This is a genomic window from Photobacterium sp. GB-50 (assembly GCF_003026755.1).
GTDB lineage: Bacteria > Pseudomonadota > Gammaproteobacteria > Enterobacterales > Vibrionaceae > Photobacterium.
Genome location: NZ_PYNX01000024.1, coordinates 1 through 52,508, shown reverse-complemented (window position 1 = coordinate 52,508; position 52,508 = coordinate 1). Strand labels below are relative to the sequence as shown.

The following is a 52,508-nucleotide window of genomic DNA, read 5'->3' as shown; positions in this document are numbered from 1 at the left end:
GCTGCCTCTAATTTAAATTCAGCACTAAATAATCGTCTTGTTCGTTTTGTCATGATGTCACCTATCCATGTTAAGAGGTGATGATATCACCTCTGAGTAGGTGGCCAAATTTAATGTACCACTACAACTCGACTTACTCGTTTTAAGGCAGGTGCAGATACAAAAGAGTTTGGTGGTAAATCACATGATTATCCAGAGGAAATATTTATCATCTCCGGTAGGCTTTATGATATGGCATTTGATCAGTGGTTGGAAGCAGGGCATTTTGCAAGTCGTCCACCCGGAGAAGTACATGGTCCGTTTATTTGCGACGAGGATTGTTTAGTATTAGAGGTATCTTTTCCAAGTCAGAGTATAAAAATTACATAACAAAGCCCATTAAATCGGCTGACAAAACACGGTATTTTCGCTTATGTGTAGCCGTGTATTTTGCACTGTTTATGGCAGCAGTTACCTTATTTCTCTTAATACTACCAGTCTAAATAAAGCAGATAGCCTAACTGGTTTTTGTCTCAACGTTTGCTAGAAGCCTTAATTTGTTTGAACTCTAAAATAGCCTTACATGGTGAGCTGTCTGAGCATAATGTCTGATAACGAGTACAATCTGATGAGAATTGATGGTATAGCTCATTGTCTCGTACTAGAATTTAAAAATCTCTCAAATAATGATTAAACTCCAATGACACTATATATAATTCTGATAGTTATATTTCTGTGCTTTGCTTGCTGGTATGACGGGTGGTGGATTTCATCACTTACCGAAAAGGAAGGAAAAGATTTATATAAAGCAGTAAGTGGTCAACGTGTAGAAGATCAACCTAAAACCACGGTTAACCCCAATGCCGTTGATTTGTTTGCTAGAACTGACAATGGAAAAGCGTTTTACATGCTCAACCTTATTAAGGACAAAAAAGATCTAGAAAGTAAGGATATGGGAGCACTTGAAAGTATAGATAGAAATTACGCTAAGGTTGTTTTCCCTCTTTTATTTAAGCATGGCTGTCACCCCGTTCTCGTATCAAAACCACTCTCTACTTTTTCACAACCCACTACTGAAGAAGAATGGGACGCTATTTTCATTATAAGATATAGAAGCAGAAGAGATCTTTATAAGATAGTAACCAATCCTGAATTTCAAAAAGCTTGGGAGTTTAAATTGGCATCTATTCAAAATACCACGGTTATTCCCTCTATTCCTGTATTACAAGGAGTAAACTTAAAGTGGATTGTTGGTTTAATATTAATTTTAATTGGATGGGTTAGTACATAAATCGTGAGGGAACGCCACGAATTATAACTTTATATTAAAGGCTTCTGCTATCTCATATCGGTATTGATAGACGTAAATTAATAAATGTTCACCCGAACAATATCGATAACGCTGTATATTTATTCCACTCATAAAAAAAGCGAACCTTGTGGGTTCGCTTTTTAATTTAGCAATAAGTTAACGAACGTAATTCGTTATCTTCAACAGGTGATCACAGATAACTAAGTTGGAAATTACCACTTCATATCACCTCTTTGTTAAAGTAATCACTCAGTTCGTAAAAACCGAACCGTACTTTGCGAACCGCGAATTTGTAATAAACCAGCTGTTGGTTTACGTAAACAACTCAATATGTTTAGAGTTTATTTAATTTAAGCCTTTTCATCTTTGTTCTGTATAAAGCCAGGCACTAGAGCTTGTATAGAGTTAATATGCTCTAACTCGTGCCTATTCATCAACTGCAAGTTGAAGGCGTGCGGCGGCAAAGAAGCATCAGGTGTACAGTCAACATTAAGATCATTTAATACGAATCCTGCTAGTGCTTCGTTAGTGGTAATGTTTCGCACGTATTGACCTTCCATACCAAGATCAATAGCTAAGTCATTTCTATTTTCATGCTTAGAGTGCGGTGCAACACTTAGGACGACATCTCGGTTCCAAAGAGCATCGTCCTCTATAGTCTTGTCGTATAAGCTGTCGGTTTGCTCAGCCTTAAGAATTCGACTGATTCTAAAACACAGGAATTTACGTCTTTTACTGTCCCATGCTCGGATGTGCCAAGCTCCAAGTCCTTTAAATAGAGAATGAGGAGTCAGGGTTCTAGTCTCGGTGCTAGTTGAGGAACTGTACAGGACAGAGATACTTTGTTTGTTCAGGATCGACCTTGTGACTTGAGAGACGATATCAATTGATAGTGAATCCAAAACTGTTGCGAAGCTGCTTACACCATAAGTTGTTACGGGAATAGAGTTCAACTCTTGGCCCCATGCGATTAACCTCAGAGCAGCTTCTGGGTCATGATCAAAGGCTGGGCTAAACGATGCTGACCTCATATATGCTCGCAGGCTTTCGTTGAAAACCGTATTTTCAGAAAAACGTTCTTTGTAAGCGTTAAAAGAACGGCTTGCTGTAGCAACGGCAATATCACCGTGCTGAATAAGGTCGGAGCGATTCACTTTCCCAAAGAAGCTGAGATAGAAATCAATAAGCCTTAGTCGTTTGGTTTGCGGAGATTCGACACAACGCACAATGATTACCCTTATCAAAATGAACTGTACTAATTTACTCTAACGAATCATTTGATTCCAATGTAATATGATACTAGTTGATTCTTTGACCGCTAGTAGACAAGACACACTTGGCTCTTTTGGGTGTTGAGGCATTTCTATCTTAAACGAAGCCTGTTAACTCTGGTGGTAGTTGGAAGCACTAATAATGGACTTACTTAGTGGCAGCCGAGTCAGTAAGTTTGTTGTAGATCATTCACTAACCGAGGGGTTGAGAATATCTCTACCGCACTGTGATGAAAGAAATGAATAAATCTGAAACAAAAAGCTCAAAACTGCTAGAGATCGTACTTTTTCACTCATTTATCCCTGGGAAACTATTCAAGGTCAAGGCTATCGGGCATAGCAACAATACGGGTGATAATGGAGCTGGTAAATCCACTTTGTTAAGTTTACTTCCAGCGTTTTATGGAGCCGATCCGAGTAAGCTGGTGGATAGACAAGCGGATAAAGTTTCCTTTGTTGATTACTATTTGCCTACTCCAAAATCTGTCATCGTGTTTGAATATGAAAAACTTGGTGAGAAAAAGTGTTCTGTAATGTATCGAAATGGCTCTAGTGTCGCTTATCGATTTTTGACCGGAAGTGCTGAACAGTTGTTTTCTCAACATTTGTACGACGAGCTAATTAAGCAGGGAAGTGAAACTCGTACATGGCTTAAAAACCTTGTGTCTCAGTCAATGTTAGTAAGTTCGCAAATTGAAACTAGTGTCGATTACCGCGCAGTTATTTTAAATAATAAAAACCGTTTAGCTCAAAGAAGCCGTGCGGGTAAAAACTTAGTTGCAATCGCTCATGAGTATTCGTTGTGTTCTGCGAGCCATAATATGAATCATATCGACATTTTGACGGCGACAATGATGCGCCATAAGAAAATGTTGAGTCGTTTCAAGACGATGATTGTGGATTGTTTTTTGAACAATACATCGATGGACGATGTTCCATATAAGAAAGAGTATATTAACCTAGCAAATAGCCTAGATGTATTTGTTCAACTAGATACTAAAAAGAGCAAGTTCGATGAAGCAGTTGCAAGTAAAGACAGCCTTGATGAGTACATTAAGCAATTAAACTCTTATCGAGCTCAAATCGCTTCTCATCTGCGTCAATTGGCATTAAATGACATTCAGTTGTCAGACACGATTCGTTCACAGAAGGATCTGTGCGGCTCGTTGGTCAATGAGAGGAAAGATAGACTTCAAAAGCTCGATACTGAGTTAAGCATCCATCGGACTGAGTTTGAAAGGAAATCCAAAATAGTTGATGCTATTTACAATAAGCGTGACAAGTACGAGAACGAGGATGATATTTTAGGGAAAATCACGCTTTACAATAGTTTGAGTGACTTGCTGAAGGAAGCGGAATCCGCAAAGAAACATTACGAAAACTTACTGGAAAATGTAGAAACAGAAGAAAGTGCGTTTAACAGTCAAGTACAAAAACTGGAACTCGAATGTGCTGATTTCCGCTCTCGTAAGCAACAAGAAATCAATAGCATACTTAAAACTAAGGAAGAGATACTCGAGCAAAAGACCGACCGTTTAGAGGCGATGCAGAATGACCTCAACCTTCAAAAGAAAAAGTTGCAAGATGAGTTCGATAACCAGTCTGAAAAGATAAGACAAGAACAATTCCGACTTGCAATTCTAGAAGGGCAATCCCTAGATTTTACACCAGAACAAAAAGACGAATTACGCAGTCTGGAAAGTGATCTTGAGAGTAAGCGTGAAAAACTTAATGCCTCTCAAAATACAGTAATTTATTTGAATGAGCAGCTACGACAGGCAGAGAAAAATCATGAGAGTAGTCTTTCTACTTACCACATATGTACTAGTGAATTAAAAGAAATTTCAGATGAAATAGCTTCTGTTAGTCGTGCATTATTGCCAACAAAAGGGTCGCTCAACGAGTACTTAGATCAAAAAATGCCTGATTGGCGCGGCAATATAGGCAAAGTAATCACTCCTAGTTTGTTAAATGCGAAAAACTTGAAACCATTTTTCGATCCAGAAGCTACGGAGTCGATTTTTGGTCTCCATTTAGATCTGGATTCAATCGCACTTCCTGATTTTTGTCTCAGTGAAGAGAAGCTTTCAGAGCGATTAGAGACTTTAAAAATTAAAGAATCTGAAGTTGAAGATCGTCAAGAAAAAGCGAAGCATCGCGCTAAAAGTGATGAGCATGATACAAATGACTTCAAGAAAGAAATACAAATCGAGAGTCAAAGGTCAAAAGTTATTGAAGGTGAATTGGCCAAGCTTAATCTTCTAAAAAATCAGAAAATTTCTGAATTTGAAAGTGATGCTAAAGATCGTACATCCGAAGTTAAGAGACAGAAAAGCGTACTAGAGTCTGATTTTTTTGCTATCAAGACTGACTTGAAAGAAAAAATTGAAAACGAAGAAAGGCGGTACCAACAAGCACTTTTACAGGTAAAAGCTGACTTCGATTCTCTTTTGTCTGATGAAGATGCAAAGAAAAGTGCTATCGAAAATTCGATAAAGGAGAAAGAGAAAGTCATTTCAGAGCGAATAAACGATCACAAGTCAGCTTTCAACCAAGCATTGATGAATAAAGGAGTGGATGCAGTCAGCGTAGAAAGTGCTAAGTCGAAATGGGAATCTCTCAATATAGAGTGTGAAAAAACAAAAGCATTTCAAACTTTAATTCATGAGTATAACACTTGGCTAGAATCAGAATGGAAATACATTGATAGCTACAATTCTGAAATTTTGGTTTTAGAGCGAAAGATCATGGAAGATGAAGCTAAGAGAATCGATTATGACAAGTCGGTAAATAGAAGAATTGATGAAGTATCGTTTTCAATTAAGTTGGATGAAGAAGAGCTCAGTAAAGTCAAGGTGGCTATAGGGCAACTTACTACTTGTACCAATAATCTGGAAAAAGCGGTCGATGAATCAGATTTAACTAGCTTAGAAGATGTCTCTGTAGATTTGGAGTTTCATTCTGTTGAGCATGCAGTGAGCCTGGTGACAGATAAGATCACTGCGATTAACACGTTGAAGAAAGAAATCGTTAATAAAGTAAAAGATGTAAGTAACACAATCCTAGGGTTGGATAACAACAATGAAATAAAGATGATGTGGGAACAGATGCGCTCTGCAACCATGACGAAGCTTTCAGAAAATTATGACTATGCTATCAACTACGATAGTCCTCAGTTTTCCCTTGCTTGTTTGGGAGACCTTGAAGAGCTTGTTCTTAATGTGATTCCTGATGTTAGGGACGTTAAAATTGAGACACTTCGTTCTATATCGACTCAAATATCTAACTATCACCAAACTCTTAAACAGGTGAATAGTAAGGTTGATTCAGTTTCAACCACTCTGGATAAGTCGATTGAAACGGGCAATCCTTTCCCTGCTATCGACAGTATACATATCAAACTATCAAGCAAGATCCATACTTTTGATCTTTGGAAAGACCTCAACCTCTTTAGTGTCGAATTGGATAGATGGTCAGGCGAAACATCAAGAGGTCTACCTTCCAAAGCGTTTCTTGTCTCTTTCAAGCAATTGTTGGCTTCGTTTAAAGAGGCTCAGATATCTAAAAACCTAGAGTCTTTGGTCGAGATGGAGATCACGATTGTTGAGAATGGACGCCCAGCAGTGGTTCGAAATGATGAAGATTTAGAAAAGGTCGGCTCTGAAGGGATTTCCAAACTGGCTATTATCGTTGTTTTCTGTGGGATGACTCGATTCTTGTGTCAGGATGAAGACGTTGCCATTCACTGGCCGTTAGACGAATTAGGGAAAATTTCTATTTCTAACCTGACTATTTTATTCGACATGATGGCTCAAAAAGGTATTTGCTTGTTCACAGCTCAGCCAGATCTGCATCCAGCCACTTACAAGTACTTCGCGACTAAAAATCACATAGTGAAGAATGTGGGGGTTAAATCATTTATTGGTGGACGTAGAAGTAGAGTCAATCCATTGCTTTCTGAGTCGAAACAAAATCAGTCTACGGAGGTGGTTGAATGAATAAGTTTGAATCGGCTTTTCGATTACTCATGAGTAAAAAAGTGATCTGTGAATATGCATCTCCTATTGAATACACATATTTATCCGACACGAGAAATCGAAGTGACATGAACCAATACCTGTCTCGAATAAGCATGACAACAGTCGAAACACAAGACGGGCTAGGTTTTTACTGTGGATATGAGAGCATCGATAACACTCGAAAGAAAAACGAAGTTCTCAAAGACTTTGAAGTTTTTTCGCAGACGATGGAAGGGATAATCGCTTGGCTCAAACTAGCCCGAAATATTGACTCAGACTCCAGACCCATAATGGCTGGTGGCAAGCTTTCGGAGTCAGAGTTGCTCGCAGCAATAGAGGAAAGTAACTCACTTCAAAATCAGCTTGATCATATTGCACACAAGCTTAAAAGAGCCCATAAAAGCAAAGAGAGTAAAACGAAGCTGAGGTCGATCTTAGATTATCTTGTCCAAGAAGGATACTTTGTATCTCCATCATCAACTGGTTCTCTCTTTATCGCCACAGCGAAATGGTCATTGCTTTATGAGACTTTGGAGTTTATCGCTATTAATGAAGGGATGTTGGAAAGTGAAGCTGATGGTGAAAATGAATTAGATACTCAAATGGGGTTAATTTAGATGTCTCGACAAGTGGAGTCAAAAGAAGCTGTGCGAGCGCTAAGTACTCATACTGAGGTAGTAGATGAGGCTTGCTATGAGCAAGCTGGAGTACTTCATCATAGTGAAAGCAATAAAGCTGTAATTGCAGCGCTTACAAAACATCAATTGGCCTATCACTTAGATGATGAGCATGGAGTCCAAATTCATTCGTCTGTTAAACGTTTACTGGATAGGGTAACGAGTCGTTATAGATTCAGAGAACGTCATGGCGAGTTTTCTAATCAGATTGAAAACTTGGATTATGCCGTTGGCAGTTACCGACGAGTTAAGGGCTTCAATGATGATAAAAAACAACACTACTTAGATGAAGTTCGAGAGATAACAGTCGAGATAAATGACGCCTTGGTTGAAACCGTGTCTACTTTTCATAGAATCGTTGCAGATGAATTTAGCATGGTTACTGATGTTGATGACAAAATTCGTCAAATCGGTCGATGTAAACGTGAGATCAGTAGAATAAATAGTATCTTTGAGCATTTAAGTGTGAAAAAGCTTAGAGAGTGGGTACAAACTGACACTCACCTTGAGCGAATTCTTTTGAAGTTACTTAAATCTAAAATAGATATCGCATTAAGGGACTTAAATGTATCAAATAAAAAAATGGTCGAAATGTTGGCAAAGCTTCAGCGAGATAAGAAATCTTCCAAGCTTAATCGCATTATTGATGTTTTTGCAGCTAAGTTCCAAGATGACAAAACCTTTTCGCCATCCATAGATTCCATTGAATGCTTGCCTGATTGTTTGTCTCAGGTGTCGGAAACAGAAGTACGAGCCTACGGAAATACTAACAGTGACATTCAAGCTGATGACTTAGTTGATTTGGCTGTAAGGGCTCTTGCTAGCGGTGAGCGGAAAAAAGTCAAAGCTTCAGATTTAGACAGTATCGAAGTTACGGATGTCCGTGAAGATGAGGAAGAGTTTGAACTAAACGAGGTAGATGAAGCGCTAGAGTTAATGTTTGAGGCAATAAAAACAAATCCTAACATTCTCCCTCTATCTGCTGCGCAAAGCTATACACTGTTTGATCTCGATATAGAACTAGAGGACTGGCTTTTACTGGTCGATGGATACATTAGTGCGCAAAAAGTCGGTTTGAAGAGTATCGTCCAAATTAAGGAAGAAAGAGAAGTCGTATTACCTTATGACGGTAATGTGATTATTAGTGATATTGTTTTCGAAACAATCGGAGGTGCTAAATGACGCTATCTCTATCGCTAATTAATGCTGCTAAGAGGATTGTTGTTAACTCAAGGGAGAGGATTCCAGCCAACAAGTCCAATACTGAAGTTTGCAGGCTGGTAGAAGTCGGGGCAGTTAGTGGCAATTCAATTCTTTTATCCCGTTCAGATTTAAGGGAAATAGAAAAGTATTTTTCTTCAACATTGGGACAAAACCTTCTGACCTTTCAACAGAGTAGCAACTCTCGGATGGATACTGCACGCCCTGGTATTAGCGAGAAGTCTGCAAAAGGTGGTGTGTTTCAGCAGCTCATTAGCTTAGCTGGTAATGTGAATATCCCTTTAAAGAACCAGCCAGATGTACCCAAAGAAGCTAGGTATGTAGCTTCTGTAGAGTTGGATGATCTAGATTTCCCGCGTTTTAGCCGAGTACTTATTATCGAAAATGGCGAGCTAATGGTTCGATGGAAAGACGTTGTACTCTCTTTGCCAGATGAATGGCAATCCGCTGTGCTCGTTTACCGTGGTCACGGAAAAAACCAAAAAGACCTACCTACTCTGATTGACTGCTTTGACAACAATGCCGTTGAAGTAGGCTTTTTCTATGATTACGATCCAGCAGGCTTGGATATGGTTGAGCAGCTAAGCAATGCTAAGCATTATTGGGTTGTCCCTGCTTTAAATCTGGAGTTATTTCGAAGTATCAATAAGCTCGATGAATTTTTGAAACAACTAGAGCAGCTTGACAGGCTCAAGAACAGAAATGTCAGCGTATCAATACGAGAGCATTTAACGATCATTGAGAAGAATACACTGGCTATAACGCAAGAACACTTGATCAAGAATCAGTGCCCTCTGGTTATTGAAAGGCTTATCGAATAACAAAAAAATTAATTGTAGAAATGGTTTAACATCATCTCAAAAAGTAGCTATTTCACTGCTCCAAAAAAACAAAAGGCGAACCAAATGGTTCACCTTTTGTTATTCAAGTTAGTTTCTAACTTGGCGAACAGTGATCAATAGGCTTTAGTCTTCAATATAGTTCTCAATACTTGGGCAAGAACATACAAGATTTCGGTCGCCAAATACGTTATCAACACGATTAACACTCGGCCAGTATTTCGCTGCTTTGGTGTGTGCTGATGGGAAGCAAGCGACTTCACGGCTATAAGCGTGGTTCCACTCTGATTCCATCATATCAACTTGGCTGTGTGGTGCGTTAACCAGTGGGTTATCGTCTAATGACCATTCGCCAGATTGAACAAGGTTGATTTCTTCTTTAATCGCAATCATCGCGTCACAGAAGCGATCCAGTTCTGCTATGTCTTCAGATTCAGTTGGCTCAATCATTAATGTGCCAGCGACAGGGAACGACATAGTTGGCGCATGGAAGCCATAATCCATTAATCGTTTCGCGATATCTTCTTCTGAAATACCAGAGGCATCTTTGATTGGACGTAAATCAATAATACATTCGTGTGCAATACGACCTTCAGTACCACGGTATAAAACAGGGTAGTGTGGGCGAAGGCGTTCCATCACGTAGTTTGCATTTAAAATAGCAAGTTCAGTGGCTTGGGTTAAACCCTGTTCTCCCATCATCGCAATGTAAGCGTATGAGATAGGCAAAATAGACGCTGAACCTAATGCTGCCGCAGATACGGCATATTGCAGTTCATCGCTATTTGTATCTTCAACATGTCCCGGTAAGAACGGTGTAAGGTGCGATTTAACACCAATAGGTCCCATACCTGGGCCACCGCCGCCGTGAGGAATACAGAAAGTTTTGTGTAGGTTTAAATGAGAAACATCTGAACCAATAAAGCCTGGGCTAGTTAAACCTACTTGCGCGTTCATGTTAGCACCATCAAGATAAACCTGACCGCCAGCTTCATGGACAAGATCACACACTTCTTGTACTGCTTCTTCATACACGCCATGGGTAGACGGGTAGGTGATCATGATGCATGACAGCGCATCACGGTGTTTTTCGATTTTGGCTTTTAGATCATCAATATCGATATTACCTAACTCATCACAGCCAACCACCACTACTTTCATTGAAACCATTGCCGCAGACGCTGGGTTAGTACCGTGCGCAGAGCTTGGGATCAAACAAACATTACGGTGGCTATCGCCATTGGCTTCATGGTAACGCTGAATAGCGATTAGACCTGCATATTCACCCTGTGCGCCAGAATTTGGTTGCAGCGAGAACGCATCATAACCTGTAATTGAACACAGCATTTCAGATAAGTTTTTAGCTAATTCTTGATAGCCTAATGTTTGTGCTTGTGGTGCAAATGGGTGCAGTTGTCCAAACTCAGGCCAAGTGACTGGGATCATTTCTGCTACTGCATTTAGCTTCATGGTACAGCTACCCAATGGGATCATGCCGTGAGTTAATGAGTAGTCTTTGTTTTCTAGCTGCTTCATGTAACGCATCATTTGTGTTTCGCTATGGTAGCGGTTAAACACAGAGTGGGTTAGGTATGCACTGCTTCGGCGACATGCTGGTGGAATAGCTGCGAACTCATCTGCGGCAATGTCATCACTGAACATCGACACTTTAAGATCTTGATTAGTAAATAAGCCAAGTAGCTGCTCGATATCTTTTGCAAGGGTGGTTTCATCAATACTGATCCCCAACTTATCGCTGTATTTACGAAGGTTGATACCTGCATCAAGCGCTTTTTGATACAGAGCGTCAGTTTGAGATCCAGTTTTGATTGTTAGCGTATCGAAGAAGTGTTGGTTTTCTAATTCAAAACCATTATTGCGTAAGCCTGCAGCTAAAACGGCAGTAAAGTGGTGAACACGACGGCCAATTTTCTTTAAGCCTTCAGGGCCATGGTACAGGGCATAAAACGCTGCCATGTTGGCAAGCAGTGCTTGCGCTGTACAAATGTTAGATGTCGCTTTTTCACGGCGTATATGTTGTTCACGGGTTTGCATTGCCATGCGTAGTGCTTGATTGCCTTTGGCATCTTTAGATACACCGATTACACGACCCGGCATCGTACGCTTGTGTTTATCTTTGGTTGCCATAAAGCCAGCATGTGGACCACCAAAGCCCATCGGCACACCAAAACGTTGGGCACTACCAATAACCACATCTGCGCCCATTTCACCCGGTGCTTTTAATACCGTTAATGCCAGTAGATCAGATGCCACCGCGACTAATGTTTTCTTATCATGTGCCGTCTCAATGATGTCAGTAAGATCGAGTAATTCACCGTTGCTAGCAGGGTATTGCAGTAAAGCACCAAATACATCGTGTTTCGCGAGATCTTCTGCACTACCTGTAATGATTTCAAAGCCAACGTATTTTGCACGTGTAGTGACAACATCTATGGTTTGAGGGTGAAGATCGGTTGAAATGAAAAATGCATTGCTTTTGTTTTTACCCGCGCGCTTACATAGCGTCATGGCTTCTGCTGCGGCAGTGGCTTCATCAAGCAGTGATGCATTAGCCAGCTCCATGGCGGTTAGATCCATGATCATTTGCTGATAGTTAAGCAGAGACTCTAAACGGCCTTGAGAGATTTCTGGTTGGTAAGGGGTATAAGCGGTATACCAACCTGGGTTTTCTAATACATTGCGAAGAATAACATTTGGGGTAAACGTGTTGTAATAACCCTGACCAATATAACTTTTATTGATGATATTTTTGCCAGCGATCTGCTTAAGCTCTGCCAGCATTGCCGCTTCACTTTGTGCCTGTGGTAATGTCATCGGCTCTGTTAAACGAATGGAAGCAGGAACAGTTTGCGCTATAAGCTGGTCAATACTACCGACACCTATAGTTTCTAACATTCGCTGTTGTTCGAGTGCATTAGGGCCATTATGGCGATGTGAAAAATCATTATCGTCACTGAGGGCTTGAAGAAAAGGAGTATTGGTCATGGTTCTTTCCTGAACGTTGTCCTAGTTACCAGTGTCTGGCTTTAGGGTATTCATCGGTAATGCTGTAAATGGCAAAGCAACAAAGATCGAGTGCTGTACCCGATCTTTGTTTTTATAATTTAGTCTTCTTCAATTGAAGCAAGATAGGTTTCAGCATCAATTAATGTTGCCAATTCATCAGAATCGCTAAGTTTGATGGTTGCAATCCAGCCGCCTTCATAAGGTTCTTCATTAACCAGTTCAGGGCTGTCTTCTAAATCTTCATTAATCGCAACAATTTCACCTGTGATAGGGGCGTAAATGTCGGAAGCGGCCTTTACTGATTCCACTAAAGAGAAGGCATCACCAGCATCTGTTGTATCACCAACTTCAGGTAAATCAACAAATACCACATCGCCTAATAAACCCTGCGCATGATCAGAAATACCAACTGTCACTGTTCCATCACCGTTATCACGGATCCATTCGTGGCTACTGGTAAACTTTAATGTTGATTCCATGTTTGTACTCCTTAACCCACCGGTTATATGGTTATTTGATAAAAGTTTCTTATAGTGGAACACGTTTTCAATATCTATTGTGCGATTCTACGCAAACGTTTGCTATTTGTCATGTTTATTTGTTTCTAACATGGTTATACTAAGTTTAAATTTAGTTAATAAACGCTGATTTTCATCACTAAATCCATAATATTACCTATTTATAAATGGATTTAACGATAATGTATGCCTCATAGGTAACATTTTTTTAAAAAGATCATGACTTTGTGATGTGAGTTTTATTAAGTTTCCTATAAGAAACTATGATGAAGGTCGAGAGTTGTGGCGGCTGAGCTGAAGAAGGAAGTGATATGACAGATGAATATATCCACGATGTTTATCCATCGATGCGGATCGAAAAAACTCAAGCCGCAGAGCATATTGCGCCTTTAAAGTTAGGTGAGAGACTAAAAGAAATTCGTGTTTCTTTAGGTCTAACCCTTGAAGAAGCCAGTAAGCGTACAGGACTTGCACGTTCAACCTTGTCAAAGATTGAAAATGAGCAAATATCTCCGACGTTTCAAGCGATGCAGAAACTCGCTACAGGCTTAGCTATCGACATCCCACAACTTTTTGAACCACCGAAAACCATCACCGCCTCGGGTAGACGTGATATTACGCGCTATGGTGAAGGTCGACCTCATCCCACTTCAACCTATGAACATGAACTGCTTGCTACGCAATTAACAAATAAAAAGATGATGCCGTTTAAATCGCACGTGCGTGCACGATCGTTTGATGATTATAGCGAGTGGATCCGCCATGACGGCGAGGAGTTCTTACTGGTATTAAAAGGTGAAATCACTTTTTTCTCTGAGTTTTATGAGCCGATTCATTTAGTCGAAGGGGATTCAGCCTATTACGACGCGACAATGGGTCACATGCTGACATCTGTTAGTGAAGAAGATGCGTTAATTCTTTGGGTGACGGCATCTTAGTGTCATCGAACGGTTTATAGCATCAACCAGTTTTATAATTACGTTACCATTTACATGGATACCAACTAGATAACGGAGTGCAACTATGTCTCAACAACTTAAGCAGACCCCATTACATGGCTTACACATTGAAATGGGAGCGAAAATGGTGCCATTTGCTGGCTATGATATGCCTGTGCAATATGGCTTAGGAGTAAAAAAAGAGCATATACATTGTCGTGATTCTGCTGGGTTGTTCGATGTATCACACATGGGGCAAGTACGCTTAAAAGGGCAACATGCCGCGGCATTATTAGAAACCTTAGTACCTGTTGATATTGTTGATTTACCGGAAGGTAAACAGCGTTATGCCGTCTTTACCAATGAAAATGGCGGTATTGAAGATGATCTAATGGTGACGAATTTTGGTGATCATCTTTTCCTTGTCGTGAATGCGGCCTGTAAAGAGCAAGATATTGCCCATTTAAAAGCCCATTTGAAAGATGGCGTTGAATTAGAAGTGATTGAAGATCGCGCACTACTTGCCTTACAAGGTCCTAAAGCTGCGATGGTACTCGCTGAATTAAACCCTGTGGTTAGCGATATGGTGTTTATGGATGCGGCTAAAGTGACGTTATTAGATGTTGAATGTTATGTTAGCCGTTCAGGTTATACGGGTGAAGATGGCTATGAAATTTCTGTGCCGAATGATAAAGCCGAAGAGTTAGCTCGCGCGTTACTGGCATTTAATGAGGTGGAATGGATTGGTCTTGGTGCGAGAGATTCACTACGATTAGAGTGCGGATTATGTTTATACGGGCATGATCTTGACCCTACAACAACGCCATTTGAAGCCAGCTTAATGTGGGCAATTACGCCAAGTCGTCGTGCTGGTGGTGAACGTGAAGGTGGTTTCCCCGGCGCTGATATTATTTTAGAGCAACTACAAACTAAACAGGCTGCAAGAAAACGTGTTGGGTTAGTGGGGCAATCAAAAGCGCCTGTACGAGAAGGGACTAAGTTGTTTGATGCTGAAGATAATGAAATCGGCATTGTAACGAGTGGAACATTTGGCCCAACGAAAGGTATTCCTGTCGCAATGGGGTATATTCAACCTGAATTAAATCAGCTTGGTGAAACAATTTACGCTGAAGTACGCGGTAAAAAATTACCGATGACAATCGAGAAAATGCCGTTTGTACCTCAACGTTACTATCGCGGCTAATTGCTTCAAAATATTACTCATTAATAGCAGGCAAAAGTGCTTTTTTACGAAGTTAAGCCTGCTTTATTTGGTAGTGACTGCTTTGTATGCAGATTTAAAGAGTAAGGTGAAGCCTTCTTTCGATAGATCTTTAACGGTTAGATTTGCATCATTCAGTCGACGGTAACATTCATTTAGTGCGGTAATAAAAATGTCTTTGTCGATGGCATTATTCATTGTCTGTTTCATGGTTTATTCCTCATAACACTATAATTATTACAACATCATACAGAGAGAGCATTAATAAACACTGAATAAAAGCTGAATGAGGGAAGGGTATTTCTTTAGGGATTAAATAGCCTCTATCTAAAATGATAGAAGCTATTAATAGAAATATTATTTTTGTGTCAAGTAAGTAAATAAAAACTCAGTTATATTGGTCATATCTTCGACGGTAATAAATTCTTCCGTAGTGTGTACTTTGCTCATACCGGTTGATAAATTAACGGTTTTTAATCCTTTCTCATTAAAGATATTTGCATCACTACCGCCACCGGTAGACTTGGTAAATGGTGCTATTCCCATTTCTTTAAAGCTAGCCATGATATCAATAACATGTGGGTCATTATCAGCAATAGAGTAGGCGTTATAAGAGCGTGTAGATTGAATATCTATTTGCGCGTTATGCTTGTTTGCTGTTGTGTTGAATACATCAACCATATGCTGAACTTGTGTAGCAAGCTTATCATCGTTAAGTGAACGCGCTTCAGCGGCAAGATACAATTCAGGCATCACGATATTCGTTGCTTGACCACCAGAGACAATGCCAATGTTAGCGGTTGTTTCATGATCTATACGCGCTAATTTCATATTCATCACAGCATCAGACGCGACTGTTAGTGCATTAATACCTTCTTCAGGTGCAAGTCCTGCGTGAGCGGGTTTACCTTTAATAGTCACTTTTAAGCTTTGCTGTCCGGGAGCACTCGTTACAATCGCACCAATAGCACCGCCTGAATCAAGCACAATAGCTTTATCTGCAGTGATATATGACATATCAAAGTGCTTCGAGCCTTGTAATCCACCTTCTTCATGGACAGTAAAAGCCAGCTCTATTGTTTTATGGGCTTTGTTGTTTTCTTTGATGGTACGTACCGCTTCGATGATGGCAGCAATTCCCGATTTATCATCACCACCAAGAATGGTGTCGCCTTTTGAACGAATAACCCCATCTTCAATAATCGGTTCAATACTATTGCCTGGCGTTACGGTGTCCATGTGGCAGCTTAAAACAATACTATCTTCAAGTTCACCCTCAAGCTTGGCATAAAGGTTAAAACCATTAGAAATGCTTTCAGGCACAGGTAATTTAGCAACGCTGAAACCTAACTCTTCGAGTTGTTCTGCTAAGGCTTGTGAAATCGCTTTTTCGTTTTTTGATTCGCTATCGATTTTGATGAGATCAATAAAATGAGAAATAAGTCGTTCTTGATTAATTGTTGTCATATTGCTTCTAACCACTAAATAGGAGGAATACACAGTACTCTAATAGGAATAATGGCGAGATGATGGGGGGCTAAATCAATAAAAGTAGAGATAAAAAAGAGGAAAGTAAGTGAAATGAGAGAAGTTTGAACAGGATTACGGCAATGAAAATGCCAAATAAGTCATAGCTTCACATGAATGCGGGAGCGAACCGATTGTGAATCTACATAACGCTTATTTGGCATAAATTGATAAGTTAGCTGATGCTATCAGCTAACTTAATACTCATTAGCCCCAAACGATCAGGCTGTAGTTCTTTTTACCACGGCGGATCAGAGTGTAGCGACCAAAGAGTTTGTCAGCGTCTGTAAACTCATAGAATGGTTCGCTTACTTTCTCGCCATTAACCATGATTGCATTTGAGCTGATGTGTGTTTTTGCTTGACCACGAGAACTTGCAAGACCAGATTTAACTAGCACTTGTTGTAAATCATCGCCATTTTCAGCTTCAGCACTTGGCATACCATCTTGCGCTAGTTGAGCAAAATCAGATTCAGATAAGTGCACTAGATCGTTTTCAAATAGGCAGCGAGTAATGTTCTGTGCCGCTTCTAATTGCTCTTGACCGTGAACTAAACGCGTTGCTTGCTCAGCAAGAATACGTTGTGCTTCAGGTGCTTTGCCACTGTTACGATCTGCTTCTTCAATCTGTTGAATTTCTTCTTCAGAAAGGAAAGTGAAAAAGCGTAGGAAACGATATACGTCAGCATCTGCAGTGTTCATCCAGAATTGGTAGAACTTATATGGGCTTGTTTTTGTTGGATCTAACCAAACCGCACCACCTTCAGTTTTACCAAATTTAGTACCATCAGATTTTGTGATTAGCGGTACTGTCATACCGAACACTTGCTGCTGGTTCATACGACGAGTAAGGTCGATACCTGCCGTGATGTTACCCCATTGATCAGAACCACCGATTTGTAGTTCCATCCCCATTTCTTTGTTCATACTTGCGAAGTCGTAAGATTGCAGCAAGCTGTATGCGAACTCAGTAAAAGAGATACCTACTTCATCACGGTTAATTCGTTGCTTAACAGATTCTTTGCTGATCATTTGGTTTACAGAGAAGTGTTTACCAATATCACGTAAGAATGTTAGAACATCCATATTACCGAACCAGTCATGGTTATTTACCATACGGGCAGGGTTTGTTGCATTGTCAAAATCCAAGAAAGGAGAAACTTGGCGTTGGATTTTTGTCACCCAACCTGCAACTGTATCTAAAGTGTTAAGTGAACGCTCAGTCGCTTTGAAGCTTGGATCTCCAATCATACCAGTAGCGCCGCCAACCAAAGCTACTGGATTATGACCCGCTTCTTGGAAGCGCTTAAGGCAAAGTAGAGGAACCAGATGACCTAGGTGTAAACTATCAGCCGTTGGATCAAAGCCGCAATATAATGTAATCGGACCTTTTGCTAAACGTTCGCTTAAAGCTTCTTCATCCGTAATTTGAGCGATCAGACCGCGATCTTTAAGCTCTTGAATTAAATTCAAATGATTCATGTGTTCTCCAATAATCATTTTATTTACGTTTAATTAAAAATAGGTACGGCATTATTCAATGTCAGTATCTGGTTTATTATGACTTGTAGGCCAATTAATCCCACAACAAATAATACGATATTATTTGTTGCGACATTATATTCAATTTGATGTTGTTTACCACGAAGTTTTCTAAGGGCAAGAACAGGAAATAGAATCGCTAATATAGTCAAGAAAATTGCAGCGGCACCTAAAGCAGGAACAAAGCCATTCGGGTACACAAGAGTGAAAACCAAGGGTGGCAAGTAGCATAGTACCGCAGTAATTAATCTATCTTTGGTATTATTACCATGTTTAAAGGTACTTGCCAATGAATCAAATAGTCCCAATGAAACACATAGATAAGAAGTGAACATTGCGATGGATGAGAAAGCACCAATTAGATAAATTATGCTATTTTCTTGAATGAATATCTGCATTTGTTGAAGCATTACCCCAACATTTGAGCCATGCTGTGCAATATATTGAAAACTATGGTTACCAAATCGAGGTAACGAGCCGAGCATGGTTACTTCCCAAACAATGTAAACGACCAGAGGAATTAAACCGCCAGCGATAAATACATTCCGTAATGTTTTAGGATTTTCACGGCCAATATATTTCACCATGCTTGGAACACTGCCATGAAAACCAAAGGCAGTAATGAAAACAGGAATAGCAGCTAAGGCATATTTGGATGAATCGTGGATATTGACTAAAAACCGACCATGAATGAATGGAATAATAGTAATAACAAGCGTAAAAAAGATAACAATGTTAGTACTAAATAAAACGCGGTTAGCCATATCAACAGCTTTGGTGCTAATAAATACAATGGTTGCAATTATTAACGTAAATATAATCGCAATGATATGAGAGGGGACCGAAATATGAAAATAATCGGTTAAATCACTCTTGTAAATAGAGGATGCGCCTGCAATATAGGCACAAGATAAAGCATAAAGTAGCAATAATAATGATAGATTTATTACCCATTTACCAGGTTTACCAAACAGATCATAAGCAATCGCTTCAAAACCTGTACCGGTTGGGTAATTAAGACATACTTCTAATAACATTAATCCGGTATAAGTCATTACCGCCCATAAAACGGTTAATAAGATTATTGCATTATAAATACCTAAGCCTGCAGAAATTAGCGGAAGTGCAAGCATTCCTGCGCCGAGCATTGTGCCAGAAATAAGCAGTGTCGCACCAATAGCTTTTTTATTCATGACGTGTATCCTGAAAAAATACCTAATAAGATTGTTATTAGGACGTAATTAACTAGCCATCAATAACAAAAAGACGGCGATAATTAATCGAGATATTAATATCTTTCATCGTATATAGAAGAACGCCAGTCTTTAAAGACTGGCGTTTATTTTCCTTTTTAAGCAGCAGTATGTGCTAGTTTTTGTTTATTTTCTTCATCAATAATTTCACTTAGAAGACTTGTGAATACATCACGAAGGTTATTCCAGTAATTATTGAAACGAATTTCATCACGTAGGAAGTGAGTCATTACCGCTGAACGAAGAATGTAAACAGAACCTACAGTATTCCATTCGTCTTCACTAAAGCCACGGCTCTCAGCGTATAGACGAGGAGTTTGACCGTATTCTTCTTCTGATAGAGAAGTAGAAGAAGTTAGGAAGTCTTTAGTGTAAGTACGGCCTGTTGCGTAAGAGCATAGTTCGTAAATACGTTGGTTTAGGTGGTTGTGTGCTTCAAGACTATCATTGCCGATTTCTTTGAAAGTAAAGTCGACCATGTGGAAGTCAGGATGCATTAGAGGGCGAACCTCAAAGCGACGACCGTCAATAACAAATGGTTCAGCCGTTGCGAGTTTCTTCGCAAACCAGTCAGCCGTCACGATACCACGGCCAATCACATGACCGTAACCACTTACAGTTAGTGGTACTAGGCGATGAGCAGCCCATACTGCAGCGGCAGTTGCACCTGCTTTTGAACCTTCCATGATTGATGAACCTAGAACAACTTGCTTATCCGCTTCGTTCTCGTCACCCGCTTCTTCGAATACGTAAGCGGCATGGTATGAAATCAAGTCAACAATACGCTTGTCTTTCATTGCCACTGCGCCAGCTGCGTACTGGATGAAGCCCACTTTATGTGGATCAACAGTGATAGAGTCAGCTTCTGACATGGCGTGGAATGCATCATACACTTCACGTTTTGGCCAGATAACACCTTCAGGAATGATGTCATCGCTACGATAACGTTCGATTAAAGCGTCGTATTCCATGAATTCGTTGTTGTCATCAAGGAACATAGAACGTACATAGCCACCGTAAGCAGCATCAACGTGAATGTAGAAAGATGAACCGTATTTCTCTTCACACTCTTTACGAAGTTTTATCACTTCATGAACCGCATCGATAGAACCTTCCTCGGTAGTACCCACAACAGATACCATACCTAAGATAGGTGTACCTTCTTCCATTAATTTAAAGGTTACTTCGCGCATTTTTTCAACGTCTGTACGGTAGTTACCATCAACGTCTAGTGGTACAATGTGCTCTTGACCTAGGCCAAGTACGTCCATTGCTTTCATCCATGAATAGTGCTTAGAACGTGGAACAAGGAATTTACCAAGTTTACCGGCATCAACACCGACACCACGTGCTGTTAATGCACGAACTTCTTCAAAGATACCGCGTTTTTTCAACTCATCAGTAAGATCTAAAATATCTTTAGATTTCATGTTTAAAAGTTGATGCTCAGTCATGCCTTCAACAAGGTCTTTTGACTTGTCGCATGCAGCGATTGCTAGAGGCATTGTTTTAAGGTTACGAGCAACCCAAACACCTTCGTAGTTAGCAACAGTACCGCCAGAAGTAATGTGCGCCCATGATTTATTTACATCGTAACCAAACATGCGGCATAGGTCATGACCTGCTTCTAACTCAAGCTCTGTGGTCACAGGAGAGGCTTCATGTGCACAGTTGTTTGGGTTGTAAAGCATGGTCATCACGTATGCAAGGTTTGATACCATTAGTGTATCTGCGTTCATGTGGCCTAAATAGCGAGGAGAGAACCAAGGCACTGATTTAGTTTTAAGGCGTGCAGATAATCCCTGTAAGATACCTTCTGTGCGATAAAGTGTATCGCGGAAATCTGGTTGGTGTTGCATTACAGGGTTTAGCATAGGTGCATCTTCTGGGTGGAAGTCTGAGCGCCAATGCATGTGTTCGCTAATTGCGTAATCCATCATTTCTTTGAAGAATACTTGGTTTTCTGATTTAGGACCTAGGAAAAGTGCGTCCACATTCATTTTTTCGCTCATAATAAAACCTATTTTATCTTTATATAGAAATACTATTTCTGTTTATATTTATCTGTTCGGTGAAAAATATGTCAGAAAGAAAATTAAATTAGTTTTAACAAATAATGGTTTAAAACTGGGCTGTAAATAAAGTGCAACCATCAGGAGAAGCAGAAGTAGAATAGGGAACAACTACTTCTCCTGTTTATTTGTTTTGTCTTTTTATTTGATGATAAATAAGACTTAGTTTGTGTGAGTTACTGGTGCTGCATTATCCGCTTTAGCTCGGTTTGAATATTTACCCCAAGCGTAAACAATAATTGGAATAATAATCATGATAACTAAACCAAAGAATTGGAAGTTAAAGTAACTGTTTGCAGTACCGTCGTAACTTGATGGTGCTTGGAAGCCGAAGTAACCTGCAAGTAAACATGTAGCAATACCTAAACCTGAACAGATCCACATACCAATGTTACCGCCAGGAACTGTAAAGCTACGTTGTGCGTCTGGACGCTTATAGCGTAGGTAAATCGCAGCAGAGAACATCAGTAAGTAAGCAACGATATATACAAGAGATGTTAGACCTAGAAGCATAAAGTAGAAAGAATCTACGTTAGGCATCACACAAATAAGCACACCCACGATTGAGATTAGGATAGCTTGTAAGTAAATAAGGTTAACAGGTACACCTTCTTTATTTGTCTTTTGAAGTACTTTAGGTAGTGCACCAGCGTTTGCTGTTGCTTGAAGACCACGAACGGGGCCTAAAACCCAAGAGTTAACTTGACCTGCAAGACCGATAGCCATACATATAGCCATGATAGGTGTTAACCAGCCTAGACCCCACATATCAAAGTAAGTTTGGAATGCTTGAATAAGACCTGCTGTCATTGAAATGTGCTTAGTTGGAATACCGATGAAGATTGCAAAAGAACCTACAACAGAAACGATAACCACAAATAATGCAACTAAGAACACTGCGATAGGGTAGTTACGTTCAGCGTTTTTAACGTGAGAAACGTTAGATGCTGATACTTCCATACCCATAACAACGAATACGAAGCCAATGAATAGTGCCCAAGTCCCCTTATTTGATAAATCAGGAATAAGGTTTGCAGTTGTTAATGAAAGGTCAGTAACAATTGGGTGACCACCAACAAGGTAAGCGATAGCACAAGCTACAAGTACAAAGAAAGGTAAGAATACACCTAAAATTACACACAGAGTGGATACCCAACCCAGTGTTTTAACACCTCGCATATTACCCAATGTACATGCCCAGTAAACCACTAATATAACAGCAAGAATGTACATTTTATTTTGTGCTAACGCTGGGTCAAAAGCATAGGCAAAAATTGCACCGACAATCATCAATATGGATGTCATGCCAAAAACCATTTGAATCCATTGCATCCAGACTGCAATAAATCCCATACGTTCACCAAATGCTTCGCGAACCCAGATGAAGATACCACCATCTTCTGGGAATGCTGTTGCAAGTTCAGCGGAGACAAGTGCTGTTGGAATCATAAAGCAGATTGCAGCAGCTAATGTTAAAAAGATCGTCATCATTCCTGGCTGCGCTGTCATAGGGAGTGTACGAACACTCATAACAACCGCAGCGGTAATCATGACGAAACTGAAAACGCCAATTTTAGCGGGAGAAGCGTTGGTGGAGCTAGCCATTGTAGACCTCAAAATCTATCAGTTAAGCAGTAATGAGATAAAAACATCTAATGCTATAAAGCATGGTAAATATCGATATTTTTAATTACCACGTCCAAAAATCGATTTTTATGGTAGTGACTAACGGTAATTTTGTGAAGCGAAATTAATTCCAAATTCCGATTGTTTAATTTGCATTTTTAAGCAATTTACGAATTAGGAATAATTGTATAATGAATGAATACAATATGCGCATGTATGCCTAGTGGTTATATTTGGTCATTAATGGCGAGATGATTAACAATCCATGTTAAAAAGCTGGCGAATAGACCGGTTATTGTCGCCAGAAATAACATTACAACAGGGGAAAAAATGTAAAATGAAATATAGTATTGGTGTGATGTGCTAATAATGTTTAAAATATAAGGTGTTGTAATAGAAAGAAAAGTTATCGAAATCCATGTAAAGAATAACAACCATGCAGAATATGATTGGACAGTGATGAGCGTTTTGTTATGAAAATATTCATAGTGCTTAATAATAATATGTAAACTAAACAGAGGCAGAAGTGACCAAAAAATAAGCGCAAAGCTAAAGACACTATGCTGTGGGTGCCAATTAAACATAAGTACATTAATAATAAAGATGCTAATAATTGAATATGCTCGGTAAGTCATCGTTTTAAAAGAGAAATTAGGTATTAATGGGCAAGATTATATTGTGGTGTTCAAATTAATACCGCTATACCGCGCATAAAATGAAGAAGAGCCGTCATTTCTAAACATTATGGTAATAAACTGGCCATTTAGCGCATTTATATGTATTTTTAACCTTCTTGTATGCTATTGCAGAATTTATTTGTGTGAATATTGATTTGTTAACTTGTTAATTTATATTGTGAAAAATACAGACTCTATTGTGAGTTTCTATCTTTAGAACAAAAAAAGTAAACGTCAGGAATAATTACTTCTCTTATTTAATGGTAAAGTGTTCTAGCATTATTTTGTGAATAGAATAAAGTTTGAATTATTATTCATTATTACTGTATTAAGTTTTCATTGAAAACAGGGGGGATCCCATGTTTCGTAATGTGGATATGTTTAATATTCGGTAAGATGTAAGTGATAGGATTATTCCGAATTTGTATTGTGTTATTTATGATTAAGATTAGATGGTTGGTATGACTAAAGATAATTTTGCAACCATAAGCGATAGAGTAATGTGCCAGATTAGGCATGATATCTTATGTGGTGAGTTTGAGGCTGGCCAGAAGCTGATATTGAGTGAATTAAAAGAACGCTATCAAGTTGGCGGTACTCCTTTAAGAGAAGCGATGGTGCAATTAACTTGGCAGAAGTACGTCAAGATGGAGCCTCAGAAAGGATTTTGGGTTGCCGATGTTTCACTCGATGAATTACGTGGAATTTTAAAGGCACGTTTGGCCCTAGGTCATGTTGCGTTAAAAGATGCGATTAAAAAGGGGGATGAAGCATGGGAACTACAGGTTTTAACGGCCTTTCACAAGCTTAATCGGTTAGATCCTGAATCAGCATTGTTTGATTATGATGAATGGGAATTGCGCCACAAAGAGTTTCATCTATCGCTTGTTGCGTGTGAAGGCTCTGAGTTTATACTCGATATGATCTCAAATGTTTATGATCAGCAAGAACGTTATCGACATTTCTTATTAAGCGCGAACCTATCACCAGAGAAGCAATATCATGACAATGGTGAGCATGAAGCGCTGATGAAAGCGGTGTTATCGCGTAATGTTGAACTCTCTTGTCAGTTATTAAAAGAGCATGGTGAACGTTTGTACCAGATACTTGAAAAAGCCCCTTCACTGAAGGCGTTACTTAACTAGCCAAATGTTAAAGTAAGACATGCAACACACGATAATTGATTAAGTTATGATGCTTAACTTAATCAATTAATTAATGTTTGATTTCATTATTTCTAATGACGTTAATTAAATGAAGTGATAACTTAATTTCATTGTTATATAAATGGAATTAATTTGATGTTTAAATCGCTCTCTCCAGCCCAATTGGATCCTATTCTTTCCTTATCGATCGCATATCGAGAAGATCCGCGTGTCAACAAAATAGATTTAGGTATTGGTGTTTACCGCAATAGCCTTGGTGAAACACCGATCATGCAAGCGATTCAACTTGCTGAGAAACGCTTAATTAAGACACAAACAACAAAATCATACGTGGGGTTAGCGGGTAGTGAAGTCTTCAATCAGTCGATGATGGATCTTTTACTTTCAGGAACATCGGCACATTCTCGCGCTGCAGCGGTGCAAACACCGGGCGCGAGCGGTGCGTTACGTATGCTTGCTGATCTTATTCAAGTTGCACAACCTGATACAACCGTTTGGTTAACCAATCCGAGCTACGTTAATCATAAACCTGTAATGGAAGCAGCAGGTTTAAAGGTGAAGTTCTATCCGTATTTCGATCCTGAAACCAAGCAAGTAAATAGCGAGGCGATGCTCAACGAACTGGCTAAAGCAGGCCCTAAAGATGTGGTGTTATTACATGGTTGCTGCCATAACCCGACAGGTGCTGATATTAGTTTTGCCGATTGGCAAGCGATTACGGCATTGGCAAACAAAAATGGTTTTATGCCGTTTGTCGATATGGCATATCTTGGTTTTGGCGATGGCTTAGAACAAGATGGTGCTGGCCTTAAGTATATGGCTGACAATACAGAAGAGATGGTTGTCGCGACTTCTTGTTCAAAGAATTTTGGTTTGTACCGTGAACGAACGGGTGCTGCGATTATTATTAGTAATAGTCAGCAAGAAGCACAAAAAGCGAAAGGACGTATTCTTACTTTAGCGCGTTCAAGTTATACCATGCCACCAGATCATGGTGCGGCTTTAGTTGCTGATATTTTAAATGATCAGAAACTGACAAATATCTGGAAAGATGAATTAGATACCATGCATAGCCGTATCTTGACGCTACGCCAAGGGCTAACACAAGCGATACGTCAACGTGGTAGTGAGCAGTTTGATTTTATTGAACAGCATAAAGGTATGTTCTCTGTAACAGGTTTAACGCCTGAGCAGATTTTAACGCTACGTGAGCAATATGGTATTTATGCGGTAGGAGATGGTCGAATAAATATTGCCGGCTTACAAGAAAAGCATATCGACCACTTGGCAGATGCTCTAGTTAGTGTGTCACGATAATTAATAATAAAGCCTGCATCTATTTTGATTAGTGCAGGCTTTTTACTTATGTTCTGTTATTTACCGGCAACTTTTGCCGCGAGTAATCCTTGCATTGCGTAGACATTAGTTTTGCCATTAAACTCAAGAGTCAGTGGTTCATGTTGACCAGAAATCCATAATTTTAATTCTGCATCTAAATCGAAGTGGCCTTTTGTTTCTACGGCATACATGGTGATCGATTTGTAAGCAATAGAACGGTACTCTACTTTTTTACCTGTAATACCTTGTTTATCAATAAGGATCAGGCGGTAGTCCGTTAAAATGATCATATCGCGAACAAGTTTGTATGCGAGTTCAATATTTTCGTTTGGACCAAGGATGGTTGATAGCTCCTCAGTCGCATCAGCGATACTCATTTCACCAGCGTTGCCTAACAGTGCATTAAAAAGACCCATGTGTTCTTCCTTTTATCCTTGATAACTAAATGATTAATTTATCGATATACTGTTTTCGATTTTAATCGAATTGTGTTTTTTACACTAGCAGAAACATGACAAGGTTTGGGTGAGCTTTTCGTTAAAAGTCTGGAAAAGTATTGGATATAAAGGGAAACACATAATAGATATGTAAATGTTCCCTTTAAACATTGGTGGAGCTGTGAGTATCCAATTTCAATTGGTAACTTCGATAATGACTTCATAGATAGAGGGGGAGCGTAAAATCGTTTTCAGATAATAAAGGTACAGTAAAAGACATTTACGTTAACAGCATACTTTAGCGCTACCTTTCTGCTCACAACGCAGCGTGAGTGAAACGCTGCGTTTTATGATATTTAAATAGAGGTTTAATCAGAACGACCACGGCCAATAATTGGGAATTGATCTATGACTTCACTTCCTCTTACGGCATACAAGGTGTTGAAATTGTTTAGCGTTGTATCGCAATGGCTTGGAAGCAATATGAGTTGTTGGCCTATTTGTAGTGGTTCATGGTTATTAATGAGGTGAATAATACCATGTTCATCTCCTCCCGATTTGTAACTAAGCATGTCGTCACTTTCTACTTTAGGCATGCCAAGATCAATAGAAAGACATTTCATACCTGCATCAATGATCGCTCGCTGTGGGGTAGGGTGGCTAATAACAGTACTTAATACTTTTAGAGTGACATCAAATTGGTTATTTTGATACTGATCATTTTCATCACCAATATCTTGATAAGTAGGATCCATAAACAAGTAAGAGCCTGCTTGAATTTCACTAAACCCTAGCCCTTGATAGGCTTCATATGTGCCCGTTCCACCACCACTCACAATCTCCGGTGCCAGCCCTTTAGGTGTTAATACGTTATTAATGTAATTAAAGAGATCTTCAACGACTGTTCTTGCTTGAGTATTTCGCTCTTGATAACCTTTTATGTGCTGCAAGTGACCACTGTATGCCTGCAACCCAACATAACTTACACCATCAGAACAGTTAATTGTTTCTATAAATGAAATTAAGTCATCACCGATCTCCACGCCACAACGTTGTTGACCACTTTCTACTTCAATCATTAATTCAATACAAATTCCCGCATCTGTTGCTGCTTCTGAGATATCGATGATGTGCTGCTTATGATCAATTACCTGAATAAAGCGATAGTCGGGATATTGTTGATAAAGTTTGACTAAACGTTGAATCTTATTTTTTCCGGCTATAGGGGTTGTTATTAGAATATCGTTAATCCCTCCGGCAGCCATAACTTCGGCTTCGCCAAGTTTCGCAGTACATATTCCTTGTGCTCCTGCATCAATCTGCATTTTCGCTATAGTGGGGCTTTTATGTGCTTTAGTGTGCGGTCTGAGATTTAACTGTAGAGCATCAATACGTTGTTGCATTTCGTGTATATTGTTTTTCATTTTGTCGAAATCAACGATCAAAGCTGGTGTGGGGAGTTGAGCGATATTCATTGTTAACTTTTCTCTCTTTTTATTTTTAAGGGAAGCTGTCTTATTTTCGCCCTATTTGTTCTTGATAGCGATAATGAATTTACGAGTATATTTTTTATAGAAGTAAGAATCCTTATGAATATAGCTACGAACACTTGTGTTCACTGGTTTCGCAAACTTTTTGATGAACTGTTGGGTGTCTGTGGATCAGGATAAGAATAGGAGAAAATGAGGCAGGAAATACAGCTGGAGAGGATATTTCAACCCAAAGTACTGACGTACTCTGGGAGGAAAGTTCATTCATTACCACAGAAGGAATGTGGATTTTTAAATATATTAAGACATTGCAATATAGCCTTTATCTTTAATGATTTTTTGTCCTTCTGGCGACATGATCCAAGCTAGGAACTCTTTAGCTGCAGGTTTTAGTTTACCCGGTTGGTTTAGCACCAAGAAGGGACGTGAAAGTGGGTAAGTCTTATTCAGTACATCTGCAACAGAAGCCTTATGGCCGTCTACCTCAACTGCTTTTAACGAGTTATCAATAGAACCTAATGACACAAAACCTATCGCATCTTTGTTATTCGCAACGACTGTTTTTTCAATACCATTACCACTCGCAACTTGTGCGCGTTGGCTGATAGTCGATACTTTAACGCCGTTAATTTTTGTGGTTAATTCCATTAACTCTTCAAACGCACCTCGAGTACCAGAACCATTTTCACGTGTTGTCACAACTACTGGGTCACTATTACCACCAACTTGAGACCATTGGGTAACATCACCTTTAAATAATTGCTCGATTTGCGATTTTGTTAGGTTGTTAACCGGGTTTTTTGGGTTAACAACAACAGCAATACCATCACGAGCAATTTCCGTTTCAACCAATCCTGCTTTTTTCTCTTCTGCTGATAGGTTACGTGAAGCCATACCTAGATCATTTACACCTTCGATTGAAGACTTAATGCCTGCAGTTGAACCCGTACCGTTGATGTCAATAAATACGTCAGGGTGGCTCTTATGGTAGGTTTCACCTAACACTTCCATTACCTCTGTAACAGAAGTTGAACCTGATACGGCGATGTGTTCTGCAGCCATAGCCGATGTAGATACTGCCGCAGAACTTAAAATTAATGAAAGTGCAAGAAGTGACTTAGTCATGTGTATCCTTTAGGGGCTTAGTTATTTGCTGACTAAGTTAAAGCGACTATGTGACAACTTTGTTTCAAAAAATATTATTAGGAAGCAAGGTTAGATTCCAATAATGAAATAGTTTTGTTTCAAAAGTGGTTAAAGACCACGACGCTTCCAAAATTGCCCTTCATCATTATTGAAAACATTGAAGGTTTTTTCCGCAATTATGTTGTTATTCATTTCTAATGTCATACGCCACGGGCCAACTTTATTGCTGATGGGAGCCCAAATTGTATCGCCAAGGTAAAAATCCCAATCATTATTACCAACATAAACATACCCATCGAATGGTTCTAAGACTTCACCGTCGTCATTAGTGATGTTGGGGTGGTAAATGCAGTAATGAACCTTTTCGCCTTTGGCTTTTTTTATATTAACGGTAAAGCCAAATTCAATATCAATTTCAGCTGGAATGTCTAAGGTAAACTCTTTGATCTTCGGTAGCTTTTTTGAGTCTGCATCCCAGGTGGTGAAAATGCCGTATGAGTGTAGGTGTATAATAGGTTTATTTTTTGCCATTGATTGTGGATCTCGTTTGATGAACGGTACGGATGAGATAACCGAATAATAAATCAAAAAACATTAATTTTCTTTTCAAATTAAGATGTTAGCAAATATTTCTTCAGGGTATGATATGTTTTCTGATAATTTAGATGTTAATAACTCTTATTATGAATGGAAATAGTAAATGGAACCAACAGTTTGGATATGGGGTTTACTAGCATGCGCTGTCGTTAGTGGGTTTTATCGTAAAACACTATTGACTGGTGTATTAGTTACTTTAGCTTTACTTGCTGCGGTATTTCAAGAGCGGTTATCAATCATTGCTATCGCTGGTGTTGCGATTGGTTTTTGTGTGGCGTATTTCACCGCGAAGCAAGAAGGGAAGTGGCGTTATGCTGGGTTAAGCTTCATGTTGATTTGGTCTTTAGCGCTTTTTGCTCACGCAATTCCCGGTTTTGATAATCTACAAGTACTAGATAAGGTGTACGCTAGCCTTGATAGCACACCGTTTACTATGTATTTAAATTTGGATAAACCGTTGGTTTTCTTTGGTTTGTTATTGGCTTATCCAGCATTGTTAGGGAGTAACAAAACTTGCAATTTTAAAGTACTCGCTTTAGTTGTGATGGGATGCTTGTCGTTATTACCTATTGCTGCGGGGTTAGGAGCGTTAAAGTTTTCTTTTTCGACACCACATTGGTTGTGGTTATTTGTATTAAACAACTTGTTGTTTACTTGTGTAGCAGAAGAAGCACTTTTTCGCGGTTTTATCCAACAAGGATTATCGAAGCGTTTCGGTTGGGTCATCGGGCTTGTTGTTGCTAGCTTACTGTTTGGATTTGCACATATTGCTGGTGGCATGTTACTAGTTGTGTTCGCAGGTCTTGCCGGTTTATGTTACGGCTTGGCTTTCTATCTGACAGGGCGTTTATGGGTAGCTGTGTTAGTACACTTTATGTTTAATTTGACGCATTTGATTTTCTTTACTTATCCGATGTTAGCAAAATAAGTAATAAAGCGGTCAGATCAAGGTGACCGCTTTATGTATTTATTACTGACGAGTTATTAGCGTAAGTGATCCATGACGACTAACACCGCTGCGAGTGTGTCGCTACCAAATGCCACACTTCGCTCTGGTGACCAACCGTATAAGCTGTCTGGTTGGTTGTTGTGATCTTTAAATGGCATTTCAATGGTGTAAGAAAGACATTTAAACTCTTCTGCTACCCAGTTAGAGCCGACTGTTAGGTTTGCTTCACCGGGCTTATCTTTATCGTAACCATGTTCAACTTGGAACTCTGGTGTAATTGTTAGCAGTGCTTGCTTGAACATATTTTCAAGATTTTCTAAGCGCGCATCATAAGATGGAATTCCTTCTGAACCCGCAACGAAGTTATAAGGAATCGCTTCATCACCATGAATATCAAGGAAGAGATCCACACCTGTTTCAAACATTTTTTCACGCACGTAGAAAACTTCTGGACTGTTTTCTAGTGATGGTGTTTGCCATTCACGGTTAAGGTTTACACCAATCGCGTTTAGGCGAAGGTGACCACGCGCACTACCATCTGGGTTCATGTTAGGCACAATGTAGAAAACGGCTTTTTCAAGTAAAGCACGACCGACAGTATCGGTTTCATCCAGTAAACGTTGAATAAGACCTTCAGCAAACCATTCAGCCATTGTCTCGCCTGGGTGCTGACGTGCAATCACCCATACTTTCTTTTTATTTTCAGCGGTTGATTCATCACCAATAACCAATAGACTCATATCTCGGTTATCAAGTGTGTGGCCTAATGTTTCTAAACGGCAGTTGTAGTGGCTTTGTGCAAGGTGAAGAAGATCTTGATGGCGGTCATAGCTGTATGGTGCAAAGTAAGCAAAATACATTGATTCATTTTCAGGGATCACGCTGAAGGTTAATTTATCGCCATCAAATTCAGCTGGAATGCGGAACCATTCTTCACGATCGTAAGAAGCAACGACATCATAGCCTTTCCAGCCTTCAGGGTAAGCTGAATTTGCCAGATCTAGGATTGTAAAGTTATGCGGTTGTTGAGCTTCTGTTTCTAAACGGAAGTGGAACCATTGATGAAGTTCAGAGTTATTATCGTTAGGAATAGTTAACTGAATGTCGTCTTTGCTATCCGCTTTAACAACGTTAATACTTCCACTTTCAAAGTTACTGAAGATTTTCATTTTTAGTTTCTCATTCTAGGCTTTAATCTCAACTTACCACAAAGATAGTCTGCCTATGATGTTTTTTCCGTTATAAAACACGGCAATTGATTTGTATGATTAATAAGTAATCAGTCGTTCTACTCAGATTGAAGGACGACTGACGTTGAGCGCGATTATTTCATTTGTGAATAGTATTCAGAGATATCGGCGATATCTTGATCTGATAAATTTTTAAGTTGGGCTTTCATCATTGACGACATCCCCCCAGTGCGGCTGTCATTTAAATATGCTTGCATTGAGTTATATAAATACTCTGCATTTTGGCCTTTTAGATTCGGGTAATCTGGGCGTGGTGCAATGCCGTTGCTGCCGTGACAAAAACGGCAGCTCGGCGTTTTTATTTCACCTTGGGTGGCATCACCATCAGGCATTGCCATAAGTGAGCTTGAAAAGAGAAGCGTGATAAGACTTGCTGTAAAAAATGAATAGCGCATAGTTTTTATATGACTGCAAAATGAAAGGTAATTACTATCATAAGCTGTTGTTTATACCATGCAATATTTTGTTATTGTTTGATGTAACAATATGTTAGTAACTTTATTCCAGGTAAGTGTTATCACGCTATGAAGATTCAATGTTGTCACAAGGGGGACTTTCTAAACTATTGACTAGTGCCTTAATAAATCGCGCAGCTTCTCCCCCCGTACATGCTCGATGATCAAAGGTAATAGAAAGAGGCAGTACTTTTATGGTTTTTACTCGTTCGTCTTCCATGATCACTTTATCCATGATCCGTCCAGCACCAATAATGGCAACTTGCGGTGGTGTCACAACGGGAGTGGCAAAAATACCGGCAATAGCGCCGTAGTTAGAAAGTGTGATGGTTGCTTTTTGTAATTGATGACGATCTATTTTTCGGCTGCGAATACTGGCAGCGGTACGATCAATCCAGCGTCGGATCCCTTCCTGATGATATTGTTCTGCATGATGTAACACAGGCACATACAGGCCATGGCTGCTATCGACAGCAATACCAATATTAACGGTTTTATGTAAACACCTTGTCATTGTTTCCGCATCAAACCATGCATTAAGCGCAGGCTCTATATGACAGGCGTTATTAATAGCTTTAACTAGATTGACCGTTATGTCGTCATCTTTTTGCCAGTGATATAAATGTGCTTCTTCAGTCAGAGTGACTGAAGCGACATCATGGTGCGATCGCGTCATATTTTTTGCCATATTGCGGCGCGATCCTCTTAATATTTCAGTCCCTGGTATTTGTTGTTGGTAAGCAAGATAGACATCATTATCAATAATTAAGTGATTAGCCCCAGATCCGGTAATTTCTTTAATATTGACACCTAATTTCTGTGCCAATAACCGTGCTGAAGGGGTCGCAATTAATGGATGATGTTGATTAGCAATCGAGTGTAAATTAACGGTTTGATTTGCATCATCACAGATCGGATCAACATCAACATGTTTATCAAGCTGGGAAATGTTGCCTACAACAGTAGTCGAAGAGGATCTGTGATTTGCAGAGCTTGGACTGATTTTTTCTGGCAGTGCGCTCGCAGTATTCGCGAGTAACTCATCTATTTCTAGCAAGCATTGACCAATATTAATAACATCGCCTTCGTTACCATAACGATGGACAATTTTTCCACTATAAGGTGCAGGAACATCAACCGTTGCTTTTGCTGTCTCTACAGTGACGACCACTTGATCGGTTTTCACAGTATCGCCAATATTAATATGCCATTGCACAATTTCTGATTCAGCGAGACCTTCACCAAGATCGGGTAATGTGAATGCTTTCATTGCCAACCCTCCATGAGTTCACGAGCGGCATTTACAATGTCATCGTGTTGGATCATAAAATAATCTTCATTACGATAATAAGGCATGATGGTGTCAAAGCCAGTTAGACGTTTAGGCGGCGCTTTCAGTAAGCACATCGCGCTTTCAGCTACTCTTGTAATGATCTCTGCACCAACACCGCAGGTTTTTGCTGCCTCATGCACCACTAATAAGCGGCCTGTTTTTTCGAGTGATGCCGTAATGGTCGCCATATCGATAGGTTTGATACTGGCTAAGTCAATCACTTCAAGTTCTATGCCATGATGAGATAAGGTTTCTGCTGCTTGAAGTGATTCGACCACACAAGCGCCCCAAGTCACTAGGGTAATATCTATTCCTTTTCTCAACGTAAAACATTGCTCAAGCGGTAAAGCGAGACCGTTATTTTCGACATGTGATTTAACGGTTCGGTAAATCCGTTTGGGTTCAAAGAATAAGATCGGATCGTTACTGCGAATCGCGGCGAGCAGTAATCCATAAGCACGTTGCGGTGAAGAGGGGATCACAACTTTTAAGCCCGGAATGTGGGCAAACATTGCTTCGATGCTTTCAGAATGATGCTCTGGTGCATGAATGCCTCCACCGAAAGGGGCTCTAAACACAGCAGGGCAGGTTAAGCGGCCGCGAGTACGATTTCTTAGTCTTGCTGCATGGCATACTAGGTGCTCCATTGCTGGAAAAATAAAGCCTTGAAATTGAAATTCAGCAATAGGTCGGAGACCCTGTGAGGCCATACCAACAGTGACACCAGCAATTAACGACTCTGCCAGTGGTGTATCAATCACACGTTTACAACCAAAATCCTGTTTTAAACCGAGTGTGGCACGAAAAACGCCACCATTTTCACCAATGTCTTCACCCAAAATAACGACATTAGGATCGTGCTGCATTTCATAGTGAAGAGCGAGGTTAACTGCTTCTATTAATGTAATATCAGCCATTACTCCCTCCTGAATTTTGCTTCTCCATTCGCATCGCTTTATTGATAAGCGCGTCGCGTTGATAGTGCAGATCGGGATCGGCTTTCTCATAAAGATAATCGAATGCTGATTCTGGCGCTTGTACAGTGAGAGCAAGGTATTGTTCAACGGCTTGATTAATACGCTGATGGCAAATGTCTAACCATTGTGACTCTTCGGTTTCTGACCATAAATTTTGATTGATTAAATAGGTTTTTAATCGAGCAATAGGATCGTATTGCCACGCTTGTTTGACTTCTTCATCTTCACGATAACGAGAGGCGTCGTCAGCAGTCGTATGATCACAAAGTCGATAACTTATCGCTTCTATTAATGTCGCACCTTTACCTTTTCGTGCCTGATCTAAACTTTGTAGAAGGGCATCGTACATGGCAACAATATCATTGCCATCAACCATGATACCTTTGATTCCTGCGCCTTTGGCTTTATCGACTAAGTGTTCGGCATGACATTGCAAATGCAGTGGTACAGAGATCGCCCATTGATTATTGTTGATTACAAATACTAAGGGGATATTCCAAACACCAGCGCAATTGAGAGATTCTAAGAAGTCACCTTTTGAGGTTGCGCCGTCACCACAAGTAGCAACGGTTGCTCTATGTAATCCTTTGATTTTCATTGCTGCTGCTATACCGACAGCATGAGTGCATTGTGTTGAAATTGGCACGCAAAATGGCATATCGTCATTATGTGAAATATCAGGGGATGTTGAGGGGAAATTGCTACCTAATTCATCGCCGCCCCAGTATTGCAAGTTCTGCAACATACTTATACCCCGCGCCCATAGTGCGGGCATATCACGGTAATAAGGGGCAAGCACATCGGTAGATTGCATAGCAGAACCAATCGCGATACCAATGGCTTCCGCGCCAAGGTGTGAAGGATAAGTCCCTAACTTTCCTGTTCTTTGTAAGGCAATTGCTTTTTTATCATAGTGACGAACTAAAACCATATCGCGGTAAAATTGCTGTAGCAATGTATCATTAGCCCACTCAGGAAGAGGGGTGACTAAATGACCACGGTGATCTATATAACGATGCATGGATTGTGTCTGTCTATTCATCCCAAGCTCCTTGTGTTTTATCACCTCTTTATTATTTTCTGCTAAGAAGTGAATCGTTATAACGGCTTGAACTGGATAATTTAAGTGTAACGAATAGACAGCAACTTGCTTGAGCTTTCTCGTTGATATAACAGTAAACAAAACAATACAGCGAATTTATTGGAAAAAAGACCTATTGTTTACAAATGGTAGTTAATTATGCTTATCATTGATGTAAATTATGGTCTTTTATGTTGCTATGTGTCTGGCGATAATCTTACCCGGCTAAAACGTGCAAACCGTGGAATACCTCGTTCGGTATACCCGTTGTAACGAAACTGAATGGTAGTGCCAAGGGGGGGAGGGTTTTTGCGTTGTTGTTCAGTAAAGCCTGTTCCTATCTTAAAGGTTTTATTATTGATTGTTTTTACCCAAATAGATCCCATTAATCCCTGATATTTTCCATTTCCCTTTTCGTAACCAATAACAATTGCTTCAGCATCTTGATGTTGTTTGAGTTTTAGTAACTTATTTGTTCTGCCTGCGACATAGTAGTTATTGATATGCTGAAGCATTAAGCCTTCACCATGGTTATTAACGATAATATCAAGCCATTGCGTAAGAATACTGATTTCGTTAATACGTTTATGCTCAACTAGATAAAGCACGTTGTTTGGCACTGTACTGTGAGTCTGGATAAGTTTAACTAAGCTGTTGTAGCGTTGTTCAAAAGGTAAATCTGATGTAGGTAAATCAAACACCATATACTTGACGTTACGCCATGCCTTGTCATTAGGGACGTGATCCATGACTATTTTAGTCAGAGCTTGGAATTTACCACGTTGTAGCCATAATTCACCATCAAGCGCTATTGCGGGTAAGTTTTTTATAAACCAATGAGGAGCATGGATTTGTCTACCTGATTTTGTCGTAAGTTGTGTGCCATTCCAATAAGCTCTAATGCCATCAAGCTTCTCACTAACAAGGTATTCTCTGACAGGGAATTCTATATTATCAATAACACTGTTCTTGTCATTAAGGTGCTGTAAATCTAAGGCTTTAGCTTTCATTAATTCAGGGGTTGATTGTGCAGAAAATGAAAGTGTCAGCATGACTAATGCTGCGATAGGTGAGAGCGGTTTATTTATATAATTAAGATGTTTTCTTGAGGAAACTTCAGCAGCAGTCAATATGTTTATCATCGCCTAACCTCTAAATTATAATTAGTAATAATTAAGGTATTAGACACTTGTGATAATGGAAAATATCAATACGGTTTCATATTGAAATAGTGTGTTGTCACTCTAAAATTTCTTCGAGATGATACAAGCATTAACAATTTAATGTGTTTTAAGTATATTTAGTTGTTGTTAAGTCTCGATAATGATGTCGTTTTTTTAACTACAACATCCGCCTTTGTTGTATAGCTATCAGCGCAATTATAGAAAGCTTGTGCTTGTTTATGATCAGCAACAAAAGAGAGCGGTTGCTCTAGTCCTTCTATATAAATCCGCGAGCGGTTGCCGTGAGAGCGAAAAGTATCGATGAATAATTTTGGGCTGACATTATCATTCGCGATAGTCGTGCTGTAGATGACATTTTTACTATCAATACGTTTGAAAAGGTTATGATCGACTAAGTACTTTATATCTGCTTTAGTTTTATTAAAGATCGGCTCTTGAGTTAATTTACCTCGAGATGGTGCGGATAAGTCATTGAAATGATATATTTTAATATCAAATTTACTATGGTAATTAGATGATAATGCCAAAATAATCTTATCTTGATGTCGCTCTTCTTTTATACGTAACGTACAAGCCGAATTGTTTTGGATATAAACTGAATTTTCAAGCAGAGGCGTTGAAAAAGCAGAAACAGTGAGAAAAAGTAGTGGTGTAATCATAGTGCGCACCATATAGACATACATCAGTGTAAATCGAGGACAACATTTTGTTCCTACTTTAAACACTAGTGCTTATGGCAATCAAAATGTGGCTAACATTACAAACTATTATTTGTAATACACATTATTATTTCTGAGACGGCAATCTAGATTTATAGATAAAGTCTTAAATTAAACTGTACGAAGTGAGGTTGTTCGAAACCTTGCTATAAATATGACAATTGATTACATATTAAATGTTAAATTACGCATTTAGATAATAACAAAAATTAAAAATGTGCTGTTGCTGTATGTTTAGGAGAAAAAAATATGTCGAGTAGTACTACAGGAAAAACTACAAAACGTAACTGGAAATTGTCGTTACTTCTTGGGTTATTAGCTGGCGGGGCATTGGGCGCAGGTATACAGCATTACAATAATGTGCCTGTGACGACGGCATATAGTACGTTAAAAAGTGACTATCAGTCAGTAGTTGACGAACTCAATAAAGAAAAGTTATCAGTTAAACAGTTAACAGATGAGAAAGCGTTACTTGTTGAAAGCTCTAATCAAAAGTTAGATGCACTAAATTTGCAGTTAGATCAACAAAAGGTTCAGCTTGAGCAATTAACACAGCAATTAACTAATATTCAAAAGCAGCAAGAGACAACCCAAAAACTGGTCGTGACCAAAAAGAAACTTAATAAAGAAGTGGTAGCGCTAAAAACTAAAACCAAGCAACAAAAAGAAGTGATCGATAATTCAAATGTGTTGTTTGAACAAAAATCAAAGACACAGCATGATTTAGCTGTAGTTCAAAGGCAAATAGTGGCTCTTAGCCCTGATATAAAAAAAGCAAAAAAAGCATGTGCAGAGTTTAAATCCGGTAATAGCTGGAACTGGGTATCACAAAAAGATTGTGATAATTACGCGGCTTTTCAACAGAAGCTTAATACGTTAAAAGCACAAGAAAGCCAGTTAAAACAGTCGTTAGCTACGCTTAATAAGAAAATTAATGCGTAATGAGTTAACCTTTATCAAGGTTCTTTCTGAGTGCTAGGAATAGCCTCAAAAAAGCCGCAATGTTGATCTTTTACAGTGAAGTGACACTATAAAATGAGGCATTGCGGCTTTTTATAATTTAGCTATTAACCTATAGGTTGAGCAAGTGAAGCAGGAAAACCGCGCTGAATGGCAATTTTTTCCGCATTCGCCACTATTTCTTGTTTATCTAACTGCAAGGTTGTTGAAAAAAGCTGCTCTCTTGTAGTTACATCATCATGATACGAATTGATGATTCCTTTTGTGATGAGTTCATTCACAATAGCATCGGCTGCTGATAGTGCTGATGAAGCTTTTACTATTTCAGAACGCGCATAGTTGTCACCAGAGAACGATATATCTGCAGCACGAAGCGTTGCATCAGTCCCTGGGATTTGCTGAGCGCCAAATAATGGTTTTCCGCCTACAACAGCACTTTTAAATGTATCAACATATTGTGCGACATGTTTTATCGCTTTTTCTGTACGCTCAATCACTTCTTCTTCAGACCATTGACGGTTTAATTTTTCTTTAAAAGCGTCATTAAGTTTTGGTTGAGCAGAGGAATGATCAGAGGTTACTAACCCATTTTCAAATAGAGTAATGTCTTTTGTCATTCCATGTAATTGGAAGTAGCCATTAGGGTAAGGTGTGAGTTGAGCCATGCCTTTTGGCGTACCACGCTCACCATGAATAATCACTTCTGGCCAATGCCCCTCACATTTCTCCCAGCGTGTTACATAAGCGGCTTTAAATTCTACCATTCGCTCTCGTGGAATATGAGCAAGATCATCGATTGTGCCAGAACGATAGCCACAAGCATTGATCAAGTAATCAACAGTACATTGTTGCTTATGATTATCCTGAGTTTCATAAGTGATTAACCATCGCTGAGTGACTTGGTCAAATTCAACCCCACACACTTTACTTGAAAGTAATACATGACAGTTCTCCATCTGCTTCAGTGCTAGGGATGCGGTTGCTGCAATTCGAAATACACTTAAACCATACTCTTGTACCATTACGATAGGGTATTTGAATTGATCTAATTGAAGCGATTTGGCGACAGGGATCATCCAATCATCAGGTGTGACTGGGTATGTTGGATTATCTAAGAGCTTTAACTTTTCTATATCTTGCTGCGAATAGAGAGTGAAGTAATCACTAGGCTCACCTAGCACTTTATTCTTACTATCTCGTTTCACCAATTGTTCGTAAGTGGTTTTTAGTAAATCTAAGCGAGGTATTAAATCTAATGCCGAGCCGTTATCGTCAATGGGCACAGCGATAACAGTTGGGCGAATGTTCGCGGTATGTTTGAACACTCTGAGCGTATCAATCGATTGCTCTAATAGGTTGAGACACTGTTGACTAGAAATCTCACGATATAAATTTCCGCCCGCATGAAGATGGCAAATAGGTGGGCCGTTAACGAGACTTATCCCTTCTTCGAATAGGTTTATTGAAATTCCCAATTCAGCAAGACGAAGTGCAATCGTAGCACCCGCGACCCCTCCACCAATAATACCAACAGTTGAATGGCTAATGCCTTCTGAAGAGTGGCGCTCTGAAATATTCATAATGATTAGGCTTAAATGTGAAATTCAATAGTGGTTATAAGGTTAAAAATTGTATGGCTTTAATTAAGGATGTTAAGCCAATTGTATTTTACAAGGATACAGTTACGAGAGAAATATAAAGTTAGATCAAAAGTTAGAACAATCGCACTTATTTTTTTTGCTTACAAAATAGCCGCTTTGTTTAATTAAGCATAAATATGAATGAAAAGTGGATATAAAAACCGAGTCAATAGCTGGAAAATAAAATTACACAATCATAAGTACGATAGGGTTTGTTGTTAAAATGTGATAATTATTTTATTTTATAAAAGCAGTATTTTGATGGGTAATATTCATGAATCTTTTAAATACAACCATTTAAAAAAGTTAAATGTTACAAGAAATTTTTTCATTATAGCTTTTTATTTTTATGTTTGGTAAATTAACCCCTGTTTTTTTGAGGTGATACGCAAAAATAAAAACTATGTTTGTATTTGTGAGTTTAAGCATCTAAAAAAGCACCTGTAGTGGCAACATTCATAAAATAAAGGATAAAAAACATGTCTAAAGCACGTTTTGCGATTTTACCTCTTGCACTTTTAATTTCTGGTGCAGTGAACGCAGCAACTGAAAACCCATTCTACGCTGGCGTTCGTGCTGGCGGCACTCATTACGCTGACTTCGATTCAAAGACAGCAGTTAATGGTGGCTTTACTTACGGTAATCCAAGTTCTGAGTTCCGTATTGATCGTGATGATTTCGCTGCAGGTCTATTTATGGGTTACAACGTAACACCATGGTTTGCAATTGAGGGTGGTTACACTTGGTTAGGTGAAGTGACTCTAAAAGGTGACAAGCATCATGACAAAGGTAAAGTAGAACAACAAGTTATCGACCTTGTAGGTAAGTTCACTTACCAAGCAACTGATAAAGTAGATCTATACACTAAAGTTGGTGGTGCATGGCAGTTCACTCGTGCTAAAGGCCTTCCAACTCAAACAGAAACCGATCGTGATGACAGTCTAATTGCAACTGCAGGTCTAGGTGCTGAATACCACTTCACTGATAACCTATCTGCACGTGCTGAATACCAGTACTACCACGATATGGAAACTAAGCCGACTGGTACTGATACGAAGGTAAGTTGGGATACTCACTACTACGGTATGAGCCTAGTTTACGGTTGGGGCGCTCCTGCACCAGTTGTTGTACCAGTAGTTGAAGAAGTTGTTGAAGCTGCAACTGTTCAAGTTGAGCCAATTTCTGTAACAATGCCTTTCGCATTCGACAGCGACACACTAACTACAGAAGACCAAGCACGTCTTGAGCCTATCGCTCAGCGTCTAGTTAACTTCCCTAACGCAGAACTAGTTGTTATCGGTCACACTGATAGCCGTGGCTCAGAAGCTTACAACCAGAAGCTTTCTGAAGAGCGTGCTAAGACTGTAGCGGTATATCTAATGAAGCACTTCAACATCGATGCAAGCCGTGTTAAAGGCGAAGGCCGTGGTGAGCTAGATCCAGTAGCTTCAAACGACACTGCTGAAGGTCGTGCTCAGAACCGTCGTGTAGATGTAACTACTCCTGGTTTTGAAATCCAAGCTGAAGTTGCAGAAGCTGTAGTTCAGTAATTAACTCTTTTGAGTTATAAAAAAGCGCCGCAAGGCGCTTTTTTTATGTTTGTAATAAAATTTAAAATCAATGTTAAACTATTACTTTATCGTAGTTTAATGGTATGAGAGTCGAATGACTATTTGGAAAAGAGAGTTTAGTTTAGCAAGCCTTAATAAAACCTCAGAAAATACATTAATTAAACATTTAGGTATTACCTACTCAACTTTTGACGAAGAATCACTCTCGGCAACAATGCCAGTTGATCACAGAACATACCAGCCACTGGGTATGTTACATGGTGGAGCCTCAGTCGTTTTAGCTGAAACATTAGGGTCAGTAGCCGCAAATTTGTGTGTAGATCATGATAAGTACTGCGTTGGCTTAGATATTAACGCAAATCATATTCGTGCAATAAGAGAGGGGGTTGTAACTGGCCGTGCTAGTGCTCTTCATTTAGGCGCAACCACACAAGTTTGGCAAATCGAAATAAGAGATGAAAGACAGCGATTAATTTGTACTAGCCGATTAACAATGGCCGTCATTATTAATAAAAAGAAGAAATAAAATAACCGATGATAATACATTTTGAACAAGGTCGAATTATCGCGACTCAACGAGAAGTCGTTGTGAGAATTGATGGAAATTGCAGGATTAACCTTCAAGCACAAGTTGATGAGCTAACACTTATTTCTGGCGCTAATGTTGTTAGTGCTGTTGGTTGCGGGATTAATTGGTCTATAAAGTTAGATTCGAATGAGCAATTGCAACAACTTGCTAATGAAATAGGTATTGCGATTACTATTTATTAACCTTTTTTGCTTTATATTGAATAAAGAATATTAAAATTATCTTTATGAACTAATTTATCTCTGAATAACCTAGTTGAAATTATAAATATGGAATATTATTCCCTACAGGAAACATTTACCTCTCATCGGGTATGTTAGAGTAATAATTGAACAATAATAAGAATTTCACATGTCTAAAAAATATATTGCATTACTACCGCTTGCATTAGTTGTATCAACCGCTGTATCTGCTGCTACTGTTAATCCTTTTTATGTTGGCACACGACTCGGTGGTGCTCACTATTCAAATTTTCAACAGAACTATCAAGATATAACTGGCATAAATCTTAATAAAGATGATGTCGCGGCTGGTGTATTTGCAGGTTACAACTTTACACCTTGGTTTGCGGTTGAAACGGGTTATACATGGTTAGGTGAAGCTAAGTTTGAAAATAATAAGATTAAGCAACATGCTATTGATCTTACAGCTAAAATGACATGGAACCTCAATGATCAATGGGGCGTGTTTGGTAAGTTAGGTGGCAGTTACATGCTCGCTGACTTCCATGGCTATGGCGTTAAAGACCTTGATGATCATTTACTTGGTACGGCTGGTGTCGGTGTTGAGTATAAATTGACTAACCATCTATCTACCCGTTTAGAGTACCAGCTTTACCACGATATTCAGTCTAAGCCTCGTAACACGAATCTAGCTTATAACTTTGATACACAGTTTTATGGTTTGAGCCTTGTATATAGCTGGGGAGCAGCGCCTGCCGTTGTTGCACCAGTTGTTGATACTGCACCGCCAGTTCAAGCTGCAACAGTAACAGTAGAGCCTTCAACGGTTACGATTGCTTATGGTGTTGATGGTAAGCATTTAACTGAAAAAGATAAGCAACGCCTTCAACCAATGATTCAACGTTTAACACGTTACCCGAGTGCAACAACTGAAGTGACGGGCTATACATCAAATACAGGTAGCGCAGCTTATAACCAGAAATTATCTGAAAAGCGTGCGAAAAATGTAGCTGATTTGCTTTCTCAGTATGTTGCTGACGCTAGCCAAATTACAGCGAAAGGGATGGGTGAAGCAAACCCTATTGCGACTAATGATACCGCGAAAGGTCGAGCAGAAAATCGTCGTGTAGAGATTTACTCACCAGCATTAAAGATTGCCACAGAAGATGCTGCTGAGCGTCCAGACTGCTGCGCAATGGAAAATAACCTATAAATAAAAAAGCGCCGAAAGGCGCTTTTTTTGACTCAATCTATTAGGTATTAGGTGCGCAAATAGATTTCTTTCTTAAACAAAGCGACATAATAATACCGAAAATAGCACCTTGAGTAATAATCGCTGAACCACCATAGCTAAAGAAAGGTAATGGACTTCCCATAACAGGTAATACACCGCTCACCATACCAATATTAATAAAACTATAAAGAAAGAAACTTAAAGCAAATGAGCCACTGACTAATCGTGCAAACGTTGATTCTGACTGATTCGCCAGCCATAACACTCTAAAAGTCATAAACGTATAGATAGCTAAAATAGTGAAGCTACCAATGTATCCCCATTCTTCTGCAAATGTTGAGAAGATAAAATCGGTATGACTCTCTGGAATGAAACCAAGATGACCTTGTGTTGCATCCATCCAACCTTTGCCAGAAATCCCACCAGATCCAATCGCAATTTTGGATTGAATGATCTGATAGCCAGAGCCTAATGGATCTGATTCAGGATTTAAAAATTGAAGAATACGTTTTTTCTGGTAAGTCTCCATTACGAAATACCACGCCAATGGAAGACTGACACCAATAATGGCTATCACAGATGAAATTAACTTCCATGACATCCCCGCAAAATATAGAACAAATAGAGCGTACATTACCGTGAAGATAGCACCATCTAGATCTGGCTGAATAAAAATCAATCCCGCTGGAATCGCAGTTACTATCAAACAAATCATGATCTTTTTAATACTAGGTCGACCCGCATCACTGACAAGAATCCAAGCCATCATGATTGGGACCGCTATTTTTACAAGTTCTGACGGTTGAAAACGTATTGGTCCTAATGCTAACCAGCGTTGCGAGCCATTGGTGCTATCACCAAGAACAAAGACACCAACAAGTAAAAGTACAGTAATAAAAAACAAATATGGAGCACTTCGCTCATAAGCGGCAGGTGAAATAGATGACATAAACAATAATGCGATAATCGCAATTCCTGCACGAATAAGATGACGCTCTATAATTGGCTCACTAAAGCTACTTGCACTCCATACACTCAAAGAACTGAATGTGATAAGAATTAAAATCGATATTAATAGTGGTATATCGATATAAGGACGGAATTTACTCATCGTGTACTTCACTGATTCACGCAAATTTGCGTAGACGTTAGTAATGCCTGTCACTTTAGGTGAGTTATTATTTGCCGCAAGATAAAAAGTGAAACAAAATGTGGCTTGGGCTTAAAATAAAATATTATGACTGTTTTTCTAATGATCATCGCATAAAATGCTAATTTTAGTGGCGCACAATGTATAACAATAATATTTCTTAAATAGTGACCAAGTACAGAGAAGTAAAGATAAATACCGTTATACTTTCTCTGTAAATTTAGTCGGAGAATCAGATGGATCGTTATTACTGGGGTGTTGATTTAGGTGGTACAAAAATCGAATGTATTGTGATAGATCGTAACTCAGATCAACCCATTATTCGTGAACGCATTGAGACAGAAAGTATTAAAGGTTATCAACATATACTTGGTCAAATAAAGATACTGATTGAGCGGTGCGCAAAAATAGTTGGACATTACCCTTACGCGGTTGGTTTTGGAACACCAGGTACGCTTGATCCGATTCATGGCGTTATGAAAAACTGCAATACAACGGCATTAAATGGTCAGCCTCTTGATAAAGATCTTAATGAAATGCTTGGAATCCATGCAATTATTGCTAACGATGCCAATTGTTTTGCTTTAGCAGAAACGCATTTTGGGGTCGTCAAACGTATCAAACCTGATGCGCAAATTGTATTTGGCATCATTATGGGAACGGGCGTAGGGTCTGGCATAGTGGTAGACGGTAAATGTTTATACGGCTGCCATGGTATTGCTGGTGAGTGGGGGCATAATGTTCTTGAGCATAATGGCGCGGATTGTTATTGCGGTAAGCAAGGTTGTGTGGAAACGGTTATTTCTGGGAAAGGATTAGAGCGTTATTATTACGAGCTTTCATCGCAAGCGTTATCTTTGCCTGAGATCGTCGAGCAAGCCAAACAGAATAATCATGAAGCAGTGAAAACAATAACACGTTTACGTGAGTATTTTGGTTTAGCGGTCGCACGAATTATTAACGTACTTGATCCTGAGATCATCGTGATTGGTGGCGGTGTCGGTAATATTGACGCGTTATATCAAGATATAGAAACACAAATTTTACCGCACTTGTTTAATACAGAGCTTAATACCTTGATTGTAAAACCAGAGCTAGGGGATAGTGCTGGTGTGTATGGCGCTGCAGCTTTAGTAAAGAACATCAGTTAAACAAGAGTCAGCCAAAAGTTAAAAGCGCGATACATATTAATAGTATCGCGCTTTTGTTTTAACTTGCCAGAACTTGAGGCTTACGTTGTAAACTTGCTACTAGCATGTAAATTGCCGTTGCAAGTAGAACAATGAAGAAGAAATCCATTATTCCATTTTGCTCTGCCATAAAGCTGTTAGCACCAATTGGACCTAGTGCTGAACCAATGCTGTAACTAAACAGCATAACTTGTGTTGCAGCAACAATATATGAAGAATCCAAGTTGTCACACGCCAATGTAATTGCAATTGGGTAAAGCGCAAAAGCAGACATGCCTAACAACGCCAATGCCGTGATCAGAACGACATAGTCTGATGATAGGTAAGTAATACCCATAGCAAAAACACCAAGCAAAGACATTAAAGCAAGCAATAGCGTTTTGCTCATTTTAATTGAAAGTTTGCTAACGACAGGTTGAATAACCATACCACCAAGAATGATTGCAGCCATCAACACGCCTACTTGATCTGTTGTTAGAGCATTTTGTTTTAATGCTAAAGGCATTAAACCGTAGATACTGCCCATTACAACACCTGACGTTATACAACCAATAATTGCAGGTTTACTCAAACGTGCAATTTGCTTTATTGATAACACTTGGTGTGAATCACTGCTAGGTTGACCTTGTTTTACAAACAGAGGCGGTAAAATTGCGATTAGCAATAGCACTAGAATAACGATAAAAGGAATAAACCCTTTAACACCAAACATGCCTACTGCTAATTGACCAACAGTGGTGCCACCATAGAGTGAGGTCATGTAAAAACCAAGACGTTTTGCTCGCTCTTTCGCGTTATCACCAATAAGTAGCCATGATTCAACAACAACGAAAATACCTGCAACAGCCATACCAGCAACGAGGCGTGCAAATAGCCATACTTCTTTATTTGGAAAAATTGGCAAAACCGCAACAGTTGCTGCTAGCAAAGCTAAAAAAGTAATAAAAGCCACACGGTGACCAATCTTCGCAATAATTGGCTCGATCATCATTGAGCCAATAAGAAGACCAATGTAATAGATGCTTGCTAACCAACTTGCATAACTGCTATCAATTTTAAAATTTGCTAATGATAACGGAACCAAGCTCATTAGGTAGCCTGATGCGATTGCGAATACAGTTAGTCCAGCAACAGGCACAAAAATGCCGCCGCTTTTGCGACAAGTAGTGATGTCTTGCACTACCTTGGTCTCCAAGTGAAATGTTTGAAATAACCTGTCTTTATTTAAGGTAAATACGTTTAGAAAACGAAAAACCAGAAATCAAGGAATGATCACTGGAGATAACAAGACAGAGCTGTTTAAAAAAGTGTTTTATTAGAAAACTCGGCGATTATTGACCCTAACCTAACATTAGTAAAATGAGAAAAACTAATGCGAAACAGGGCATTTCATTACATTGATTAATGCCAAAAAATAATCGTTAGAGTAGTGATTATTAAACTGAACTCAAAATCGCACTTTATCTGATTAATATATTTATTTTTAAAGAATTAGAACTGATTTTACTGTTGCGGAATAGGGAGGAGCTTAAATAATGATTAGTGTTGTAATTGTTGTTCTATGCAAAAAAAGAACAAAAAAAAGCGCATTTTTATCAAAATAATATAAAAAAAATTGGTTTCTAATGAAGAGTTTGGATTACATATACTAAAAAGCCACCTTACTATAGCGATATGGCATTAAGAGTAAGATGGCTAGTTATATTTTGAAGTCGATTAACGTTTATTTTTGAGATAGCGTTTACGTCGTTCTTCTTTCTTTTTGATCTTTTGTTCAGCTTTACGTTCAGCTTCCACTGCCACATTGATCAGCTCTTCAGTGATCATATCTGGATGCTCTAGAGTAATATTCCCCAGTGTACCGTTACGCAATTCATTGATAAGAATGACTGAGGCTTTGTGCAGATCAACACGACCACCACCTTTTAAACAACCTCGTTTGCGCCCAATCTCTTCCATTAGCTCAATTTCAGATTCAGGTAGGTCATCATCAAGGTTATAACGTGCCTTGATCATATCTGGGTATGCTTTGATCAGATATTCAATGGTAAAGAAAGCCACGTCGATATAATCCATCGCGGTATCTTTAATTGCACCCGTTGCAGCAAGGCGGAAACCACTATGTGGGTTTTCTACTTTTGGCCAAAGAATTCCCGGCGTATCAGAAAGCAGTACACCGTTATCGAGGTTAATACGTTGCTGTTGGCGTGTTACAGCAGGTTGGTTTCCTGTGATTGCGACAGTTCTGCCTGCAAGTGTATTGATAATAGTTGATTTCCCAACGTTAGGAATCCCCATAATCATGGTGCGAATTTTTTTACCTGCTTCTTCACGGTGAGGTGCAAGCTTGCGGCATAAATCCATGATCTGATTAACTTCGTTTAAGTTTTCAGTGGTGACAGCAATGGCTTTAACACCTTGTTCTTTTTCAAGGTGATCAATCCAAAGTTGAGTCATCTCAGGATCGGCCAAATCACGCTTGTTCAAAACTTTAACAACAGGCTTACCGTCATTGGTATTGCGGAACGATTTGATCAGTGGGTTTTCACTACTAAATGGGATACGAGCATCTAAAACTTCGATGATCACATCAACTTTCGGCATCGCTTCTTCAATTTCTTTGCGGGCTTTGTGCATGTGCCCTGGAAACCACTGAATGCTATTACTCATTATTTATGTACTCTTTATTTTTCTAGGTGTCCCTTGGGGTACTACCAGAGGGACTAAAATCTGTTGCAAGAAAAATAGTGGTTCTATCTTGCATTATTAAGTTATTGATAGAAATTCTATCATAGTTGGCAGTAGATCACTCTTAAATGATAAAGAGGATTGGAATCATTCTTTATATCCATGCCTACTTGAGTAAGTAAGGACAACAACAAACGTCAGCAATATCAGATAGGGTGAGGAAAGAGTAAAAAATACTAGAAATAATCTTTAGCCTTGGTGTGAGGAAGGTTGAATATACCATGTCTGGATATCAGAAAATCTATAGGCTGTTGGCTAATCACAAATGAGTTAACTTTTCTGCTAACTCGTAAATGCCCCATTATTAGTCAGAGTAAATGCTCATTCATATCGTATTAACAGAATTTTGGATGAGATATTCTAATCAAAGTTAACTAAAAATATTTAGTTTAAATTCTGGATGTTTTATTACTCTCTTCCATAAAAAACGCGAGTTTGAGGTTTTTCACCTCGCTGAGAATACACCTATAACCAGCTGGGCAATAATTGGCCTGAAGGCTTAAATTTTCTGGATAAATCGTAGATACATATTCAAGTTACAGTTTACGTATTTTGTTTTCACCGATAAAAAACGCTCCCATTAGAGGGAGCGTTTAAGGCAATGAATATAAGGGCTATACAAGATTAGCGAAGTACTCTCACCGTATGTTTACTTAAGAACTCTTTAGCAAAGTCGTTGACTTGTTTTTTCTGGGCATCAGATAAATGACTCATTGTTTCAAGGTATTGTTCTTTATAAATATCATAAAGGTCATGCTCTTTGTCTGTACCCATTGAATCAAGATATATTTTTGAGTAAGCAGCTCCAAGCACTTCGTCTTTTTCAGGGTAAGTGATTTGTGGTAATGAATGTAGGTACCGTGCAGCAAGAAATATTATAGAACCAGCATCTCCAGTATTTGCCATCTTTATCCAAATATCTAACGCTTCTTTTTTATTGCCTTCATCATAAATTATAGAAGCATAACCTTCCATCCCCCTAAAGTTACCCTGTTCAGCAGAGGCCTTGTAAAGACGTTTTACTTCTTTTTCTCGATTGCCAGGTATGAAAAACCAGCCATCTCCGCCAGCATACATACTTGCTAGGCTTGCCTGTGCCTTTGAGTTTTCATGGTCAGCAGCTTTCTTCAACCAGTCATTAGACTCATCAGGGTATAAGAAGGATAACATATTCATTGCGTTACCATCTCCTTGTTCTGCTCTAACTTTTAATTCTTTAACTAAAGGCGTACGATATTCCTCTCTATCACCATAAATATTTGTATCTGTCGACAGAACAAATTTAGCTTTTTCGCTTCCTAGTTTCGCGGCTTTAACAGCATATTCATGTTCTTGAGGGGTTTGGGCCATAATATTCGTTCTAAAGGTCCATGAATAAGCTAAAGCAGCTTTTGCATTCCCCTTATCTGCCGCGTATTTCAAATAAGGTTGCCCTTGTTTTATTTTATATTGGTCGACGAGTAAATCGCCTAATTGATAGGCATCTTCAACAGACATGGAGCTTGGCGCAGGGTATGTTGTTTGTGCCTGTGTTTGTGAGGCGCACAACAGGCATAAACATAACAGCCACCGGTAACCTATTTTTACTTTTTGCATTATTTATTAATCCTTATTACTGCCTATAAAGCTGTTATGGGGGGCTACTGATAAGTTAAGATAGGTAAGGGTACTCCTAATTATTGCCTGCTCGTGTAGTGATGTATCATTACAGATTTGACTTTAATTCATTAAGTTAAATGAATAATGAGTTTAGTGTTGTTTTAATGTAGCAAATCAAAATAGAAGAATTTTAACGAAGTTACATGCATTACCTTACAGAATGAGTACAGAAAGGATTTGATTGCGCAATGTATAGAAAATACCTGAGCCTATTAATAAGCGCATGTGTATTAACAGCATGCACTGGAGAGACAACCGCTTCAGTAACCAGTAAAACGGTACCAGCTGAGAAAATCACTCAAATAGAAGCGAAAGTAAAAAAGCTCTACCCTGATGCAGATACCAAACTTCAACATCAAATCGTCGAAGTTGCTGTTGAATCACTTGAAAGCATGGTATTTATCAAAGGTGGAACCTTCATGATGGGCGCATTTAAAGCCCCTTGTAACCCCATTTCTACGGATAGAATGGATTGGTCGCCAGATGCTAAGTGTAATACCGCTTTGTCGAATGCTGAAACTGGCGCTAATTTTATGCATAAAGTAACCTTAAGTAACTACTCATTAGCTAATCATGAAACGACCTATCACGGCTTTGATGCTTTTAAAAGGGCGCATAATCTGCCCGTTGTCAAAGCTGAAAATAGGGCGAAATATGACCTTTCTGATGAACAGTTTAAAAATAAAGCAACACCAACCAAAACCTGGCAAGAGGCAAAAGATTACTGTTTATGGCTGGGTGAATTAACGGGTTCTCCGATTGATTTACCCACAGAAGCACAATGGGAATATGCGGCAAGAAATCGTGGGAAGCATCTATACTATGCAACCAATAACGGTTACCTTCAGCGTAAAGGTGACCAGCATTTGGTTGATGGAAGGTATGTTGATTACACAAAAGATGAATGGAATATTGGTAGCTCTATAGATTTAAATCAAATTAAATTGTATCCGCCAAATCCATTAAGTTTGTATGATATGGCAGGAAATGTAAAGGAATGGATGAATGACTGGTATAGCGAAGATTATTATCAACGCTCCCCTGAACTCGACCCTCAAGGGCCATCGAGAGGATCTAAAAAAGTCATGAGAGGAGGGGGGTTAACAACATCTCGAGCAGGCCAAGCCATAGCTCAAGATGGATATATCTCACTCAATGGTTTTCGCTGCGCGGTGCAGCAACCGACACCAGTAAAGTAGTATTCAGTTAGTGCCGACAATAACATTTGGCTATTGTCGGCAGCTCCAAATTAAATTTTTAATACTCTTTTCTTTTGCTTTCTATGTTGGAAATCATAAATGGTGAATGGAGTTGAAGGGATCATACCCATATTATCTAAATAATTTACACTCGCTAACTGAGCAATCCATTGATTAAATTCTTTTTGTTGATCGCCATCTAAGATGTAGTTTATGCGCTGTAGGTTTTTCACAAGCGCATTATCTGAACTATGTTTTTTACCCTCGACATTCATGTGGGCTAACACTTCAACAAACTTTCGCCAAGAGCGAATCGTACCGCTTAATAACACATAAATTGCTGCTTCCTGCTCCTCCTCAAGATTAAGCCAATATGTATGTACTAGGGAATTGTGTAGTGGTCAACAAATACTAGCTACGGTTTTAGAGGTTAACCAATATAATCGTTCTGATTCATTCGGTGTTAATCCGCCATTATATTGATGTGGTCGTAATTGGCTGTAATAACCAATAATATATCGAGTGATTTCGTGTTTTGCTTCAG

General features: G+C 39.2%; 43 protein-coding genes and 2 pseudogenes. 18 read left to right on the top strand and 27 right to left on the bottom strand.

Annotation, left to right across the window (positions count from 1 at the left end; all coding sequences use genetic code 11):
- Window positions 1-132: 132 nt before the first annotated feature.
- A pseudogene (locus tag C9J41_RS19645) lies at window positions 133-369 on the top strand (hypothetical protein); the annotation flags it as partial.
- Window positions 370-679: 310 nt separating this feature from the next.
- The gene (locus tag C9J41_RS19640; protein WP_107208408.1) at window positions 680-1,270 is read left to right on the top strand and encodes a hypothetical protein; all 591 of its coding nucleotides are present in this window, start codon (window positions 680-682) and stop codon (window positions 1,268-1,270) included.
- Window positions 1,271-1,641: 371 nt separating this feature from the next.
- Here the strand turns inward: C9J41_RS19640 and C9J41_RS19635 are convergent, their stop codons facing one another.
- Window positions 1,642-2,517 carry a WYL domain-containing protein gene (locus C9J41_RS19635; RefSeq protein WP_107294925.1) on the bottom strand — a complete coding sequence of 292 codons (876 nt, stop codon included), beginning with the start codon at window positions 2,515-2,517 and terminating at the stop codon, window positions 1,642-1,644.
- A gap of 284 nt (window positions 2,518-2,801) precedes the next feature.
- Between C9J41_RS19635 and C9J41_RS19630 the strand changes: the two genes are divergently transcribed.
- From C9J41_RS19630 to C9J41_RS19615, 4 genes are all read left to right on the top strand, one after another.
- Window positions 2,802-6,560: an ATP-binding protein gene (locus C9J41_RS19630; RefSeq protein WP_158259687.1), complete on the top strand. Its 3,759-nt coding sequence runs from the start codon at window positions 2,802-2,804 to the stop codon at window positions 6,558-6,560.
- Window positions 6,557-7,198 carry a hypothetical protein gene (locus C9J41_RS19625; protein ID WP_107261827.1) on the top strand — a complete coding sequence of 214 codons (642 nt, stop codon included), beginning with the start codon at window positions 6,557-6,559 and terminating at the stop codon, window positions 7,196-7,198. The genes C9J41_RS19630 and C9J41_RS19625 overlap by 4 nt, the downstream gene beginning before the upstream one ends.
- Window positions 7,199-8,440, top strand: a complete 1,242-nt coding sequence (locus C9J41_RS19620) for a hypothetical protein (protein ID WP_107294923.1) — start codon at window positions 7,199-7,201, stop codon at window positions 8,438-8,440. It abuts the gene before it with no gap.
- 227 nt (window positions 8,441-8,667) lie between these two features.
- Window positions 8,668-9,300, top strand: a complete 633-nt coding sequence (locus C9J41_RS19615) for a hypothetical protein (protein ID WP_146144328.1) — start codon at window positions 8,668-8,670, stop codon at window positions 9,298-9,300.
- Between the two features lie 144 nt (window positions 9,301-9,444).
- On the opposite strand, the gene gcvP is transcribed toward C9J41_RS19615, so the two are convergent.
- Window positions 9,445-12,324 (bottom strand): aminomethyl-transferring glycine dehydrogenase, encoded by a 2,880-nt coding sequence (gene gcvP / locus C9J41_RS19610; protein ID WP_107292805.1) that lies wholly within the window; start codon window positions 12,322-12,324, stop codon window positions 9,445-9,447.
- A 119-nt stretch (window positions 12,325-12,443) separates the two neighbouring features.
- Window positions 12,444-12,824, bottom strand: a complete 381-nt coding sequence (gene gcvH / locus C9J41_RS19605; RefSeq protein WP_107208410.1) for a glycine cleavage system protein GcvH — start codon at window positions 12,822-12,824, stop codon at window positions 12,444-12,446.
- Window positions 12,825-13,174: 350 nt separating this feature from the next.
- Here gcvH and C9J41_RS19600 point away from each other — a divergent pair, with 350 nt between their 5' ends.
- Together C9J41_RS19600 and gcvT are read left to right on the top strand one after the other, a co-directional pair.
- Window positions 13,175-13,801, top strand: coding sequence for a helix-turn-helix domain-containing protein (locus C9J41_RS19600; RefSeq protein WP_005365619.1), 627 nt, complete (start codon window positions 13,175-13,177; stop codon window positions 13,799-13,801).
- An 85-nt stretch (window positions 13,802-13,886) separates the two neighbouring features.
- Complete coding sequence (gene gcvT / locus C9J41_RS19595) at window positions 13,887-15,005, top strand: glycine cleavage system aminomethyltransferase GcvT (protein WP_107246068.1); 1,119 nt, start codon at window positions 13,887-13,889, stop codon at window positions 15,003-15,005.
- Between the two features lie 63 nt (window positions 15,006-15,068).
- On the opposite strand, the gene C9J41_RS21960 is transcribed toward gcvT, so the two are convergent.
- From C9J41_RS21960 to C9J41_RS19570, 6 genes are all read right to left on the bottom strand, one after another.
- Entirely contained in the window at window positions 15,069-15,233 is a 165-nt protein-coding gene (locus C9J41_RS21960) for a hypothetical protein (protein WP_199187161.1), read from the bottom strand.
- 147 nt (window positions 15,234-15,380) lie between these two features.
- On the bottom strand, window positions 15,381-16,490 hold the full coding sequence (locus C9J41_RS19590; protein ID WP_107292806.1) for a M20/M25/M40 family metallo-hydrolase: 1,110 nt from the start codon (window positions 16,488-16,490) through the stop codon (window positions 15,381-15,383).
- 267 nt (window positions 16,491-16,757) lie between these two features.
- Window positions 16,758-18,032, bottom strand: coding sequence for a tyrosine--tRNA ligase (tyrS, locus tag C9J41_RS19585; RefSeq protein WP_107208413.1), 1,275 nt, complete (start codon window positions 18,030-18,032; stop codon window positions 16,758-16,760).
- Window positions 18,033-18,061: 29 nt separating this feature from the next.
- Window positions 18,062-19,285 carry an amino acid permease gene (locus tag C9J41_RS19580; RefSeq protein WP_107208414.1) on the bottom strand — a complete coding sequence of 408 codons (1,224 nt, stop codon included), beginning with the start codon at window positions 19,283-19,285 and terminating at the stop codon, window positions 18,062-18,064.
- Between the two features lie 158 nt (window positions 19,286-19,443).
- Window positions 19,444-21,357 (bottom strand): pyridoxal-dependent decarboxylase, encoded by a 1,914-nt coding sequence (locus C9J41_RS19575; RefSeq protein ID WP_107208415.1) that lies wholly within the window; start codon window positions 21,355-21,357, stop codon window positions 19,444-19,446.
- A gap of 222 nt (window positions 21,358-21,579) precedes the next feature.
- On the bottom strand, window positions 21,580-23,022 hold the full coding sequence (locus C9J41_RS19570) for an APC family permease (protein ID WP_107208416.1): 1,443 nt from the start codon (window positions 23,020-23,022) through the stop codon (window positions 21,580-21,582).
- A 1,150-nt stretch (window positions 23,023-24,172) separates the two neighbouring features.
- Between C9J41_RS19570 and C9J41_RS19565 the strand changes: the two genes are divergently transcribed.
- Together C9J41_RS19565 and C9J41_RS19560 are read left to right on the top strand one after the other, a co-directional pair.
- Complete coding sequence (locus C9J41_RS19565; RefSeq protein ID WP_107288041.1) at window positions 24,173-24,865, top strand: FCD domain-containing protein; 693 nt, start codon at window positions 24,173-24,175, stop codon at window positions 24,863-24,865.
- 156 nt (window positions 24,866-25,021) lie between these two features.
- The gene (locus C9J41_RS19560) at window positions 25,022-26,203 is read left to right on the top strand and encodes an amino acid aminotransferase (RefSeq protein ID WP_107246064.1); all 1,182 of its coding nucleotides are present in this window, start codon (window positions 25,022-25,024) and stop codon (window positions 26,201-26,203) included.
- A 56-nt stretch (window positions 26,204-26,259) separates the two neighbouring features.
- On the opposite strand, the gene C9J41_RS19555 is transcribed toward C9J41_RS19560, so the two are convergent.
- The 4 genes from C9J41_RS19555 to C9J41_RS19540 form a co-directional block, all read right to left on the bottom strand.
- Complete coding sequence (locus tag C9J41_RS19555) at window positions 26,260-26,640, bottom strand: PH domain-containing protein (protein WP_107208419.1); 381 nt, start codon at window positions 26,638-26,640, stop codon at window positions 26,260-26,262.
- A 389-nt stretch (window positions 26,641-27,029) separates the two neighbouring features.
- Complete coding sequence (locus C9J41_RS19550) at window positions 27,030-28,136, bottom strand: DSD1 family PLP-dependent enzyme (RefSeq protein WP_107294922.1); 1,107 nt, start codon at window positions 28,134-28,136, stop codon at window positions 27,030-27,032.
- A gap of 315 nt (window positions 28,137-28,451) precedes the next feature.
- Entirely contained in the window at window positions 28,452-29,276 is an 825-nt protein-coding gene (locus C9J41_RS19545) for a phosphate ABC transporter substrate-binding protein (protein ID WP_105062077.1), read from the bottom strand.
- A 129-nt stretch (window positions 29,277-29,405) separates the two neighbouring features.
- Entirely contained in the window at window positions 29,406-29,828 is a 423-nt protein-coding gene (locus tag C9J41_RS19540) for a DUF3859 domain-containing protein (RefSeq protein ID WP_107208421.1), read from the bottom strand.
- A gap of 169 nt (window positions 29,829-29,997) precedes the next feature.
- Here C9J41_RS19540 and C9J41_RS19535 point away from each other — a divergent pair, with 169 nt between their 5' ends.
- The gene (locus C9J41_RS19535; protein ID WP_107247941.1) at window positions 29,998-30,822 is read left to right on the top strand and encodes a CPBP family intramembrane glutamic endopeptidase; all 825 of its coding nucleotides are present in this window, start codon (window positions 29,998-30,000) and stop codon (window positions 30,820-30,822) included.
- A 56-nt stretch (window positions 30,823-30,878) separates the two neighbouring features.
- Here the strand turns inward: C9J41_RS19535 and C9J41_RS19530 are convergent, their stop codons facing one another.
- From C9J41_RS19530 to C9J41_RS19500, 7 genes are all read right to left on the bottom strand, one after another.
- Complete coding sequence (locus C9J41_RS19530) at window positions 30,879-32,012, bottom strand: M14-type cytosolic carboxypeptidase (protein ID WP_107292810.1); 1,134 nt, start codon at window positions 32,010-32,012, stop codon at window positions 30,879-30,881.
- 155 nt (window positions 32,013-32,167) lie between these two features.
- Window positions 32,168-32,488, bottom strand: a complete 321-nt coding sequence (locus C9J41_RS19525) for a cytochrome c (RefSeq protein ID WP_107208424.1) — start codon at window positions 32,486-32,488, stop codon at window positions 32,168-32,170.
- Between the two features lie 127 nt (window positions 32,489-32,615).
- Window positions 32,616-33,818 carry a dihydrolipoamide acetyltransferase family protein gene (locus C9J41_RS19520; protein ID WP_107294921.1) on the bottom strand — a complete coding sequence of 401 codons (1,203 nt, stop codon included), beginning with the start codon at window positions 33,816-33,818 and terminating at the stop codon, window positions 32,616-32,618.
- Window positions 33,815-34,798, bottom strand: coding sequence for an alpha-ketoacid dehydrogenase subunit beta (locus C9J41_RS19515; RefSeq protein ID WP_107294920.1), 984 nt, complete (start codon window positions 34,796-34,798; stop codon window positions 33,815-33,817). Before C9J41_RS19515 ends, C9J41_RS19520 begins: the two co-directional genes overlap by 4 nt.
- Window positions 34,791-35,900, bottom strand: coding sequence for a pyruvate dehydrogenase (acetyl-transferring) E1 component subunit alpha (gene pdhA, locus C9J41_RS19510; protein ID WP_107294919.1), 1,110 nt, complete (start codon window positions 35,898-35,900; stop codon window positions 34,791-34,793). The genes C9J41_RS19515 and pdhA overlap by 8 nt, the downstream gene beginning before the upstream one ends.
- A gap of 236 nt (window positions 35,901-36,136) precedes the next feature.
- Window positions 36,137-37,081: a DNA ligase gene (locus C9J41_RS19505; protein WP_107247945.1), complete on the bottom strand. Its 945-nt coding sequence runs from the start codon at window positions 37,079-37,081 to the stop codon at window positions 36,137-36,139.
- A 158-nt stretch (window positions 37,082-37,239) separates the two neighbouring features.
- Window positions 37,240-37,782 carry a hypothetical protein gene (locus tag C9J41_RS19500; protein WP_107208429.1) on the bottom strand — a complete coding sequence of 181 codons (543 nt, stop codon included), beginning with the start codon at window positions 37,780-37,782 and terminating at the stop codon, window positions 37,240-37,242.
- A 309-nt stretch (window positions 37,783-38,091) separates the two neighbouring features.
- Here C9J41_RS19500 and C9J41_RS19495 point away from each other — a divergent pair, with 309 nt between their 5' ends.
- On the top strand, window positions 38,092-38,784 hold the full coding sequence (locus C9J41_RS19495; protein WP_107261846.1) for a hypothetical protein: 693 nt from the start codon (window positions 38,092-38,094) through the stop codon (window positions 38,782-38,784).
- A 125-nt stretch (window positions 38,785-38,909) separates the two neighbouring features.
- Here C9J41_RS19495 and C9J41_RS19490 read toward each other — a convergent pair whose 3' ends face one another.
- Window positions 38,910-40,382 (bottom strand): FAD-dependent oxidoreductase, encoded by a 1,473-nt coding sequence (locus C9J41_RS19490; protein ID WP_107294918.1) that lies wholly within the window; start codon window positions 40,380-40,382, stop codon window positions 38,910-38,912.
- A gap of 539 nt (window positions 40,383-40,921) precedes the next feature.
- Here C9J41_RS19490 and C9J41_RS19485 point away from each other — a divergent pair.
- The 4 genes from C9J41_RS19485 (at window position 40,922) to C9J41_RS19470 (ending at window position 43,997) form a co-directional block, all read left to right on the top strand.
- Window positions 40,922-41,992 (top strand): OmpA family protein, encoded by a 1,071-nt coding sequence (locus tag C9J41_RS19485; RefSeq protein ID WP_107208432.1) that lies wholly within the window; start codon window positions 40,922-40,924, stop codon window positions 41,990-41,992.
- A 115-nt stretch (window positions 41,993-42,107) separates the two neighbouring features.
- The gene (locus C9J41_RS19480; protein ID WP_107294917.1) at window positions 42,108-42,539 is read left to right on the top strand and encodes a hotdog fold thioesterase; all 432 of its coding nucleotides are present in this window, start codon (window positions 42,108-42,110) and stop codon (window positions 42,537-42,539) included.
- An 8-nt stretch (window positions 42,540-42,547) separates the two neighbouring features.
- A complete protein-coding gene (locus tag C9J41_RS19475; protein ID WP_107294916.1) occupies window positions 42,548-42,784 on the top strand; it encodes a DUF3389 domain-containing protein in 237 nt (78 codons plus the stop codon).
- 169 nt (window positions 42,785-42,953) lie between these two features.
- Complete coding sequence (locus C9J41_RS19470) at window positions 42,954-43,997, top strand: outer membrane beta-barrel protein (protein WP_107288032.1); 1,044 nt, start codon at window positions 42,954-42,956, stop codon at window positions 43,995-43,997.
- A gap of 40 nt (window positions 43,998-44,037) precedes the next feature.
- On the opposite strand, the gene rodA is transcribed toward C9J41_RS19470, so the two are convergent.
- Entirely contained in the window at window positions 44,038-45,129 is a 1,092-nt protein-coding gene (rodA, locus tag C9J41_RS19465; protein WP_107294915.1) for a rod shape-determining protein RodA, read from the bottom strand.
- 275 nt (window positions 45,130-45,404) lie between these two features.
- Here rodA and C9J41_RS19460 point away from each other — a divergent pair, with 275 nt between their 5' ends.
- Window positions 45,405-46,319, top strand: a complete 915-nt coding sequence (locus C9J41_RS19460) for an ROK family protein (RefSeq protein ID WP_107247949.1) — start codon at window positions 45,405-45,407, stop codon at window positions 46,317-46,319.
- Window positions 46,320-46,377: 58 nt separating this feature from the next.
- On the opposite strand, the gene C9J41_RS19455 is transcribed toward C9J41_RS19460, so the two are convergent.
- The 3 genes from C9J41_RS19455 to C9J41_RS19445 all read right to left on the bottom strand — a co-directional run bounded on the left by C9J41_RS19455 (window position 46,378) and on the right by C9J41_RS19445 (window position 50,702).
- A complete protein-coding gene (locus C9J41_RS19455; RefSeq protein WP_107208438.1) occupies window positions 46,378-47,538 on the bottom strand; it encodes an MFS transporter in 1,161 nt (386 codons plus the stop codon).
- A 536-nt stretch (window positions 47,539-48,074) separates the two neighbouring features.
- Entirely contained in the window at window positions 48,075-49,028 is a 954-nt protein-coding gene (gene ylqF, locus C9J41_RS19450) for a ribosome biogenesis GTPase YlqF (RefSeq protein WP_199187159.1), read from the bottom strand.
- 702 nt (window positions 49,029-49,730) lie between these two features.
- Window positions 49,731-50,702 (bottom strand): tetratricopeptide repeat protein, encoded by a 972-nt coding sequence (locus C9J41_RS19445; protein ID WP_107292819.1) that lies wholly within the window; start codon window positions 50,700-50,702, stop codon window positions 49,731-49,733.
- 251 nt (window positions 50,703-50,953) lie between these two features.
- Between C9J41_RS19445 and C9J41_RS19440 the strand changes: the two genes are divergently transcribed.
- Window positions 50,954-51,964, top strand: coding sequence for an SUMF1/EgtB/PvdO family nonheme iron enzyme (locus C9J41_RS19440; RefSeq protein ID WP_107294914.1), 1,011 nt, complete (start codon window positions 50,954-50,956; stop codon window positions 51,962-51,964).
- 50 nt (window positions 51,965-52,014) lie between these two features.
- On the opposite strand, the gene C9J41_RS19435 is transcribed toward C9J41_RS19440, so the two are convergent.
- Complete coding sequence (locus C9J41_RS19435) at window positions 52,015-52,296, bottom strand: hypothetical protein (protein ID WP_107292821.1); 282 nt, start codon at window positions 52,294-52,296, stop codon at window positions 52,015-52,017.
- Between the two features lie 69 nt (window positions 52,297-52,365).
- A pseudogene (locus C9J41_RS19430) lies at window positions 52,366-52,508 on the bottom strand (IS3 family transposase); the annotation flags it as partial.

Excerpts from the sequence above, each read along its gene's own strand:
- C9J41_RS19640 (WP_107208408.1), top strand. The coding sequence starts at position 680 with ATGACACTATATATAATTCTGATAGTTATATTTCTGTGCTTTGCTTGC.
- C9J41_RS19630 (WP_158259687.1), top strand. The coding sequence starts at position 2,802 with ATGAATAAATCTGAAACAAAAAGCTCAAAACTGCTAGAGATCGTACTT.
- C9J41_RS19625 (WP_107261827.1), top strand. The coding sequence starts at position 6,557 with ATGAATAAGTTTGAATCGGCTTTTCGATTACTCATGAGTAAAAAAGTG.
- C9J41_RS19620 (WP_107294923.1), top strand. The coding sequence starts at position 7,199 with ATGTCTCGACAAGTGGAGTCAAAAGAAGCTGTGCGAGCGCTAAGTACT.
- C9J41_RS19615 (WP_146144328.1), top strand. The coding sequence starts at position 8,668 with ATGGATACTGCACGCCCTGGTATTAGCGAGAAGTCTGCAAAAGGTGGT.
- gcvP (WP_107292805.1), bottom strand. The coding sequence starts at position 12,324 with ATGACCAATACTCCTTTTCTTCAAGCCCTCAGTGACGATAATGATTTT.
- gcvH (WP_107208410.1), bottom strand. The coding sequence starts at position 12,824 with ATGGAATCAACATTAAAGTTTACCAGTAGCCACGAATGGATCCGTGAT.
- C9J41_RS19600 (WP_005365619.1), top strand. The coding sequence starts at position 13,175 with ATGACAGATGAATATATCCACGATGTTTATCCATCGATGCGGATCGAA.
- gcvT (WP_107246068.1), top strand. The coding sequence starts at position 13,887 with ATGTCTCAACAACTTAAGCAGACCCCATTACATGGCTTACACATTGAA.
- C9J41_RS21960 (WP_199187161.1), bottom strand. The coding sequence starts at position 15,233 with ATGAAACAGACAATGAATAATGCCATCGACAAAGACATTTTTATTACC.
- C9J41_RS19590 (WP_107292806.1), bottom strand. The coding sequence starts at position 16,490 with ATGACAACAATTAATCAAGAACGACTTATTTCTCATTTTATTGATCTC.
- tyrS (WP_107208413.1), bottom strand. The coding sequence starts at position 18,032 with ATGAATCATTTGAATTTAATTCAAGAGCTTAAAGATCGCGGTCTGATC.
- C9J41_RS19580 (WP_107208414.1), bottom strand. The coding sequence starts at position 19,285 with ATGAATAAAAAAGCTATTGGTGCGACACTGCTTATTTCTGGCACAATG.
- C9J41_RS19575 (WP_107208415.1), bottom strand. The coding sequence starts at position 21,357 with ATGAGCGAAAAAATGAATGTGGACGCACTTTTCCTAGGTCCTAAATCA.
- C9J41_RS19570 (WP_107208416.1), bottom strand. The coding sequence starts at position 23,022 with ATGGCTAGCTCCACCAACGCTTCTCCCGCTAAAATTGGCGTTTTCAGT.
- C9J41_RS19565 (WP_107288041.1), top strand. The coding sequence starts at position 24,173 with ATGGTTGGTATGACTAAAGATAATTTTGCAACCATAAGCGATAGAGTA.
- C9J41_RS19560 (WP_107246064.1), top strand. The coding sequence starts at position 25,022 with ATGTTTAAATCGCTCTCTCCAGCCCAATTGGATCCTATTCTTTCCTTA.
- C9J41_RS19555 (WP_107208419.1), bottom strand. The coding sequence starts at position 26,640 with ATGGGTCTTTTTAATGCACTGTTAGGCAACGCTGGTGAAATGAGTATC.
- C9J41_RS19550 (WP_107294922.1), bottom strand. The coding sequence starts at position 28,136 with ATGAATATCGCTCAACTCCCCACACCAGCTTTGATCGTTGATTTCGAC.
- C9J41_RS19545 (WP_105062077.1), bottom strand. The coding sequence starts at position 29,276 with ATGACTAAGTCACTTCTTGCACTTTCATTAATTTTAAGTTCTGCGGCA.
- C9J41_RS19540 (WP_107208421.1), bottom strand. The coding sequence starts at position 29,828 with ATGGCAAAAAATAAACCTATTATACACCTACACTCATACGGCATTTTC.
- C9J41_RS19535 (WP_107247941.1), top strand. The coding sequence starts at position 29,998 with ATGGAACCAACAGTTTGGATATGGGGTTTACTAGCATGCGCTGTCGTT.
- C9J41_RS19530 (WP_107292810.1), bottom strand. The coding sequence starts at position 32,012 with ATGAAAATCTTCAGTAACTTTGAAAGTGGAAGTATTAACGTTGTTAAA.
- C9J41_RS19525 (WP_107208424.1), bottom strand. The coding sequence starts at position 32,488 with ATGCGCTATTCATTTTTTACAGCAAGTCTTATCACGCTTCTCTTTTCA.
- C9J41_RS19520 (WP_107294921.1), bottom strand. The coding sequence starts at position 33,818 with ATGAAAGCATTCACATTACCCGATCTTGGTGAAGGTCTCGCTGAATCA.
- C9J41_RS19515 (WP_107294920.1), bottom strand. The coding sequence starts at position 34,798 with ATGGCTGATATTACATTAATAGAAGCAGTTAACCTCGCTCTTCACTAT.
- pdhA (WP_107294919.1), bottom strand. The coding sequence starts at position 35,900 with ATGAATAGACAGACACAATCCATGCATCGTTATATAGATCACCGTGGT.
- C9J41_RS19505 (WP_107247945.1), bottom strand. The coding sequence starts at position 37,081 with ATGATAAACATATTGACTGCTGCTGAAGTTTCCTCAAGAAAACATCTT.
- C9J41_RS19500 (WP_107208429.1), bottom strand. The coding sequence starts at position 37,782 with ATGATTACACCACTACTTTTTCTCACTGTTTCTGCTTTTTCAACGCCT.
- C9J41_RS19495 (WP_107261846.1), top strand. The coding sequence starts at position 38,092 with ATGTCGAGTAGTACTACAGGAAAAACTACAAAACGTAACTGGAAATTG.
- C9J41_RS19490 (WP_107294918.1), bottom strand. The coding sequence starts at position 40,382 with ATGAATATTTCAGAGCGCCACTCTTCAGAAGGCATTAGCCATTCAACT.
- C9J41_RS19485 (WP_107208432.1), top strand. The coding sequence starts at position 40,922 with ATGTCTAAAGCACGTTTTGCGATTTTACCTCTTGCACTTTTAATTTCT.
- C9J41_RS19480 (WP_107294917.1), top strand. The coding sequence starts at position 42,108 with ATGACTATTTGGAAAAGAGAGTTTAGTTTAGCAAGCCTTAATAAAACC.
- C9J41_RS19475 (WP_107294916.1), top strand. The coding sequence starts at position 42,548 with ATGATAATACATTTTGAACAAGGTCGAATTATCGCGACTCAACGAGAA.
- C9J41_RS19470 (WP_107288032.1), top strand. The coding sequence starts at position 42,954 with ATGTCTAAAAAATATATTGCATTACTACCGCTTGCATTAGTTGTATCA.
- rodA (WP_107294915.1), bottom strand. The coding sequence starts at position 45,129 with ATGAGTAAATTCCGTCCTTATATCGATATACCACTATTAATATCGATT.
- C9J41_RS19460 (WP_107247949.1), top strand. The coding sequence starts at position 45,405 with ATGGATCGTTATTACTGGGGTGTTGATTTAGGTGGTACAAAAATCGAA.
- ylqF (WP_199187159.1), bottom strand. The coding sequence starts at position 49,028 with ATGAGTAATAGCATTCAGTGGTTTCCAGGGCACATGCACAAAGCCCGC.
- C9J41_RS19445 (WP_107292819.1), bottom strand. The coding sequence starts at position 50,702 with ATGCAAAAAGTAAAAATAGGTTACCGGTGGCTGTTATGTTTATGCCTG.
- C9J41_RS19440 (WP_107294914.1), top strand. The coding sequence starts at position 50,954 with ATGTATAGAAAATACCTGAGCCTATTAATAAGCGCATGTGTATTAACA.